The sequence below is a fragment of the Nocardia noduli genome (assembly GCF_019038455.1).
Lineage (GTDB): Bacteria > Actinomycetota > Actinomycetes > Mycobacteriales > Mycobacteriaceae > Nocardia > Nocardia noduli.
The window spans coordinates 1-49,455 of sequence record NZ_JAFMPL010000054.1 but is presented as its reverse complement, the minus strand read 5'-3'; the positions used below and the strand labels follow the sequence as shown (position 1 = coordinate 49,455).

The window sequence follows — 49,455 nt, the reverse complement described above, 5'->3', positions numbered from 1 at the left end:
GTGGGAGTGTGGGGATGGGGCTGCGACGGCGATCCGCTCGATGATCCGCCGGTCGCGGCGCCGCGAAGTTCGCGTCCCTTTCGGCATGCGGCTCGGGAGCCACCGACGATGGCCCCGTTGACCGGCAACGTACCGGGCGGGTGCCGGTCCGGGGGATCTGGTTCTTATCCGACGCTGTCGCCCGACATCGCGGCCTCGACTTTCGGAATCGATTCCCGCGCAGAATATTCCATCAATCAGGGCCGAACCTCCGACGGCGGTCGTGCGGTGCGCCTTCTCGGCTCTGTTACCCTGGCACTCGTGACTGCCGGGTCGGCTGTAAGCCGTACACAGACGGGGTTCCCGGCCGCGCGGTGAGCGTGGCGCGGGCCAGAGGCCCGCCCTCCGAACGCATCCCACGATCTCTCGGGACTGCGAAAGGAGGTGAAATCAATGTCCTCTCATGAGGTTTCGCTTGCCGTATGGCAGGCATTCCAGGATGGGCACGAGGTCGGCGCCGTCGTCGACGCGACCGTGGTATCGGTTGTTCCGTTCGGCGCGTTCGTCGAGGTCGCGCCCGGAATTCATGGCTTGCTGCACAAGGATTCATGGGACCGGACCCCACAGGTCGGTGAGTCGATGCCGGTTCGCATCGCAGAATGGGGACCGCCGCGACTGAGCGTCGCTCCCGCCCGGTAACACCTGGTGTGGGGCCAGGTTCGGACCGGCCCCACACCAGCAATCGTATGCGGTCACAAAACCGAGCTACTCGGACAACCAACCCCGTCACCCACCAACACGGCGCTATACACGCCAACCCCCTTGGCGCAACTCCTCTAGGCGCCGGCGAACATGTCGACGCCGATGCCGAGGATCGACTCGGGGTCGTAACGACGTTTGCGGGCGACCAGTTCGGGCCAGCGGTCGCCGTACTCGGCGGCCCAGTCCGCCGTGGTGAAGTCTTGGGAGTCGGCGGGGTATCGGACGGCGCCGAGTGCGCGTGCCCGCTCGTACATCTGGCGGTTGCGGGTCAGCCAGTACTCGACGTAGGCGGGGTCGGGGCCCGGACGTAGCGAGGTCCGCAGCACGCTCAGCGTGTGGTAGAGATCGCTGCCGTCCGGGTCGGGCAGCCGGAACATCGGGTTGGACACTCGGGATCGCCGCACCGTTTTCAGGTCCATCACGCCGAGACCCATGATCTCGGGCGCCCATTCGGGAAATTCCGCGGCGATGAAGTCCGCGGCGACCGAGTCGGGCAGCATCACGTCGAACCAGGGCTTGAGCAGCTGGTCGTAGCCGAGGTTCACGAGCGGATCGACCAGGGCGTCGCTGCGGAGCAGATACGGCAACCAGTTGTAGTCCTCCTGGATCGCCAGCACACCGGGGATGGTCCCGCCGCGCAGATAATGTCCGCCATCGGGTTCGGCACCGGGTTCGAAGTACTTCGCGACCGTCACCAGCCGCACCGGGCCGGTGGACCCCGGCAGCCATTCCGAGTGCACCTCGTCGAGCTCACCGCGCAGGGTGAACAGGCGAGTGTCGGCGACATGATCGGCGGTGGAGAGGTAGTTGAATCGCCACTCCCGCACCCGTGTCGGCGCGGGGATCAGCGGGATGGTGGCGCGAACGATCACGCCGAACTGACCCAGACCGCCCAGCACCGCCTCGAACAGATCCCGGTTCAGGGTCGCGGAACAGGTGCGCAGGGTGCCGGTGCCGTCGACGACGTCGAGTTCGAGCACGTTGTCGGTTTGCAGCCCGAAATGGACGTTGGCGCCCGCGCCGCCGACCGAGAGTGTGCCACCCACGGTCAATTTGGTGATCGTGGGGATCACCGGTGGCGTGCGGCGACGCGCGTTGTACGTCGCGACGGCCAGGTCGCCCCAGAAGATGCCCGGATCCACGACGACGTGATCGTCGGATATCTCGTGAATCGCTGTCAACGAACGGGTTTCGATCGCGAGCCCGTCGGTCAGGGACTGGCCGTGGGTGGCGTGGCCGTCACCGCGCGCGCTCACCGGGATCCGCCGCTGACAGCAGAACCGGATCATCTTCTGGATGTCCGTGGCCGAGCCGGGACGCAGAACGGCCGCGGGCATCCTGCTGACGATCTGGCCGCGGTCGGTGGACATACCGGCGCGAGCGCCGTTGTCCAGGAGAAGTTCGCCGTCCAGCTCCGGCACATCGTCGAACGGGGACTGCGCCGCGGCGGTGCCGTGGGTGATCCACTGGCCCGCCACGATGTCGAAGCCGATCACCGCGGCGGTGCCCGCGAGCATTCGACGTCGACTCATACCGCTACGGTCGGGATTCGGTTCGGTCGAGGAAATCTCGGACAATCCAGCTCTCCGTATCGCGAATATTCTTGTCTGACAACATGTTACGGATATCACAGGCGACAGCCGGTACCGTCGCCACCCCTACCCCGACCCCTACCTGGGCTCGCCTCTCGATGGCGCGGTCGGACGCGGGTGCGGGACCTGTTCGAGTACCGGGCCGCTATCCGAGGTATCGCGATCGGCTCGGCCGCTCATGGCGGATCGCAGGGGTCGCACCAGAGTTCCCCGGCAACGGGGTCACCGCTGTGATCAGTTGAACTGGGGCGAAAGAAGCTGTCCGCGAGGGTCTCTGCTCGGTAACCGCGACGGCCGGTGCCCCGAACTCGCTGAAGCGTCCACCTCTCCCGTCCCCACTGTCACCGCCACTGTCGCCAGCGACGCGAGGGTCGCGAGGGAGGCACCGGCCAGCGCGAGATAGCCGCCGGAGAGCGTGATCCGACTCCACGACAGGATCATTGTCGCGACGAAGGCGATCGTCACGACGGCGTCGATCGCGACCACCCCCACGATCCATACCCCCTCGCCGACCACGCGGCTGCCCCACGCCGTGACGATCGCGGCGACGAAGCACAGTGCTCCGATGAGGTAGAGCAGCGGGGTCGACAGGCCGTCGTCGAGTTTCCAGAGGTCTGCCGCGAGCGCGAACGACGCTATGCCGGAAACTACGTTCGCCGCCGCGGCGACCTGGACGACACCGCGTTTCAACAATGGCGACCTGCTCGAGCCGTCGCTCGGGCTCAGTTCCTTGGTGGACATACGAGGCTCCTGATCGGTAGGAGAAACGGAGGTTCGCGGCCGTGACCGGTGGTGGGATTTCGAGCGATCGCAGTCCATGCGCTCACCGCGCTCGAAGGCTGGGTTCGCCCTTGCGGTACCGGCGCGCTCACGGTGCGCGCCGTGCCCGGAAACACCTCGACGGGGCCGCGAATGAGTGATCCGCGGCCCCGCCCGAGGGATGCGGTTATGCCTGTGTCGGTGAAGGCGCGGGCTCGGCGATGGTCTCGGGGATCGGTGTCGAAACGGTCGGACCCATCGGAAGGGCAGCCAGGACTACGGGGATGCACGCGATGGCGCTGAACCAGAACACCGTGTGCAGTCCGTCGAGCCAGCCGGTGGTGACCGACGTGGTGATCGCGGCGAAGGCCGCGATGCCCAAGCCGCCGCCCATCTGGCGCGCGGTGGTGCTCATGCCGTAACCCGAGGCGAACTTCTCCTCCGGCACCGAGGTCGCGGCGGCGCTGGACACCGCCGTCATCACCAGGCCGATGCCGAGGCCGAGGAGCAGGCCGACCGGGAACCACACCGTCCAGAAGCGCGGCGTCTCATCGAGTAGGAGCGCGAAGAGAACCGCCGAGACGCCGAAGCAGAGGGTGCCCGCGATGGTCGCGAGGCGCGCGATGTCGGGGTGCTTGGACTTGCCGACGATGGCCGCGCCGACCGCCGCGGTGAAGGCGCCGGGAGTGTTGGCCAGACCGGTTTCCCAGACGGAGTAGTTCCAGACGAGCAGGGTCCACAGCGGGGTCGCCAGGAGCCAGGCGAACATCACGATGCCGAACAGGAAGGAGACGGCGCTCGCCGAGGCGAAGGTGCGATTGCGCCACAGGTCGACCTCGAAGGTCGGCACCGGCGTGCGCATCGAGCGCAGGATGCCCAGCGCGAGGAACACGAGCCCGCCGAGGGTGCAGCCGAGGAAGGCCGGACTGGTCCAACCCCATTGGCCGCCCTGGGTCAACCCCACTACCGCCGCGCCGACGCCGACCGCGACCAGGATGGCACCGATCGGATCGGGCCGTACGGAGGAGGGAACCTTGATCTCGGGCAGCCAGGCGCGGCCCGCGATCAGGGCGAAGATACCGACGGGGACGTTGATGAGGAAGATGGCGGGCCAATCGAAGGCCGACACCAGGAAGCCGCCGACCGCGGGACCGAACGCCGCGGACACCGATGCGGCGCCTGCCCATGCCGCGACCGCCGCGACCCGCTTCTCCGGCGGATACGCGCCGAGAACCAGGCCGAGCGCGGCGGGAATCATGCCACCCGCCGCCATACCTTGCAGTGCGCGAGCGCCGATGAGGACTTCGATGGTCGGCGCCGCGGCGCACAACGCGGACGCGACGGTGAAGCCGAGCAGCGACCACAGGAACACCGTCTTGCGGCCGATCAGGTCGGCATAGCGGCCGACCGGGGTGAGCACCGCCGCGAAGAACACGGCGTAGCCGCTCACGACCCAGGACAGCGTGGAGAGCGACGTGTCCGAGAAGTCCTCGGCGATGCTGCGGAACGCGACGTTCACCACGGACATGTCGAGGAACGCCACAAAGGTGGCCAGCGCGGTGATCAGCAGAACGCGACGGGGCTCCACCGCGGACGGCGCTTCGGTCGACGTCTTGTCAGTCATCGTTCACCTGTCCGATCGTCGCACCGCCCGCGCGGGTGCGCGGTGGAGGGGAAAACGTTCATGACGACCTCTCAGTCTAGTAATGAACCGAACGTTCGTACGCATCTATTTACGCACGGGTGCTCTGGACATGCAAGCGGTGCTGCCTCGACTGCCGTCGGGTGCTCCAGCTGGCCGCACGATTGTTCGGCTATCGTGGGTGATGGGTACGCGCGACAACGGGCGTATCGGACTTTTGTCGGGAGAGGAGTTCGGGTCGATGAGCGATATCCAGACCGCGCGTGGGCAGGACACCCGCCGTGCCATCCTGCGAGAGGCGGTCCGGGTCGGTGCGGTCGAGGGGCTGGACCGGCTCACGATCGGGCGCCTGGCAACCTCGCTCGGTGCCAGCAAGAGCGGCGTGTTCGGGCTGTTCGGTTCCAAGGAGGAATTGCAGCTGGCGGCGATCGAGGAGGCGAAGGCCGAGTTCATCGCCTCGGTGATCAGCCCCGCGTTGCGTCAGCCGTCCGGCCTCGTCCGGTTGCGCACCCTCTGTGAAGCCTGGATCGACCATCTCAACGAGGACATCGGTTCGGGCGGCGCGTGCTTCTTCCTGTCGGTCGGATCGGAATACGGCGCACGGCCGGGACGGGTACGCGACGCGATCGTGTCGGTCTGGCAGCAGTGGCACGAGTTTCACCGCCAGACCGTGATCGAGGCCAAGCAACTCGGCGAGATCTCGGCCGAGACCGACCCGGCTCAACTGGCGTTCGAACTGGCCGCGATCGAGCGGGCCGCCGCGTCCGACATGATCCTGCTCGGCGACCCGGCCGTTTTCGACCGCGCGCGCGTCACGATGCTGCGGTTGCTGGGCGAATGCGCCATCGGTGGGGACCGCGCGCCGGCCCTGATCGGCTAAACGGTGTTGGCCCGCTGCGGAATATGAGCCGCGAGCGCCTTGACGGCTTCGGCGGCGAGCACGGCGTGGCCCGACATGTTGAAGTGGATCCGGTCGTTGCTCATCACGTCGGGGCGATGTCCGACCGAGTGATGCCACAGGTCGATCAGGATCGCGTCGTGCTCGGCGGCGATTTTGCGCACCAGTTCGTTGAGCCGCGCCAAACTGCTCCGAAAGCGCACCATCGACTGGTCGGGAAAGGCGTCGGCCAGGGTCATTGTCATCGTCTGCGCGCCGACGCTCTTGCCTGCCTCGAACAGTTCGGTGAGATTGGCCGCGATCGCCGCGTAGTCGGGGGTATCGACCATCAGGTCGTTGCCGCCGCACGAGATCATCACCAGATCCGGCTTGAACGCCACCATCAGGTCTTTCTGTCCCTCGACGACTTCACGTGAGGTAGCCCACGGGGTGCCGAGGTTCATGTAGTTGATGGGGCCGACCGCCATCGCCAACGTGTCGGCCATTCGGGCGAACGAGGTGAGCCTGCGGTAGCCGCGGTAGGGCGCGCCGAGGCCGATGGCGGTGCTGTCGCCGATGACGGCGAGCCGCCGCCACGGGGCACCGTCGAGCATCGCCGCGGCGCTGGCGTCATCGATGCAGTCGGGGTCGGTCTCTTCTGTCCAGGTCTGCGAGGTCATTTCCGGCCCTGTCTCCCCTTGGCGTCCGATTACGGTCGTATGCGCGCTGAACGAACGATCGTTCTTATTTACGCACGCACCTGTGGAAGTCGTCAAGTCGGTCATGTCGCCGAGACGAACGCTACCCCGGTCGACGGCAGGTGGCCATCCGAACGGTTGTGCGGCGGGTAGGGGAGTAGCTAGGGGTTCCAGCGCGTGCCAGGTCCGTTGACGATGGTGATGTCGGCCGTCGGAGTAATCGACGGCGAACGCGCAAGTCGGAGTGCGATCCACGCGAAGTCGCGTCGGAATCGGCGAACCGCGAATCACATCGTTCATCGGAGGAGACGCGCAATGGCGACCGAAGAGGAGCTTCGGGCATACCTGAAGCGAGCCGCAATCGACTTGCATCGCACCCGGCAGCGTCTGCAGGAGGTGGAATACCGGTCGAGCGAGCCCATCGCTGTGATCGGCATGGGTTGCCGGTATCCCGGCGGTGTCGAATCCGCCGAGGATCTGTGGCAGATGGTCGCCGACGGTCGTGACGTGATCTCGGAGTTTCCCACCGATCGCGGTTGGGACGTGGACGGTCTCTATCACCCCGACCCCGACCACGAAGGGACGTCGTACTCTTCGCACGGCGGATTCCTGGGCGGCGCCGCCGATTTCGACGCGGCCTTCTTCGGTATCAGCCCCCGTGAAGCCCTGGCGATGGAACCGCAGCAGCGGCATATGCTCGAAGTCGCCTGGGAGGCGCTCGAACGTGCGGGCATCGACCCGAATACTCTGCGCGGCACCGATACCGGTGTGTTCGCGGGCATCATCGAGGTCGAATACGGCCCGACCATCATGGACGACCGCAGTGGTCTGGCGGGCTGGTTGCTGATCGGCCGGACCTCCAGCGTCGCGTCGGGCCGGGTGGCCTATTCGCTCGGCCTCGAGGGCCCCGCGGTCTCGCTGGACACCGCGTGCTCGTCGTCGCTGGTGGCGATCCATCAGGCCGCGAATTCGCTGCGGTCGGGCGAATGTTCGTTGGCACTGGCGGGCGGCGCGACGATCATGCCGACACCGGAGGCGTTCATCGCCTTCTCCCGTCAGCGCGTGATCTCGGCGGACGGGCGGGCCAAGGCGTTCGCGGCCGCCGCCGACGGCACCACCTGGTCCGAAGGTGTCGGACTGCTTGTCCTGGAACGACTCTCGGACGCGCAGAAGAACGGCCACCCCGTCCTGGCCGTGTTGCGCGGATCCGCGGTGAACCAGGACGGCGCGTCCAACGGTCTGACCGCGCCGAACGGCCCGTCGCAGCGGCGGGTCATCGAAGCCGCGCTGCGCAACGCCAAGATTCCCGCGTCCGGCGTCGACGTCGTCGAGGCGCACGGCACCGGTACCCCACTGGGTGACCCGATCGAGGCGAACGCGCTGCTGGCCACCTACGGCCAGGACCGCACGACGCCGCTGCTGCTCGGCTCGATCAAGTCGAATATCGGTCACAGCAGTGCCGCGGCCGGTGTGGCGGGCGCGATCAAGATGATCATGGCGATGCGGCACGGGACGGTGCCACCGACCCTGCACGTCGACGAGCCGTCGCACCAGGTCGACTGGGACGCGGGTGCGGTGGAACTGGTGACCGAGGCCACGCGGTGGCCCGAGGTCGACCGTCCGCGCCGGGCGGCGGTGTCCGCCTTCGGTATCAGCGGCACCAACTCCCACGTCATCTTCGAACAGGCGCCGGACACCACCACCGAGGAGAGCGAGCCCGAGGCGGCCGGTGTCGCGCAGGTCGAGCCCGCGGCGACGGCATGGGTCGTCTCCGCGGCCACCGCGCCCGCGCTGTCCGATCAGATCGCCCGGTTGAGCACCTTCCTCGACGATCACCCCGAGTACTCGCCCGCCGACATCGGGTATTCGCTGGCCACCCGGCGCGCCAGGTTCGCCCATCGCGCGGTGGTGCTCGGCAGCACCCGCGAGGAACTGATCGCGGCGCTGAAGACGGCCGGTGCGGTCGTCGAAGACTCCGCGACGTCCGATTCCGGGGTCAACGTGGCGGTCGGTGTGGCGGGCAGTTCGGCCAAGACCGCGGTGATGTTCCCCGGCCAGGGCGCGCAGCGCGTCGGCATGGGACATGCGCTGTACGAGCGGTATCCGGTGTACGCCGCAGCCTTCGACGAGGTGTGCGCGCGGCTCGACCCCGCACTGGGGCGTTCGCTGCGCGAGGTCGTCTTCGCCGAGCCCGACACCGACGAGGCGGCGCTGCTCGACCGCACCGCCTTCACCCAAGCGGCGTTGTTCGCGGTCGAGGTGGCGCTGTTCCGGTTGGCCGAGAGTTTCGGTGTCCGACCGGATCTGGTGCTCGGACACTCGATCGGCGAGATCTCGGCCGCCCACGTCGCGGGTGTGCTGTCGCTGGACGACGCGGCCACCCTGGTCGCCGCGCGTGGCAGGCTCATGCAGGCGCTGCCCGAGGGTGGCGCGATGCTGTCGGTGCGCGCGGACGAGCAGGCGGTGCTGCCGCTGCTGTCCGGCCGCGAGGCCGATGTGGCCATCGCCGCGATCAACAGCCCGTCGGCGCTGACGATCTCGGGTGCGGCCGCGGTCGTCGACGACATCGCGGCGGAGCTGCGCTCGCTCGGACACACGGTCAAGCCGCTGCGGGTGAGCCACGCGTTCCACTCGCCGCTCATGGAGCCGATGCTCGCCGAGTTCGGCGCGGTCGCCGCGTCGCTCACCTACCAGCGGCCGTCGATCCCGATCATCTCCAATGTCACCGGCGCGGTCGCCGAGCCCGAGCAGCTGTGCACCCCGGAATACTGGGTGCGCCACGTCCGCGAGGCGGTCCGCTTCGCCGACGGCGTGCGCGCCGCGCATGATTTCGGCGCGACGGTGTTCCTCGAGGTCGGCCCCGGCGCGAGTTCGACCACCCTGGTCGACGAGGTGCTCAACGACGGTGTCGACGAGGCCGTCGCCGTGGCGACCTCGCTGCTGCGACCCAAGCAGGACGAGCCGATCGCGTTCTACGCGGGTCTGGCCGCCGCGCACGCTTCGGGCACCGCGGTCGACTGGACCCAGGGCGTCGATGTGCGCGCGGTCGCGCAGGTCGACCTGCCGACCTACGCGTTCCAGCACCGGCGCTACTGGCTGGACAAGCCGACCGGGACCGGCGACGTCGCGGGCGTCGGCCTCGGCGTGGTCGATCACCCGCTGCTCGGCGCGAAGATCACGCAGGCGAGCGGCGGCGACGATGTGCTCCTGTCCGGCCTGTTGTCGACCAGGGCCCAGCCCTGGCTTGCCGATCACGTGGTCGGCGGTTCGATCCTGGTGCCTGGCACCGCGTTCGTGGAGATCGCCCTGCTGGCCGGTGGCCAGCTCGGCGTCCCCCGGATCGGTGAACTGGTGCTACAGGCACCCCTGGTGTTGCCCGAGCGGGGTGGCGTCGAGGTGCAGGCCGTGGTCGGTGGTTCCGGCGACGACCGGCCCATCACCATCTACTCGCGGCCCCAGCAGCTCGACGACGAGGGCGAGCAGGCGGAGTGGACGGTGCACGCCACCGGCTCGCTGGTCGTCGACGACATACCCGCGGTCGTGACGGCGGAGTCGGCCATCTGGCCCGTGCCCGGTGCCACCCCGGTCGAGATCGGTGATCCTTACGCCGAACTCGCCGACGCGGGCTATGGCTACGGTCCGGTGTTCCAGGGTCTGCGCGCGGTCTGGCAGCGTGGCGAGGAACTGTTCGCCCAGGTGGAACTGCCGGAGCAGGCGCGCGGCGCGGCGGGAGCCTTCGGGATCCACCCGGCGCTGCTCGACGCGGCGTTGCACGCGATGGCCGTCGCCGGTGGCGATACCGACGGCGACCAGATCCGGTTGCCGTTCGCGTGGGAGGGCGTCACCCTGCACGCGGTCGGTGCCACGGCGGTGCGCGTTCGACTCGCCGCCACCGGCACGGATCGGATGTCGATCACCGCGGTCGACGCGGCGGGCGCACCGGTCGTCACGGTGGACGGGCTGTCGCTGCGGGCGATGTCACGTGACGCGCTCGGCGGGTCCACGAAGACGGCCGCCGCCGAGGGGCTGTACGCGCTCACCTGGGTACCGCAGCCGGTTGTCGAAGCGGCACAGGGGAACTGGGAGCACTACGCCGACGTCGAGAACGAGTACGAAGAGGTGGTCACCACCGCGAGCGCCAAGGCCGTTGTGCTGCGCTTCGGCGGCGACACCACCGACGTGCCGGGCCCGGACGCGGTACGCGCCACGGTGACCACGGTGCTGCGGCGGGTACAGGACGTGCTCGCCGACGAGCGCAACACCGATGTCGGCCTCGTGGTTGTCACCAGCCACGCGGTCTCGATCGAAGGCGCCGAGGCGATCGGTGACCTGGCGGTGGCGCCGGTGTGGGGCTTGCTGCGCAGCGCGCAGGCCGAGCAGCCCGACCGTATCCAGCTCATCGACGTCGACGACGCGGACGACTACCGCGCCGCCGTCGCCGCGACGCTCGGCGGTTCCGAGGGGCAGGTCGCGTTCCGGCGCGGCGTGCCGCACGTACCCCGCCTCGCCCGTCCCGGCGCGGACAGCGCGGCCGGATCCGCCCTGGTCGGTACCCGGCCATGGCTGCTGACCTCGCTCGGCAAGGGCACGCTGCACGGCGACAACATCGTGCTGGTCGAGAATTCCGACAGCGAGCCCTTGCAGCCCGGTGAGGTGCGGGTGCGACTGCGGGCCTCCGGCATGAACTTCCGCGACGTACTGATCGTGCTCGGCATGTACCCGGACCCGGACGCGCCGATCGGCGGTGAAGGCGCGGGCATCATCGTCGACGTCGCCGACGACGTCACCGAATTCGCCGTCGGCGACAAGGTGATGGGCCTGTTCTCCGGACTCGGATCCACCGTCGTCTCCGATCAGCGCATGGTGGCCGCCATGCCCGAGGGGTGGACCTACGCGCAAGCGGCGGCCGTCCCCGCGGTCTTCGGCACCGCCTACTACTCGCTGGTCGATCTGGCGGGCGTGCGGGCGGGGGAGTCGCTGCTCATCCACGCCGCCACCGGTGGTGTCGGCATGGCGGCGACCCAGCTGGCCAGGCACCTCGGGCTCGAGGTCTACGCGACGGCCAGCGAGCCGAAGTGGAAGACCCTGCGCGAGATCGGCTACGACGACGCCCATATCGGGAACTCGCGCACCCTCGACTTCGAACAGAAGTTCCTGGCCGCGACCGATGGGCGCGGCGTGGACGTGGTCCTCGACTCGCTGGCAGGCGATTTCGTCGACGCGTCCCTGCGGCTGCTGCCGCGCGGCGGTCGGTTCATCGAGATGGGCCAGACCGACGTGCGTGATCCGGAGAAGATCGCGCAGGAGTATTCCGGTGTCGCCTACCGCGGATTCGTGCTGATGGAAGCCGGACCCGACCGGCTGCACGAGATCCTCACCGAACTGGTGGCGCTGTTCGCGTCCGGTGCGCTGGAACCACTTCCGGTCACCACCTGGGACGTGCGCCGGGCGCCGGAGGCGTTCCGCTTCCTCAGCCAGGCCAGGCACGTCGGCAAGAACGTGCTGACGATTCCGGCCCTGCTCGATCCCGAGGGCACGGTGCTCGTCACCGGCGGTACGGGCGTGCTCGGCGGGGAGATCGCGCGCCACCTGGTGCAGGCCAGGGGTATGCGTCACCTGTTGCTGACCAGCCGCAGTGGTTCGGCCGCGGCCGGTGCGAGCGAGTTGCGCGAGGAACTGATCGCGCTCGGCGCCGATGTCGAGATCGCCGCCTGTGACGTCGCCGACCGCGACGCGCTGGCAGCGCTGCTGACCGACATCCCGCAGGCCCACCCGCTGACCGCGGTCGTGCACACGGCGGGCGTGACCGATGACGCGGTGTTCGGGGCACAGACCCCGAAGAGTGTGGAGACCGCGCTGCGTCCGAAGGTCGACGCCGCCTGGAACCTGCACGAGGCCACCCGGGACCTCGGGCTGGCGGAGTTCGTGCTCTACTCCTCGGTCGCCGGTGTGCTCGGCGGTCCGGGGCAGGCGAACTACGCCGCCGCCAACGTCTATCTCGACGCACTGGCCCAGCACCGGCAGCGACTCGGATTGCCCGCGACCTCGATCGCGTGGGGACTCTGGGCGCAGGCCAGCGGCATCACCGCCGAGCTGTCGGACATCGACCGGGCGCGTATGCGTCGCGACGGCATGATCGGCATCGACACCGCCGACGGTGTGGTCATGTTCGACAACGCCCTGTCGACGGGTGCGGCGCTCACGGTGGCCGCGCGGCTCGATCTCGCGGCGATCAGGGCCGCGGGCGCCGATGATCCGACACTGCTGCCGCCGCCGCTGCGCGGTCTGCTGCGGGCCGCGCCTCGGCGTGCCGGTGGTGGCGCGGGGGAGGCGGGCGAGTCCTCGTCGCTGGCGAAGAGCCTGCTCGCGATGAGTCCGGTGGATCAGGAGCGCACGATGCTCAATCTGATCAGGTCGCATGCCGCCGCCGTGCTCGGGCACGATTCGCCCGACGAGATCGGGCCCGGCCAGGCGTTCACCGACCTCGGCTTCGACTCCCTCGGCGCGGTGGAGTTCCGTAACCGGCTCAAGTCGGCGACCGGGCTCAAGCTGACCACGACGGTGGTGTTCGACTACCCGACGCCGGCCATCCTGGCTCGGTACATGTGCGAGGAGATCGTCCCGGCCGACGCGGCCGCGGCGCGCATCCTCGCCGAGATCGACACCATCGCTTCGGGTTTCACGGCAGCGGCACTGAGCAGTGCCGAGCGGACCGATATCGCCGACCGCCTCGACGAACTCCTGCGCGCCGTGCGGGGCGAGGAAGACGATGCCGTGATCTCCGAACTCGGCAGCGCCGCCGACGACGAACTGTTCGAGTTCTTCGACAACGACCCCGCGAGCCTGGGGTAGGTCGGCCGCCGCCGCGTCCCGGGCGTCACAGCGGGCGGCAGCGGCACAGTTCGTCAATTCATCCCTGACCCGGCGTCGTCGACGAGACGGCGCCGGGTCGTCAGAAAGGAAATACCGACCTCATGCGAATGCGACATCATGGTGCCGCCGGAGTGATGCGCACTGCACCGGGAGTGTGGCGCCGACGACTGACGGTGCCGGGAACTCTGCTGGTGTCCGCGTTGGCGGTCATCACCAACGTGGTGGCGGCACCGACCGCCGTGGCGAAGCCGGGGGTGCCGATCGCGAGCGACCGCTGTACCGCCGCCCAGCGCACCGAATCGCTGCGGGCCGACCAGCAGCGCGTGTTCGACCTGCTCGGTCCGCTGCGGACGCTGAACGGCCCGGAGGATCTGGCGCCGCTGGCGGCCGCGGGCACCTACGGTCCCGACTCGCACGGCTGGGTGCAGTACGAGCGGATGGGTGTGGCGCTGCTCGACCTGAATCAGGCACTGCAGATCATCGGCAAGCAGATGCCCGGTATGAACCCGGGCCGCGACACCGTGGTCAGCGGCAAGCCCGCGGGGTTGTTCTACCGCTCACGACAGACCGGCTTCGACTATCACGACGCCGTGACGCCCGCGTTCCCGTACGACCTGGTCGGCTGGTTCTACGCCGGTGTCTACACCCCCGGTGAGACCCCGACCGAGGTGGGACTGTGCATGTTCCGCGGCGACTGGGCCTTCCACGAGCGTGGCGTGCACACCTTCCCCAAGTTCGACATGCACATGATGCCTCCGCAGGAGGACTACCTCGGTCAGAAGCGGGGCGACACCCCGCTGCCGGGTGGGTCGACGCCGTCCGGGCTGGTCCATCCGCGCGGCTGGGACGTGCACATCTTCCTCGACCCGACGAACCCCACGACGCCGGTGGCCTCGGACCTGAGCCCGTTCGGCGATATTCCCGGTGTGGTCGGCGGCATGGACACCGCGTTCCCGTACCCGGTCTGGCCGGACGAGCTCGCGGCCGGTGCCGATCCGCATCCGGTCACACCCGGTATGACCTCCGGGCACAGTCACAATTGATCGGAGTGCCAATGACACAGCCGGACAACGTCACCGTACTGATCGTCGGCGCGGGCGGGTGTGGGTTGTCCACGTCGATCTTCCTCTCCAATCTCGGCGTGGATCACCTGCTGATCGAGCAACGTGGCGAGACGTCGCGGCTGCCGAAGGCCCATTACCTGAGCCAACGGACGATGGAGCTGTACCGCCAGCACGGGGTCGCCGACGCGATCACCGCCGTCGGCGCGCCACTGGACAAGTTCGGCAAGGTGGTGTGGCAGACCTCGCTGACCGGCCGCGGCCCCTACGACGGCAAGGTGCTCTACGAACTCGACGCCTTCGGGGCGGGCTCGCTGAGCGAACGCTACGCGGGCGACAGCCCGGTCGATTCGACCAACCTGCCGCAGATCCGGTTGGAGCCGATCCTGCGTGAACTGGCGGAGCGGCGTGCGCCCGGTCGCGTCCGGTACGGGTGCGAACTGCTCGACTGGGTCGACGAGGGCTCGACGATCGTGGCCAGGCTGCGCGACGCCGACGGCGTGGAGTCGACGGTGCGCGCCAAGTACCTGATCGCCGCCGACGGCGGTCGCACCGTGGGCCCGAGGCTGAAGGTGAAGATGGAGGGGTGGCCGAAGTTCCACCAGGTCACGACGGCGCATTTCTCGGCCGACCTGTCGCGCTGGCAGCACGACGGCGCCCTGATCACCTTCTTCATCAACCCCGAACTCGCCGAGTTGTCCGGCGCGATGCTGGTGCAGATGGGCCCCACCTGGGGCAAGTTCTCCGAGGAATGGGGTCTGCACTTCACCGCGGCCGCCGACGATCCGGCCCGCACCCGCAAAGACGCTCTGCTGCAACGGATTCGCGATGTGCTCAAGGCGCCGGACCTGCCGATCACCCTGCACAAGGTGAGCAGCTGGACCGTCGACGCGGTGCTCGCGGCGAAGTACCGGGTGGGCAATGTGTTCCTGGCGGGCGACGCGGCGCACCGCATGCCACCGGCCGCGGGTCTCGGCCTGAACACCGCCATCCAGGACGGCCACAATCTGGCCTGGAAGATCGCGGCCGTGGAGTCGGGGCGGTCGCAGGCCTCCCTGCTCGACAGCTACGAATCCGAGCGGCGCCCGATCGGCCGGGACAATCTGGACTGGGCGCTGGGCATCCTGAAGAACACCGAGCTGATCACCGAGAACGCGCTCGGTTTCGGTCCCCAGGTGCCGCGGCTGGTGCGGCCCGCGTTCTTCCACGTGTACTTCGAGGATTCCCGTCGTGGCGCGACGACAAGGGCGCGCGCCGGTGAGGTGTTCCGCACCCACCGGGTCGACTGCCAGGCGCACGACATGGAACTCGGCCTTGCCTACGCCGAGGGGGCCCTCACCCCCGATGGCACCACGGCACCGCCGCGCGCACCGATGGGCGATATCTACCACCCCACGACGCGGCCGGGGCACCGGTTGCCGCACGCGTGGTTGGACAAGGACGGCACCCGGCTGTCGACCTTGGACCTGGTTCCCCGCGACCGCCCGGTGCTGCTGGTCGGTCCCGGGGGGCAGCCGTGGCTGGACGCCGCGCGTGAGTTCGGCGCCGACCCCGCCGACCCCACCGCCCCGTTCGTGGTCGCCGTGATCGGCGACGGCGGCGCCTATCGCGAGGACGGCGCCTGGTCGCGGGTCCGCGAGATCGCCGACGACGGGGCGATGCTGGTGCGCCCCGACCATCACGTGTGCTGGCGCAGTCTGAGCGGGAACGACAATCCGGCGGCCGCGTTGCGCGCCGCCTTCGCGAACATAGGAGCAAGTGGATGGCGATGACACGCCGACGCAACCGGGCCAACTGGCGAGTGCTGGCGATAGTTCCGCTGTTCGCGGGGTTCGTGGCGGTCACCGGTGGGTCTGCCGGGTCGGCGCCGGTCGGCGGTGGTTGCGGGGCAGACCACTGGGTGGCGACCTGGATGGCCGCGCCGTCGGATTCGGCGTCGCTCGGCGACTTCTCCTTCGATCCGATCACCTCGGTGGGTGACCAGACCTACCGCATGGTGATCACGCCGCATCGGGCGGGCGCGACCCTGCGCGTGCGTCTGACCAACCGGCTCAGCCCCGCCGAGGTGACCTTCACCTCGGTGACGGTCGGCAAACAGGCCGGGGGACCGCGGGTCTCGTCCGACTCGCTGCGGACGGTGACCTTCGACGGCGCGTCGTCGGTGACGGTTCCGGCGGGCGGCGACGTGGTCAGTGACCCGGTCGCCCTGTCGTTCGGTTCGTTCGAACCGCTGGCGGTGAGCGTCTACGTTCCCGGCAGCTCGCGCGCGCCGACCGAACATCTGCAAGGCATGGCGACCAGCTACTACGGTTCGCCGGGCACCGGTGACCGGACGCACGACCTCGGCGGTGGATCGCTGGACCGCACAACGACTTCGGTGCTGTACGTCTCCGGTGTCGACGTGCTCGCCCCGGCTTCGGTGTCGACGCTGGTGGCCTTCGGCGATTCGATCACCGAGGGTTTCGTCGGCAGCGGTTACTCCGAGGTGCCACAGTCACCGGCGGCCGTCGACCAGAATCTTCGTCCGACCGACTTCCTGCAACGTCGACTCGACGCCGCGGGAATCCCGGTCTCGGTGGTCAACTCGGGTATCTGGGGCAATCGGCTGCTCGACGACGCGTTCCGCACCGTGCCGCAACTCGGCCCACGTGGCCTGACCCGGATCCAGCCCGACGTGCTCGAGGTGGCCGGAGTCACCGACGCGATCGTCATGTTCGGCGCCAACGACTTCGCGATCCCCGAGTGGGCGACGACCGCGGAGATGATCGCCGGCTACACCGAGGCCGTGTACCGGTTGCGGGCCGCGGGCATCCGGGTGGTGCTCGGTACCAACCCGCCGCTGAAGTACTCGCTGCTGGCGGGCAATTTCGCACCGTTCGCCGATCAGCGCAGGGTCGAACTCAACGACTGGGTGCGCACACAGCAGATCGCTGACGGCGTCGTCGACTACGACGCGTTGCTGGCCGACCCGAACGCCGACGCGATCATCCTGTCGCAGTACCGGGGCCTGGACAACCACGTCGGCCCCGCGGGTTACGCCGCCATGGCCGACCTCATCGATATCGCCGCGCTGCGTGGCAGCGGCTGCGGCAACTAGGAGCGGTAGCCATGACGCCACACGACGACGAACTGGTCGAAGCGCTCCGTAGTTCGCTGCTGGAAGGCGATCAGCTACGCAGGCGCAACGATCAGCTCAGTGCCCAGCTGTCCGAGCCGATCGCCATCGTGGGCATGGCCTGCCGACTGCCCGGCGGCGCCGATTCGCCGGACCGGTGGTGGACGCAGTTGCTCGACGGCGCGGACAGCATCGGCGACTTCCCCGATGACCGGGGCTGGGTCGACGAACCGGACGCGCCGCCGTATCCCCATCTCGGTGGATTCCTCTATGACGCCATGGATTTCGATCCGGCGTTCTTCGGGATCTCGCCGCGTGAGGCGCTCGCGATGGACCCTCAGCAGCGGTTGCTGCTCGAGGTCGGGTGGGAGGCGATCGAGAGCGCGGGTATCGATCCGGTCAGTCTGCGTGGCAGCGAGACCGGCGTGTACGCGGGCGTGATGTACCACGATTACGCCGATCGCCTGCACACCGTGCCCGAACAGGTGGAGGGTCATCTGCGCACGGGCAGTCTGGCCAGCGTCGTGTCCGGCCGGGTCGCCTTCGCGCTCGGTCTCACGGGTCCGGCGGTGACCATAGACACGGCGTGCTCGTCGTCGTTGGTGGCGTTGCATACCGCGGCGCAGGAGTTGCGGCGCGGTGGGTGCTCGATGGCCCTGGTCGGTGGTGTCACCGTGATGTCGACGCCGAAGGTGTTCGCCGAGTTCGCGATGCAGGGCGGACTGGCCACCGACGGCCGGTGCAAGTCGTACGCCGCGGCCGCCGACGGGACCGGCTGGTCCGAGGGCGCGGCGGTCGTGCTGGTCGAAAGGCTGTCCGACGCTCGCCGTCTCGGCCACGAGGTGCTCGCGGTGTTGCGCGGCAGCGCGGTCAACCAGGACGGCGCGTCGAACGGGTTGACCGCGCCGAGCAGGGCGGCGCAGGAACGGGTGATCGGGCGGGCACTGTCGGCCGCGGGACTCACCGCCGACGACGTCGACCTCGTCGAAGGGCATGGCACGGGCACCAGGCTCGGCGATCCGATCGAGGTGCAGGCACTGCTGGCCACCTACGGGCAGGGGCGGACCCGTCCGCTGCTGCTCGGCTCGGCGAAATCGAATATCGGCCACACCCAGGCCGCCGCGGGCGTGGCCGGGGTGATCAAAGCCGTGTTGGCGATGCGTGGCGGTGTCGTCCCGCCCACGCTGCACGTCGATGACCGCACGCCGCACGCGGAGTGGGACAGCGGCGCGATCGAACTGGTCACCACGGCCAGGTCGTGGCCCGAGACCGGCAGGCCACGGCGCGCGGCGGTGTCGTCGTTCGGCATCAGCGGCACCAACGCGCACGTCATCCTCGAATCCGACACGGTCGGCGCCACAATCGGTGAACCGGTGCTCGTCGACCCGGCGGACGGCCCGCTGACACCGTGGGTCCTGTCCGGCAAGACCTCGGCGGCACTGCGCGCCAACGCCGCCCGGCTCGGCGAGGCACTCGCCGAGCACCCCGAACACGCGGCCGCCGATGTGGGTCTCAGCGCGGCGGTGAGCCGATCCCGGTTCAGCCACCGCGCCGTGATCCTGGGCCACGGCCGCGACGAGCTGGAATCCGGGCTGGCGGCGCTGGCGACGGATACCGAGTCCAGCGCGGTCCACCTCGGCTCGGCGGACTCCTCGACCCGGGTGGCGATGCTGTTCCCCGGCCAGGGCGCGCAGCGGGTCGGTATGGGTGCGACGCTCGCCGCGCGCTATCCGGTCTTCGCGTCCGCCTTCGACGAGGTGTGCGCGTACCTGGACGGCACACTGGGTCGATCCCTGCGCGAGCTCGTCATCGACGGCGCGGGCGAACCGGGGCTGCTCGACCGCACCGGTTACGCCCAGGCCGCGCTGTTCGCGACCGAGGTGGCACTGTTCCGGCTGATCGAATCATTCGGTGTGCGACCGGATTTCCTCGTCGGACACTCCATCGGCGAGGTGAGCGCGGCGTATCTGGCCGGGGTCTGGTCCCTGGCCGACGCCACCCGCCTCGTCGCGGCGCGCGGAACCCTGATGCAGTCGCTGCCCGAAGGTGGCGCCATGCTGTCGATCGCGAGCGACGAGCAGACCGTCGCGGCGCTGATCGCCCAGCGGTCCACGCAGGTCAGCATCGCCGCGGTGAACGCGCGCCGATCGGTGGTGATCTCGGGTGCCGAGGCCGCCGTCGCCGAGATCGCCGCGCACTTCGACGCGGCGTCGGTGAAACGCCTGCGGGTGAGCCACGCGTTCCATTCGCCGTTGATGGCGCCGATGCTCGACGAGTTCGCCGCCGTGTGCGCCGAGCTCACCTATCACGCGCCGAAGATTCCGGTGGTGTCCAACCGCACCGGCGAACGTGCCACCGCGGCGGAGCTGTGCTCGCCCGAATACTGGGTGGGCCATGTCAGCGACCCGGTGCGCTTCGCCGATGGGCTGAGCTGGTTGCGTGGATCCGGTCGGGTGGGCGTTTTCCTCGAGGTCGGGCCGGGTGCGGCGCTGTCGTCGCTGGTTCTCGCCGACGACGACGGTTCGTCGAACGCGGTCGTCGTGCCGTTGCTGCGCCCCGCGCAGGACGAGGAGTTGTCGGTGTACACCGCGCTGGCCCGCGCCTATACCGCCGGCGTCGCGGTGGATTGGGCCGGATTGCCCGCGCTGGCGGGCGGACGCCGGATCTCGTTGCCTACCTACGCGTTCGAGCACCAGCGCTTCTGGTTGCCGATCGAGGCCGGTGCCGGTGATGTGACCGCGTCGGGTCTGGACGCCGCGGCGCATCCGCTGCTCGGGGCGGAGATCTCGGTCGCCGACAGTGGCCGCGTCGTGCTGACCGGCGTGCTGTCGACCCGGACGCACCCGTGGCTGGCCGATCACCGGATCGACGGGCAGATCGTGGTGGCGGGCGCGGTGTTCGTCGAGTTGTTGTTGCGGGCGGCCGACAGCGTCGGCTGTGACCGCGTCGACGACCTGATCGTCGTCGCCCCGCTGACGCTGACCGGCGCCGAGGACGTGCGCGTCCAACTGATCATCGACGAACCGCAGGACGGCCGCTACCCGGTGACGGTGCACTCCGGCGCCGGTGCGGGCTGGCGGCGCCATGCCGAAGCGACCCTCAGCGCGGGCGGCGACCTCGGCGAGCGGGCCGCGACCGACACCGGCTCGGCGGCGTGGCCGCCCGAAGGCGCGGTGGCGGTCGAGACCGCCGACTTCTATCAGCGACTCGAGCGACTCGGCTATCAGTACGGACCGTCGTTCCGGGGTGTCCGTCAGCTGTGGCGCCGTGGGGACGACGTGTTCGCCACCGTCACCGCGCCCGACGACCTCGACACCACCCGGTTCCACCTGCACCCCGCGCTGCTCGACGCCGCGTTGCACGGCATGGTCGACACCGAACCCGGTGCGCCCCTGCGGTTGCCGTTCAGTTGGGAGGGCGTGCGGTTGCACGCGGTGGGCGGGTCGGTGCTGCACGTCTCCCTCACGGCGACGGCACCCGATCGTCTCCGGGTCACCGCCGACGACACCGCGGGCCGACCGGTGCTGTCGGTGGACGCCCTGCTGCTGCGCGAGTCGGCGGGATCCGACGAGCGGACCCGCTCGAGCGCGCATCCGCTCTACGCGGTGGAGTGGATTCCACTGCCCGCCGCCGTGCTGCCGAGTACGCCCGCGACGCCCGTGCCGAGCTTCGCCGACCTCGAGGGCGCGCGGAGCGCACCCGAGCACGCGGTCCTGGTCGTCGCATCACACGGCACCGACGAGCCCTCGGACGTGCGCGCCGCAACGGCGCTGGTCATGGACCAGGTCCAGCGGTTCCTCGCGACCGAACGCCTGACCGACACCACGCTGGTCGTGGTGACGCGCGGTGCGGTGGCGGTCGAGGTGACCGACACCGTCGACCTGCGCGGTGCGGCGATCTGGGGACTGTTGCGGTCGGCTCAGACCGAGAACCCGGATCGGCTGGTGCTGCTCGACCTCGGCCCGGACACCGTGCTCGATGACGCCGTCGCCGCGACCGTCGCGGCGGCCGAGCCGCAGGTGGCCTGGCGCGGGGCGAGTGCGTCGGTGCCGAGAATGATCCGTCATGACGTGATCGACATGGCCGACCCGATCCGGGATCCGCACTGGCGGTTGACGATCGGGGAGAAGGGCACGCTGACCACGATCGGTCTGAGCCGCCTCGCCGAGGATCCCGTTCCCGTGCTGGCCGCGGGGCAGGTGCGGGTGCGGATGCGGGCGGCGGGCATCAACTTCCGCGATGTGCTGATCAGCATCGGCATGTACCCGAATCCGGACGCCGTGTTGGGTGGCGAGGGCGCCGGTGTGGTCGTCGACGTGGCGCCCGACGTCACCGTCTTCGCGCCCGGCGATCGGGTGATGGGTCTGTTCGACGGTGTGGGGTCGACGGTGGTCACCGACTACCGCACGATCGTGCGGATCCCGGAGGGTTGGTCGTTCCATCAGGCCGCCTCGGTGCCGGTGGTGTACCTGACCGCGTACTACGGTCTGCTCGACCTGGCGAACTTGCGCGCGGGCCAATCCCTGCTGATCCACGCCGCGACCGGTGGCGTCGGCACCGCCGCTCGGCAATTGGCGAAGCACTGGGGTGTGCGGGTCTACGCGACCGCGAGTCCGGGCAAGCAGAACGTGCTGGTCGCGGACGGGTTGGCGCCGGAGCGGATCGCCAATTCGCGGACCCTGGACTTCGAGGAACAGTTCCGCGTCGCGACCGACGGGAACGGTGTCGACGTCGTCCTCGATTCGCTGGCGGGTGAATTCGTCGACGCGTCGCTGCGGCTGCTGCCGCGCGGCGGGCAGTTCGTCGAGATGGGCATGACCGATCGCCGCGATCCCGCCGCGATCGCCGCCGAGTACCCGGGTGTCGGCTATCACTCGTTCCTCATCACCGAGGTCGCGCCGGACCGCATCGCGCAGATGCTGGCCGAGATCGTGGCACTGTTCGACGCGGGCGCGCTCACCCCGCCGCCGGTCACCACCTGGGACGTGCGACAGGCCACGAGCGCGCTGCGGTTCGTGAGCCAGGCCCGCCAGGTCGGCAAGGTGGTACTCACCGTGCCGCCGCCGCTGGATCCCGGCCGCACGGTCATGATCACCGGCGGTGTCGGCACGATCGGCGCCGCGCTGGCACGACATGTCGTGGCCGAGTACGGAGTTCGACGGATCCTGCTGACCTCCCGGCGCGGTGCCGAGACACCCGGCGCGGCCGAACTCGTCGCCGAGCTGCGCGAAGGCGGCGCCGAAGCCGCGGTCGCCGCGTGCGATGTCGCCGATCGGGCCGCGCTGGCGGCCCTGCTCGACGGCATCGATCCCGAGCATCCGCTCGGTGCTGTCATCCACTGCGCGGGCACCGTGAGCGACGCGGCGTTCGAGAAGTTGACCATCGACGATCTGGACCGGGTGCTGCCCGCGAAGGTCGACGCCGCGTGGAACCTGTACGAGCTGACCCGTGACCTCGACCTGTCGGCGCTGGTCCTGTTCTCCTCGGCGGCGGGCGTTCTCGGCAACGCGGGCCAGGCCAACTACGCGGCGGGCAACGCCTATCTGGACGGGCTCGCGGTGCGCGCCGCCCGTTCCGCGGTGCCTGCGACGTCGTTGGCGTGGGGGCTGTGGTCCCAGAGCAGCGGCGTGAGTGGGCATCTGGCGCAGCGAGATCTGGACCGGATGGCTCGCGGTGGGTTCACGCCACTGTCCACAGCGGAGGCGTTGGGGATGTTCGACGCGGCGCTGTCGTCGGGCATGGCGGCGTCGGTGCCGTTGCGCATCGATGTCGCGGCGGCGAGGGCGTCGGCCACGGCCGGGTCGCCGTTGCCCGCGATGTTGAGTACGATCGTTCGTATGCGTCGCAGTGCGCAGTCGGCGCCGGTGCTGGAGAACACCGCGCTGCTGCTCGTGGGGCGCAGCGGCGCCGACCGGCGTCGGGTCGTGTCGGAACTCCTGGCACGACATGTGGCCACCGTGCTCGGTCGGGTGGCCGATGAAGCACTCGATCCACAACAGAGATTCGTAGACATGGGATTCGACTCGTTGACCACGGTCGAGCTCCGTAACCACCTGAAGAAATCGATGGGTGTCATGTTGTCGACCACCGTGATGTTCGACTATCCGACACCGTTTGCGCTCACCGAACACCTGTGTGGCCTGCTGGCATCCGATGCCGACCCGGTCGCGCCGCTGCTCGGCGAATTGACCGCCCTGCTCGACAGATTGGGCGGGGCCGATCCGTCGGACGCCGAACGCGATCGTGCCGTCGCCGGACTGCTCGACGCCGCGCAACGCCTGCGTGGCCCGCAACAACCCGACGTCGTCGGTGAACGGATCGATCTGGCCGACGACACCGCGATATTCGAGTTCATCGACAGCAACCCCGCGTCGGCATGATCCCGGCGCGCCGTCCACACTGAGCGAAGGAGCTTGCCTTGCCTGTTACCAGCCGTGAATGGCGTTTGATCGCCCGTCCCGCCGGAACCCCCACGCTCGCCGATGTCGAACTGGCCACGGTGACCCTGGCCGATCCCGCCCCCGGCCAGGCGCTGATCCGCAACGACTGGATGTCGGTCGACCCGTACATGCGCAGCCGGATGAACGCGGGCGACGGCTATCTACCGCCGTTCGATCTCGATGTGCCGCTGACCGGTGCCGCCGTCGGTACGGTGATCGCCTCGGCCAACGACGCGCTGCCGGTCGGCGCGGTCGTCAGCCACTTCGACGGCTGGCGCGAGTACACCCTGGCGGCCTGGGCGCAGCCGGTGGACGTGACTTCCGTTGCGCCGCAGGCGTATCTGGGCGTGCTCGGCACCACCGGGCTCACCGCCTACGTCGGTCTCACCGAGGTGGCGAAGGTGAGCGAGGGTGACGTCGTGTTCATCTCGGCGGCGGCGGGCGCTGTCGGTTCGGTGGCCGGTCAGCTGGCGCGCAAACTCGGGGCCAAGCTGGTGATCGGTTCGGCGGGCGGACCGGAGAAGACCCGAAAGCTGGTGGAGGAGTTCGGGTTCGACGCCGCGATCGACTACCGCGCCGGCGATGTGGCTGACCGGTTGGCCGCTGCCGCACCGGGCGGTATCGACGTCTACTTCGACAATGTCGGCGGCGAGCAGCTCGATGCCGCGCTCGGCGCGATCAAACCCCACGGCCGCGTGATCCTGTCCGGCTCGCTCGCCACCATCGACACCGACACCGACTCGCTGCCCCCCGGCCCGAAGAACCTGCCGTTGATCATCGGCAAGCGGGTGTCGCTGTTCAGCATGAACGCCGCCGACTACTTCGCGGTCCTGCCCGACTACCTCGCGCAGGCGAAGGGCTGGCTGGCCGACGGCTCGTTGAAGGCCGAGGAGACGGTGTTCGACGGGATCGAGAACGCGTTCGAGGCGTACTCGGCGATGATCCGCGGCGAGAACGTCGGCAAGACCGTGGTGTCGCTGTCCGAGTCGAACGCGAGCTGAGATGACCGACCCGGCGCCCGGATCGATGTCGGGGCGCACTGTCGTCATCACCGGTTCGACCAGCGGTATCGGCTATGCCGCCGCGGCGGCCCTCGGCGCCGCGGGCGCGACGGTGGTCGTGCACGGGCGTGATTCGCGACGGACAGCGGACGCGGCGCAGCAGTTGGGCGCCGCGGGCGCGGGCCGTTTCGTTCCGGTCGCCGCGGACCTCGGCTCGTTGAGCGGGGTGCGCGCGTTCGCCGAACAGGTCGGGGCGGCCGCGCCCGGCGGTGTGCACGTGTTGCTCAACAACGCGGGCGGCGGGTTCGCCGGCCGTGAGCTCTCGCCGGACGGGGTGGAGCGGTCGTTCGCCCTCAACCACATCGCCGTCGCGGCGGTGACACACCGGCTGCTCGCCGCACTGCGTGCCGGTGCCGAGTCGGCCGGGCTGCCGTCGCGGGTGATCGTGACGTCGTCGTTCATGGAGAAACGCGGCAACCCGAACCTGGACGACTGGTCCTACGAGCGGAAGTTCCGCCAGGTCGCGGCGTACTGCGACGCGAAACTGGCAGCCCTCGCCTACAGCTACGCGCTCGCGCGCCGCTGGGAGGGCTCCGGTGTCACCGTGAACGCGGCCGATCCGGGCGCGGTGGCCACCGGGTTCGGTGTGGCGGCGGGCGGAGTGTTCCGGGTGATCCAAACCGTGGGGCGCCCGTTCATGACCACTGCGCACGGCGGGGCCGCCCCGCTCGTCCGGTTGGCCGCCGATCCGGAGTCGGCACACGCCACCGGCGGTTACTACGACAGGAACGGGCTCGCCCGTTCGTCGTCGGCGTCGCGGGATCCCGAGTTCGGCGCCCGCGTCGTCGAGCGCACCGCCGGGGTTGTCGGCGTGGACTGATCTGCCGGGTGCGGAAACGAGAAACGGGGCCTGTCACCAGGCCCCGTTTCTCGTCTCCGTGGAATCCGTTCTCAGTGGGAATCTATCGTGGGCAGGTAGGCGCCCTGGTGGACGAGATGTTTCTGGACCGCGCCGACGGCGAGCGCCGCGGTGCGATCGGCGTAGACCGCGGCGGCGATGCCCGCGGCCTGTCCGGTGGCGAACGCGGTACCCATCACCCGCAGTGACGCCCCGGCGAGGCGGTCGGCGTCGACGACGCGGCCCGCGGCGAACAGGTTGACGGTGTCGATGCTCTGGAGCACGCCGAAAGGAATGTCGTAGAAGCCGTCGTCGTCGATGAACTCCCACTGCGGGAGAACCCCGGCGCCGGGGTGATATTCGATCGGCCAGGCGCCCAGGGCGATGACGTCCTCGGACCGGGCTCCGCCGCGGACCTCGTCCACCGTCAGCTGATAGGTGCCGACGACGTGGCGCGACTCCCTGGTGCCGATCTCGGGACCGGTGCTCACGATATAGGCGCGCTCCCACCCCGGGATGGCGCGCAGCGCGGTGAGATAGTCGCGCGCCTGGATCCGCGCGTGGGTCTGCGCGCGGGTCGACTGCCCCACGTCGCGGGCGTCGTATCCCTCGTCCACGACGTAGGTGATGACGTCACCCGACACCGGCAGACGCGCGACGAGTCCGCGTTCGGCCAACAGCGGAGCGCCACCGGACTTGGCGGCCCGGATGGCCGCCGACAGCGTGTCGCGGGCGATGTCGGCATCCGCCGCGATACCACCGAAGCGGACGCCGAGCGTGCCGTTCTGGACGAGTCCGTCGTTGCCGTAGCGCACCGTGGCGCCGCCGAACGTCGCCAGATCGGCCTCGCCGGTCGCATCGACGAACGCGGCCGCGCTGATCTGCCGAACACCCTGATGGTTCGCGACGCGAATCGACATGATCTGGCCCGCATCACGATCGGCGGCGACGAGCTGGCTGTCGAGATGGACCTCGACTCCCGCCTCGGCACAGATCCGGTCGAGGACCACCTTCACCGCTTCCGGATCGAAAACGACGGCGACCGAGGTGAATCGGGTCGGCGGGGTCACCGCGTCCATGGCCCGCAGGCCCGCCAACACCTCGTCGGCGATGCCGAACACCACCTGCCGCGGTGGGTCCGCCCTGGTGTAGATCCCGCAGTAGGTGAGCACATTGCGCAGCGTGGCCGCCCCGCCGAGACACGGACCACGTTCCACCAGCAGCGTTCTCGCACCCGCCCGGCCGGCGCCGACGGCGGCGGCCACCCCGGCGGATCCGCCACCGACCACGACGACGTCGTATTCGTGATCGTTCACGCCACGGTCCTGTCGTTGTCGCCGCGAGCCATCCGGATCAGTTCGGCCGCCGACATCGACGCGATCGCGGCGGTGCCCGGGTCGGCCACCTCGGCGAAGCGGTCGGGGGCGGACGGTTCGTGGCTCGCCGGTGGGTCGGCCAGCCGCAACACCGAATCGAGCAGTCCGACCTCGCGCAGTCGCTGGATCGGTATCCGGGCCAGCATCGCTCGCACGGTGTCGTCGGACAGTGCTGTGGTGGAGGGGATCTCGGCCGCGAGCCGTTCGTCGAGGTGGGCGGCCACGTCATCCGGTGTCGGATGGTCGAAGACCAGGGTGGCGGGCAGGCGCAACCCGGTCGCCGCGCCCAACCTGGTGCGCAACTCCATCCCGGTGAGCGAGTCGAAACCGAGTTCCTTGAATGAGCGATCGGTGTCGACGGTCGAGTCCGCGGCGTGGCCGAGGACGGTCGCGATGGTGTCGCGCACCAGATCACGCACGTATTCGCGGCGGCTGTCGGAATCCATCGTCGCGAATCGGGCGGACAGGGCCGCCGGATCGGCGTCGGCGGAGTCGTGTCGCCGGGTGGCGCCCGCGCCGATGTCGGTGCGCCGACGCGGGCGGATCAGGTCGCGCAACGGCGGTGGCGCACCGGCCCGATCGAGTGCGGCGGCGTCGAGTGCGACCGCGGCCAGGAAGGTCTCCTCGCGCTCGCACGCCGCGTCGAACAGGCGCAGCCCCTCGGTGTCGGACAGCGCGACGATGCCGGTGCGCGCCATACGGGCGTGATCGGTCGCGTCGAGGTGGCCGGTGATGCCGGTCCGACGGGCCCACAGCCCCCAGGCCAGTACCGTCGCGGGCAGCCCTTCGGCGCGGCGTCGACCGGCGAGGGCGTCCAGGTAGGCGTTCGCGGCGGCGTAGTTGCCCTGACCGGCCGCGCCGAGGACGCTCGCGACCGACGAGAACAGCACGAACGCGGCCGGATTCAGCTCGCGGGTCGCGTTGTGCAGGTTCCACGCTCCGTCCACCTTGGGACGCAGTACCCGCTCGAACTGTTCGGGTGTCAGCTTGTCGATCAGGCCGTCGTCGACCACACCGGCCGCGTGCACCACCGCGAGGAGGGGGTGCTCGGCCGGGATCGTCGCGATGGCCGTCGCCAGGGCGGCACTGTCGGTGACGTCGCAGGCGGCCGTGGTGACCTGTACCCCGCGGGCCGTCAGCTCGGCGGTGTCGATGGCGCCGCGGCTCAGCAGCAGCATATGCCGGACCCCGTGCTCGGCCGCGAGGTGTCGTGCCACCAGCCCGCCGAGGCCGCCGCTCGCACCGGTGATGAGCACGGTGCCCTCGGAGTTCCATACCGGCGCGCCCTGCTCGGGCTCGGCCACGCGTCGCCGCGCGGGAACCAGTCGTGGAGCGAGGAATCGGTCGGCGCGGACCGCGATCTGGGGTTCGCCGTAGGGCAGGGTGGCCGGTTCGCTGTCCAGCACGTCGACCAGGACGAACCGGCCGGGATGCTCGGTCTGCGCCGAGCGCACCAGACCCCAGACGGCGGCGCCGCCCGGATCGCCCACGCTCTCCGTACCGACGGCGACGGCGCCGCGGGTACGGATGGTCAGGACCGCGGATTCCTCCTCGACCAGCCATGATCGCAGCCGGTCCAGCGTCGCGGCCAGCGCGAGGCGGACCCCGGCCGGCGTCGGATCGGTCGCGGGCACATCGAACCAGGTCGGCGCCGCGCCGGTGATATCGGCGGCGCGGCCCTGCCCCGCGCCCGCGGTACCGGGCAGTTCCACCCAGGAGAGCCCGAACAGCGAGTCGACGGTGCCCCCGGTCGCCGCCCGTCCGGCGGCCGCCCTGAGCATGTCCGGGTCGACGGTCCGCAGCACCAGCGCGGCCGCGGTCAGTACCGGCCGATCGGCGGTGTCGAGGATTTCTACGGTCGAATGGTCGTCGACGATGCCGAGCCGGGCCCGCAGCGGTCCGGGTTCCGGCACGCGATGTAGTCGAATACCGCGCCAGGAGAAGGGAAGTCGTGTTCGCTCGGCGTCCACCGAGGCGAGCGGGTGCAGCGCGGCGTCCAGGATCGCCGGATGGACGTGGTATCCGCCGCCGTCCACCTCGGGGGCGAGCACGACATCGGCGAACAGGTCGTCGCCGCGGGTGAAGAGCGCGGTGGCGCGGAAGGCCGGACCGTAGTGGAAACCGGCCGCCGCGAGTTCCCGGTACCGCGCGTCGACGTCGATCGGCTCCGCGCCCGTGGGCGGCCGATCGCGCACCGCCGTCGGACCGGTCGCGTCGTGTGCCCGGCCGTCGGCGCCGAGGGTGGCCTCCACATGGCGCGTCCACGCCTGGGCCGCGTCGTCGCCGACGCGGGAGTGGATGGTCAGCGATCGGGTGCCGTCGGGCTCGGGCGCGCCGACCACGGCCTGCAACGACAGCGTCGCGTGCGCGGGCACGATCAGCGGCGCCACCACCGTGAGCTCGTCGACGGAGCCGAGCTCGTCCCGGCCACACCAGCTCGCGGCGAACAATGCCATGTCGACGAAGGCGGTCGCGGGCAGCAGCGCGGCGCCGTGGACGACGTGGTCGTCGATCCACGGGCAGGTATCGCGCGAGAGCGACCCGGAGAACAGCACCGCGTCGTCGGCCAGCGCCATCGCGCGGTCGAGCAACCGGTGCCCGGTCGCGGTGGCGCCGGGCAGTTCGTCGGAGTCCGCGTCGAGCCAGTACCGGCGCCGTTGGAACGCGTGCGTCGGCAGCGGCACCGGATCGGTGCCCGCGGGCTCGGGATACCAGTCGACCGGTGTTCCGGCGGCGAACACGGTCGCGAGGCCCGCGATCACCGCGTCGGTCTCGTCGCGTCGTCCGGGCAGCAGCGGCGCCGTGGTCACACCGGTCTCCCCGGCGAACGCCTCTCTGGCCAGTGCCGTCAGGGTGGTTCCCGGTCCGATCTCGAGGAACATGCGCACATCGCGCTCGGCGTGCAGGCCGGTGATCCCGTCGAAGAAACGCACCGGCCTGCGAACCTGCGCGGCCCAGTACTCGGGCGTGCACAGCACCGCCGGATCCGCGATCGCACCGGTCAGGTCGGACACCAGGGGAATCCGGGGCGGGTGGTATTCGAGACGGCGGCAGACCTCGGTGAATTCGGCCAGCATCGGATCCATCAGTGGTGAATGGAACGCGTGCGCCACCCGGAGCCGTTTCGTGCGACGTCCCAATGTCTCCAAGGTGGCGGCGATCTCGTCCACCGCCGCATCGGTGCCCGAGAGCACCACGGAGGCCGTGCCGTTGATCGCCGCCACCGACACCGCGTGTTCGCGGCCGACCAACAGCGGCGCCACCTTGTGCTCCCCGGCCGCCACCGCGAGCATCGCGCCACGGCCCGGCAGGCTGTCCATCATGCGCCCGCGCGCGAACACCAGCTGTGCCGCGTCGGCCAGGCTCCATACGCCTGCCAGATAGGCGGCGGTCAGTTCGCCGATGGAATGCCCGATCAGGAAATCGGGTCGCAGACCGAAGGATTCGGCCAACCGGTAGAGCGCCACCTCCACCGTGAACAGCGCGGCCTGGGTGTAGCCGGTGCGGTCGAGGCGCTGCGCGGCCTCGGTGCCGGGCTCGGCGAAGATCACTTCGGCCAGCCCGATGCCGTCGAAGTGCCGATCGAATTCGGCGCATATTTCGTCGAAAGCCGCCGCGTAGGTGGGACTTGTCGCATAGAGCGTGCGAGTCATGCCGTTGCGCTGGGCGCCCTGGCCGGGGAACATCACCGCGATCCGACCTTCGTGGGCGACGCCGCGCACGACACTGGGGGATTCGCCGCCGACCGCCAAGGTGTCCAGACCGGCGAGCAACTCGCCGCGGTCGCGTCCGAAGATCACGGCGCGGTGCCCGAATATCGACCGGGTGGCGGTGAGCGCGCGGCCGGTCGGGGTGGGGGCGAGGTCGGTGCGCGCGCGGACCCACTGCGCGAGCCGTCCCGCCTGGCCGGCGAGGGCCGCGTCGGATTTGGCCGACACGACCCACGTCGCCAGCGGCGAGGCTTGCTCCCGTGCGGCCGGTGTCGAATCCGGTTGTGCCGGTGCGGTTTCCGGGGCCTGCTCGACGATGACGTGGGCGTTGGTCCCGCTGATCCCGAACGACGACACCCCGCCGCGCCGTGGCCTGCCGGTCTGCGGCCACGCCCGGCTCTCGGTGATGGGCGCTACGGCGCCGTTCGCCCAGTCGACGTGCGGTGTCGGGGCGTCGACGTGCAGCGTGGCGGGCACAGTCGAGTGCCGGATCGCCATGATGGTCTTGATCACGCTCGCGACGCCCGCTGCCGCCTGGGTGTGTCCGAGGTTGGATTTCACAGATCCCAGCCACAGCGGCTCGGCGTCGCGTTCCCCGCCGAACACGTCGAGCAGGGCGCGGACCTCGATGGGATCGCCGAGGGTGGTACCGGTGCCGTGTCCGTCGAGCATGTCGATATCGCCGGGCTGTACACCCGCGGCGCTCAGCGCCTGCCGGATCACGCGCTGCTGGGCAGCCCCGTTCGGCACCGTGAGTCCGGTGGACGCGCCGTCGGAATTCACCGCGGATCCGCGCAACACCGCCCATACCCGATGACCGTTGCGGAGCGCGTCGGAGAGGCGTTCCAGGACGAGCAGGCCGACACCTTCGGAGAATCCGGTGCCGTCCGCGCCTGCCGCGTACGCCTTGCAGCGACCGTCACGGGCGAGCCCGCGCTGGCGACTGAACTCTACGAAGCTCGACGGGGTCGACATCACGGTCACCCCGCCCGCCAGTGCCAGTCCGCACTCGCCGCCGCGCAGCGCCCCGATCGCCTGGTGCATCGCCACCAGCGACGACGAGCACGCCGTATCCACTGTCACGGTGGGCCCGGTGAACCCGTAGACGTAGGACAGACGACCCGACAGCACACCGCTCGCGCTACCGGTGCCGAGCTGGGCTTCCAGTTCACCGGGCACGGTGCGCAGCCTGCTGGCGTAGTCGTGGTACATCGCGCCGACGAACACACCGGATTCGCTGCCGTGCAGCTGCGCCGGGTCGAGGCCCGCGTGTTCGAACGCTTCCCACGACACCTCGAGCAGCAGCCGTTGCTGCGGATCCATCGCCAGTGCCTCGCGTGGTGCGATGCCGAAGAAGTCGGCGTCGAAATCGAGGGCGTCGTCGAGGAATCCGCCGGTGCGGGCATAGACGGTGCCGGGATGATCGGGATCGTCGTCGAACAGCGAATCCAGTCGCCAGCCGCGGTCGTCGGGGAATTCCGACACCACATCGGCGCCGGAGTTCACCAAGTCCCACAGGTCGTCCGGCGATTGGATGCCACCGGGATAGCGGCAGCCGATGCCGACGACGGCGATCGGTTCACTGCGTGCGGCTTCCAACCGGTGCAGGTCGTCCTTGGTCCGCAGTAGTGCGCCCGCGGTGCGCCGCAGATAGTGCCGCAGCGTTGTCTCGTCGGTCATCGACAGGTACCTCTCAGGCCGGGATCGGGGTACTCAGACCGATCCGAGTTCAGCGTCGAGCAGGATGAACAATTCGGAATCGGATGCTTCGGCTACGGGGTCCGGTCGGGTCAGCGTGGTCATCGCGGCTTCGGTCGTCGCGAGACTATTGAGCGAACTACGCAGCCGGATGCGGAGTTCGGTGCGCAGCGCGTCACTCGGCGGGTCCTGCCGGACCACCCGCTCGAACTCGGTCAGGTGCTCGAGGGCGGGGGAGCGGCGGACTTCGGCGGCCAGTTGGGTTTGCAGGTGCTTCACCAGGGCGCCGACCGTCGCGTGATCGAAGACCACGGTGGTCGGCAGGCGACGACCCAGTGCGACGCCGAGCCCACGGCTCAGCTCGACCGCCGCGAGTGAACTCAACCCGAGGTCGTCGAAGCGGTCCTGTGCCGTGAGCGTTGCGGGCGCGGCGTGCATGGTGCGAGCGATGCTCGCGGTCACCAGGTCGAAGACCGCGCGGCGCTGCTCGTCGGGCGGCAGGGAAGCCAGGGTCCGCAATCCGCCCGCGCGTTGCTCCGACGCGGTGCCTGCTGTTCGCGCGGACCCGTCGGCTGCCGCTTCGCTGAAGCGTTGTTCGTCGCCCTCGGCGAGCATGGCGCGGATATCGACCTTGTCGATCTTGCCCATCGCGTTGCGGGGGATCGTCTCGGCGTGCACCACGCGGGTCGGCAGTTTGTACCGGGCCAGCTCGGTCCGGGCGAAGCGGCGCAGTTCGGCCAAACTCGGCTCGACCCCTTTCCGGCACAGCACGATCGCGACGACACTCTCACCCTCGTGCGGGTCGGGCACGCCGACCACCGCCACATCGATGACGCCGGGAAAGTGACCGAGCACCTGCTCGACTTCGGCGGAGTACACGTTGTCCCCGCCCACGATGATCATGTCCTTGAGCCGGTCGACGAGGTAGAGGCAGCCGTCGTCGTCGAGATAGCCCACGTCACCGGTGTGGAACCAGCCATCCGCGTCGAACGAGGCGGCGGTGGCGGCGTCGTTGTTGCGGTAGCCCCCCGCCACGGTCGGACCGCGAAGGCACACCTCGCCGCGGGCGCCCGGCTCGTCGAGAACGACTCGGCTCGTCGTGTCGATCACCCGGATCTCGATGTAGGGCAACGGCAGTCCCGCCGAAGCAGGCGCGGTCGCGGCCTGCTGGGCGGGCAGACAGGTCGCGAACAAGGTCTCGGTCAGGCCGTATGCCTGTTGCAGGGTGACGCCGCGATCGAGGTAGCGGCCGATGAGTTCGGCGTGTGCCGGGGCTCCCGCGGTGACAGCGGTGCGCAGCGCCGACAGGTCGGCGTCGGCGAATTCGGGTACCGCGGCCGCCGCCGCGAACATCGCGGGTACCGCGAACACCGTGTCGACCCGGTAGTCGACCAGGTCTGCCAGCAGATGCGCGGGCTCGAAGTCCCGGCGCAGCACCACCGTTCCGCCGCGCAGCAGGGTGCGCAGGGTGAAGCAGCCGAACGGCGCGGTATGGAACAGCGGTGCCACGACCAAGGTGATGTCCCCTGGCATCGCGGGTGCGACCATGTCCAGGTTCACGCCGTTCCACCAGAGGTTGCCGTGGGTGAGTTCGACGCCCTTGGGACGGCCGGTGGTGCCCGAGGTGTAGGTGAGCATCGCGACCCGGTCCGCGTCGCAGCGCAGCGGGGTCGACCGGTCGTCGGCGAACTCCTCGGAGGGTGTGTGGTCGGCGAAGGCGGGGGAGGCGGTCGGACCGTCGAGAACCGGATCGCCGGGCGCCCACAGCAGTCGCACCCGGTCGTCATCGGTCTCGGCCAGTGCTTCGGCCACGATCTGTCGATGTCCGGGCTCCACGATCAGCGAATGCGGGGCGCAGTCCTCGAGGATCAGCGCGACCTCCGGCGATGTCAGCCGCGAGTTCACCGGCACGAAAACCGCGCCGATCCGCGCCGCGGCCAGGAAGGTGGTCAGAAAGGCGAGGCTGTTGCCGCCGAGATAGCCGATCCGATCGCCTTCCACCGCACCGCTGTCCGACAGCGTGGCGGCCAATCGCCTGGACTGTGCCGCGACCGCGGCGTAGCTGTAGGTAGCGCCCTCGTACACCATCGCGACCTGTTCGCCACGATTCCTGGCCAGCTCGTCGACGCGCGCGGCCGGACTCAGATCGCTGCTGAACGGTGACCCGTGAAATGGCATCACTAACTCCTTTGTCGGTCTCGGCTCAGGCCGAATCGAGCAGGGTCGCGAAAACATCCACCGGAAAGCCCGCCGCGGGGCCGCCCACCCGCGTCGCGAACTCGGCGATGCCCGCGAGGTGTCGTGGACCGAGTCCGAAATCGAGTGCGTCGGTGTAGTACCGGCGCAGGGTCGCGGCGTCGAACTCCTCCCAGCGAGCCAGGCGTTGGCAGAGCTCGTCCATCTCCGACATGGCGATGTCGCGGGCGGCGAGCAGGTCGGCGTGGACGCGGCGGACGGTTTCGGGTTCCCGCTCGGCGAAGTCGCGCCGGGCCGCGATCACCGCGAACACGAAGGGCAGTCCGGTCCAGTCCCGCCACATCTGCCCGAGGTCGTGCACCAGCAGTCCCGCGGCGGGAGCGTCGAACAGCGCGGCGCGCAACGCCATGTCACCTATCAGCACCGCGGCGGGCGCCTGCGCCAGCATTGTTTCCAGGTTCGGCGGACTCACGAAATACTCGGGTTGGACCCCGATGTGTTCCGAGAGGAGTAGTTTCGTCAGCCGCACCGATGTCCTGCTGGTGGAGGTGAGCGCGACTCGTTGCCCGTCGAGCTGATCGAGCGGAATCTTGCTCACGATCAGACAGGACATGACCGGGCCGTCGCAGCCGATCGCGATATCGGGCAATATCACGAGTTGGTCGGAGTGGCTCAGGAACTCCATCAGGCTGATGGGCCCCATGTCGAGATCGTCGGCGACCAGTGCGTCGCTGAGGTTCTCCGGCGTGTCGCGGACCAGATCCAGATCGATGAGATTGCCTGTGCGAGCGAGCCCCCACAGGATCGGCAGCCAGTTCAGGAATTCGATGTGCCCGACCCGTGGCCGTCGCTGACCGGGGGATCCACCGCGGGAGGACCGGTTTGTCGAGCCGGCACCGGAGATTGCGCGCATGACCTCACTGTCGCGTGATCGGTGAGGTGTGCAAACCCCTAGGCGTCCCCTAATGGGCTTGTTACCGGCCATGCCGCATCAACCCGGCCGGCCGGATGGTCCACCTCGACATTCCGTCGGAAGATCCGTATCGGCGTTCCGTCGACAAGCCTCGGCTCTCGGTGATTCGGCTTGTGCGCGTGATCTATTCACGGTGAATGCAACCGGTGTCAGTACGGATACGGCGTCGGTACTGTGCGGGCTCTCGGTGAGGAACGCAAGGAGTTCACCATGTCGCACACACCGCCCGAAGAACGTCGGGGGCGCTTGTTCGTCTGGAACGAGGATTGGCTGGCGGCTGTTGTCGGTCTGGTTCTCGTCGCGTTGGTCCTGGTCGGGGCCGTGCCCGAATGGTTGGTGCCCTGATGTCGGGGCAGGTTCCCGGTGGGCGAGAGCCGGTGCGCGGCGAGGAGGGGACCACCGTGGTGACCGGTGCGGAGTCGGGGGCCGGTGCTGAGCCGGAAACCGCTTCGGTGGATGTGCGGAAAGCGCAGGTCGGCGCCGACAGCGGCGATGCCGACGGTAGTGCTTCGGTGTCGGAAAACGCTGCGCTGCACGGGGGATCGCGGGGGACGATCTCGTGGATCGTGGCCGGTGTCGCGGTGGTGCTGGTGCTGGGAGCGCTGACCAGGTACCTCGAGATCCACGTGCCGCGGTGGGCGCAGGACACACCGTTGCGGCGGGTGGCGAAATCGATCGAATATCCGGTGTACGCGATCGCCATCGGACTGATCGGCAATGTGATCCTGACGAAACTGTCTCTGCGGGAGCGGCTTTCGAAGGGATTTCGGACGGAATTCTTCATCAAGACCGGCGTGGTCCTGCTCGGCGCTTCGATCAACCTGAAAATCCTGGTGACGGCGGCGGGACCGTCCATCGTGCAGGCGCTGCTGCTGATCACCATCGTCTTCGGGTTCACCTGGTGGTTCGGCGGGGTGCTGGGACTGGACGACAAATTGCGCGCGTTGCTGTCCTCGGCGGTATCGATCTGCGGTGTCAGCGCGGCGATCGCGGCGGCGGGCGCGGTGCAGGCCCGGCGTGAACAGATCGCGTACGCGGCGTCGCTGGTGATCATCTTCGCGCTGCCGTCGATCTTCCTGTTGCCGTGGCTGGCCGATGTGTTCGATCTGTCCGACGAGGTCGCGGGCGCGTGGATCGGGGGCAATATCGACACCACCGCCGCGGTCGCCGCCGCGGGCGCGATCGCGGGGGAGGAGGCGTTGCAGATCGCCACGATCGTGAAGACCACGCAGAACGCCCTGATCGGCGTCGTCGCGATCGCGCTCACCGCGTATTTCACGTTGCGCGTCGAACGGGTGGCGGGCGGCGCGCGCCCCTCGCCGCGTGAATTCTGGAATCGGTTCCCGAAATTCGTGCTGGCCTTCATCGCGGCGTCGGTGATCGGCACGCTGTATCTGCAATCGGTGGACAAGAAGACCGGCGCGGCGCACATCGCGATCGTCAACGATCTGCGCACCTGGTTCCTGATCTTGGCCTTCGTCTCCATCGGCCTGGAATTCTCGCTGAAGGGACTGCGGGACGCGGGCTGGCGTCCGATCGCGGTCTTCGGTTCGGCCGCCGTGGTCAATCTCGCTGTCGGCCTGGGTCTTTCGGTGCTGCTCTTCCACAACTTCACTGTCTGACCCGCGCCGCGACGGGAACGACGCGTGACCGCCCGTCGGACGCCGACGGGCGGTCGTTCTCCGTCGGCACGGCGGGGCAGCGATAGGGTTCCGAGCGTGTCGCACGCCATCACCGCGCTTCTCGTACCGGGACGATTCGACGCGGACGCGGCCGCGGAATGGGATCTGGTGCCGGTGTCGCTGCGCGAGAACCTGACCCTGTTCCACCTGACGCACTACTACACGGCGTACCGGCAAGCGGAACGGGGGATCACCGAATATTTCGACCTCCCCTCCGACGCGCCCGGCATCTTCCCCCGCGAAGCGGTCACGGCCACGATCGCGGCGCGACTGTGTGACCGACCCGATCCGACGTTCGCCGTGGTGTTCACGGACTATTTCGCGGGAAACGGAAGTCAGTGGGCGGTCGTCGCCGTCGACGGCGGACCGGCGCGCTCGGTGCGCGCCATCAACGAGGCCCTGCGCGCGCTCGGCGTGCTCGCGGCCCCCGGCTCCGACGAATTCGACACCGTCGGGCTGGCGGCCCACCGATCCACCCCCGAATACCTCGAGCGGTACATCGACCTCTGTGACGAACTCGGGGTGTGATCGGCCCGCGCCTTCAGTCCGAAACCGCTTCCGCCAGCGTCTCGTCCGGTGATTCGGTCGCCCCGTCGGACGGCCAACCGGGATACGGCGGCGGCGTGCCGCCGTATTCGGGGCACAGCGGTTTGTAATCGCAGTACGAGCACAGCCAACTGGTGCTCGGCGGGAAATCGCCGGTGCGCCCGGCTTCGGTGATGGCCGCCCACAGCGCCGAGAGGGTGCGTTCGAAACGCAGCAGTTCCTCCACCTCCGGCGCGTAGGTGAGTACCTGTTCGTCGGCCAGATAGATGAGCCGCAGCTGGGCGGGCAGGATCGCGCGGGTGCGCAGCACGACCAGGGCGTAGAACTTGAGCTGGAACAGGGCCTTGGTCTCACTGGTCGGCCCCGGCGCGCGACCGGTCTTGTAGTCGACGACCCTGAGCTGACCCGTCGGGGCGACATCGATGCGGTCGATGAAACCGCGCAGCAGCACCCCGTCGTCGAGTTCCACCTCGACCCCGGCCTCCCGCGATTCCGGATCGAAACCGGTCGGATCCTCCAGTCGGTAGTAGCTCTCGACCAGGGCGCGCACTTCGGCGAGGAATCCGTCGAGACCGGAGTCGGCGAACAGTTCGGTGATCTCGGGGCGGTCGGCCAGTACCCGCTCCCAGGCCGGGACGACGAGGGTGTCGGCGCGCTCGGGCGCCCGGTCCGCGGCGGGCAGTCCGAACAGGTCCTCCAGCACGGCGTGCACGACCGTCCCGCGCACGGCGTGACGGGTGGGCGGTTCCGGAATCCGATCGATCGCGCGCAGTCGGTACTTCAGCGGGCACTGTTTGAAATCCATTGCCCGCGAGGGCGACAGCGCGGGGCGTTGCCGGACCCGGGCAGGCTCGGGCGCCGAGGACATCTCGTCGTCGGCAGGGGGCGTGGACACGGGCGCTGGCATACCTGGCAGGCTATCCGGCGGTACCGACACCGCGGCGCGAACGGCGGTCGCTGCGTGAGCACGCAGGCCGCGCTCGCGCCGACAGCACCTTCACGCCAGCGAAACGGAGATTCATGACGGCCAGACGGACCGGGCCATTCACCATCGGTGACCGGGTGCAGCTGACCGATGCCAAGGGGCGCCTCTACACGGTCGTCTTGGAGCCGGGTAAGGAATTCCACACCCACCGCGGCGGCATCAAGCACGACAACCTGATCGGCGCCGACGAGGGCACCGTGGTGAACTCCACGAACGGCACACCGTATCTGGCGCTGCGTCCGCTGCTGATCGACTACGTGCTGTCCATGCCGCGCGGAGCCGCCGTGATCTACCCGAAGGACGCCGCGCAGATCGTGCACGAGGGCGACGTTTTTCCCGGCGCGCGGGTGATGGAGGCCGGCGCGGGCTCCGGCGCGCTGACATGTTCGCTGTTGCGCGCGGTCGGCCCCGAAGGCGAGGTGATCTCCTACGAAATCCGCGACGACCACGCCGAGCACGCCGTGCGCAACGTGGAGACCTTCTTCGGCGAACGTCCGGCTAACTGGTCGCTCACTGTCGGCGACGTCGCCGACTACGACGGCGAACCGGTCGATCGGGCGGTGCTGGACATGCTCGCGCCGTGGGACGCGCTGCCCGCGGTCGCCAAGGCGCTGGTGCCGGGAGGTGTCCTGATCGTCTATGTGGCGACCGTCACACAGTTGTCGCGGATCGTCGAGGCATTGCGCGAACAGGAATGCTGGACCGAACCGCGTTCCTGGGAGTCGATCGTGCGCGGTTGGCACGTGGTCGGCCTCGCGGTACGCCCCGAACATCGTATGCAGGGCCATACGGCCTTCCTGGTGAGCGCGCGACGCCTCGCCGAGGGAACGGTGACCCCCAAGCCTCAGCGTCGGCCCTCGAAGGGCTGAAGCCCCGGGCCCGTGCGTGCCGGTGGGCGCGCACGGGCCGATGCGACTACGGCATACAGGGCGCCTGGGCGAACCCGAGCAGCACGCAGGTGCTCGCGTCGGAGAGCTTCCACTTGCCGCCGACCTGCTGCCAGGTCAGGGGCATGGGCGGAGCGTCGCCGTTCGGCGAGCTGATGACGACCTGCGCGGTGGCGGTGTCGCCGGTGACCTTCACGTCGCTGACCACGAACTTCAGCGTTCCGTAGCCCGCGAGAGCCTTGGTCATGGTCTCGATGTTGGTGGCCCGCTTCTCGCCGTCGACGACGATCGCGACCTTGTCCTGGGTGGTCTTGGCCGGGTCGGACAGAATCGCCAGCGTGGTCTGCAACTCCTCGGCCGACGGCGTCGCGCCCGCGGCCTGCCCCGATCCGGTGGTTGCCGAGGCCGCGGTTGTGGTACTTGCAGTGGCAGTGGTGCCGGCGGCGGAACCGGAATCGTCGTCGGATCCGCATCCGGTGAGACCGACTGTCACGGCGATGGCCGCCGCGGCCGTCGCTACGCAGAAGCGCAGAGTTCTGGCGGGAAGGAGCATGGTGAGCAACCTTTCGGCTCGTGGGGCGACAACTCTCGCCCCAATCGGGTTAGGGCAGGCTAACATGGACCTCCGGCCGCCGATCGCAGTGCAGATGTGATCACGAAGAAACCATGTCGGAAAGCGAGAATTGACCACGCCCGGTAGCGTTGATAGACCGGGACTGGGAGGAGCAGCACATGAGCCCCATCGAGAATTCGGATTCGGCGGCCTGGAGAGAGCTCGAGGCGGTACGCGCCGAGGCGGCTGCACTCCGAAGGCAACTCGCCGATTCGCCGGATCAGGCGCGGGAGTTGGAAGCCCGCATCGATTCGCTGACCATTCGCAACACGAAGCTGATGGACACCCTCAAGGAAGCGCGCCAGCAGCTGGTCGCGTTGCGCGAGGAGGTCGATCGGCTGGGTCAGCCACCGAGTGGATACGGCATTCTGATCGGCGTGTACGACGATCAGACGGTCGACGTATTCACTTCGGGACGCAAGATGCGGTTGACCTGCTCGCCGAATATCGACACCGCCGTACTCGAGTACGGTCAGACCGTTCGCCTCAACGAGGCGCTCACGGTGGTCGAGGCGGGCGTCTTCGACGCGATCGGCGAGATCGGCACCCTGCGGGAGATCCTCGACGACGGCCGTCGCGCCCTCGTCGTCGGTCATGCCGACGAGGAACGTGTGGTGTGGCTGTCGGGCCCGCTGTCCAAGATCGCCGAATACGACGACATGGACGACCCCGATTCGCCGATCCGCAAACTCCGTCCCGGAGACTCCCTGCTCGTCGACACCAAGGCGGGATTCGCGTTCGAACGCGTCCCCAAGGCCGAGGTCGAGGATCTGGTCCTGGAAGAGGTTCCCGACGTCGATTACCACGACATCGGCGGCCTGACCCGGCAGATCGAGCAGATTCGCGACGCCGTCGAACTGCCCTTCCTGCACAAGGATCTGTTCCGCGAGTACGCGCTTCGCCCGCCCAAGGGTGTGCTGCTCTACGGTCCGCCCGGATGCGGTAAGACGCTGATCGCCAAGGCGGTGGCCAATTCGCTGGCCAAGAAGATCGCCGAGGCGCGCGGTGAGGATGCCAAGGAAGCCAAGTCGTTCTTCCTGAACATCAAGGGCCCCGAGCTCCTGAACAAGTTCGTCGGCGAGACCGAACGCCATATCCGGATCATCTTCCAGCGTGCGCGCGAGAAGGCGTCCGAAGGCACCCCGGTGATCGTGTTCTTCGACGAGATGGATTCGATCTTCCGCACCCGTGGTTCCGGTGTCTCCTCCGATGTGGAGACCACCGTTGTGCCGCAGCTGCTTTCGGAGATCGACGGCGTCGAGGGGCTGGAGAACGTCATCGTCATCGGCGCCTCCAACCGCGAGGACATGATCGACCCCGCGATCCTGCGGCCGGGCCGTCTGGACGTGAAGATCAAGATCGAGCGGCCCGACGCCGAGTCGGCGCAGGACATCTTCTCGAAGTACATCACCGAGACGCTGCCGCTGCACGCGGACGACGTGGCCGAATTCGGCGGCGACAAGGGCGCCTGCATCCGCGCGATGATCGAGCGGGTCGTCGACCGGATGTACGCCGAGAGCGAGGACAACCGCTTCCTGGAGGTCACCTACGCCAACGGTGACAAGGAGGTCCTGTACTTCAAGGACTTCAACTCCGGCGCCATGATCCAGAACATCGTGGACCGCTCCAAGAAGTACGCCATCAAGTCGGTGCTCGACAACGGCAACCCGGGTCTGCGCATCCAGCATCTCTACGATTCGATCGTGGACGAGTTCTCCGAGAACGAGGACCTGCCCAACACCACGAATCCGGACGACTGGGCTCGCATCTCCGGCAAGAAGGGCGAGCGGATCGTCTACATCCGCACGCTGGTCACCGGCAAGAACGCCTCGGCCAGCCGCTCCATCGACACCGAGTCGAATACGGGTCAATACCTGTAAGGTCCGGTCGATTTCGAGAAGCCGCGTCTCCCTCGGGGGCGCGGCTTCTTCCTTTCCTGTCCGAGCCGACGGCACTGCCGGGCAGAATGGATGATCGTGCCACTGACGACAACGGATCTACTCGACGCCGAATACTTCACCGACACAGCGCAACCGAGCTTCGTCGTGGACGAACTCACCCTGCGGCCGTGGTCGGCCGACGACGCGCCTGCGGTGTTCGAGGCGTTCGGGGACAGCGGGATTCAGCGCTGGCACGCCCGGATCGCCGTCTCGATGGCGGAGGTGCGTGCCTGGCTGGAGGCGTGGGCGAAGGCGTGGAACGAAGCGGCCCACGCCAATTGGGCGGTCATCGATACCGACACCGGCACCCTTGTCGGCCGTGCCTCGCTGCGGGACATCCGGCTGACCGACGGCCAAGCCGCTGCCGCCTATTGGACGGTGCCCGCCGCGCGCGGTCGTGGTGTGGCCCCGCGCGCCGTCGCGGCCCTCACCGACTGGGCGTTGAACCAGCGAGGCTTCCACCGCATCGAACTGGAGCACTCGGTGCGGAACACGCAGTCGTGCCGGGTGGCGGCCAAACTCGGGTTCGCGCTGGAGGGCACCAGACGCAGCGCCGGTCTGCACGCGGACGGGTGGCACGATATGCACCTGCACGCCCGGATCAGGGGCGATTGATCACGTCCGCCGGGGCGGCTCAGTGCCGGTCGATCACGAAGGCCGAGGCGTTGTCCCTGCCGCCGCCGTTCAGCGCCGAATCCACCATCGCCTCCGCGGTCGTGCTCGGCGATTCGCCGGTGGCGAGCAGCAGTTTGATCGTGGCGATATCGAGGCGTTTGTGCACCCCGTCGGTGCTGAGGAGGATTCGCCCGTTGCTGGAGCCGGTGGCGGCGCGGCCGATCTGATCCTCGCGCACGGTGCGCACGGTGGTGGTGATGATGTGATTCGTGCGCGGCGCCGCGTACTGGCCGCGCATCCGGAGGTATTCCGCGAGGGTGTGATCGGTGGTGATCTGATGCAGCATCCGGCCGTTCCAGCGGTAGGCGCGGCAATCCCCGACCCAGGCGATATCGGCCGAACAGTCGGGTTTGTCGGCCGTCGGGAGTACCGCGACGACCAGCGCGCTGTCGGCTTTGGGTTCGGGGAATTCGCGCAGCAGACGCCGTTGCGCGGCCAGAATGCCCGCCGCCGCGCCGTCGCGCGCGCTCTCCTTCGCCGCGACCGTCGCGGCGGCCCGTGCGGCCCTGGCCGCGAGCAGGTGATCTCCGACACCGTCGGCGACGACGAAGGCGACTCGACCGGTGACCGGATCGGTCCACGAGGCCACGGCGTCGGCGTTGATCGACCGCAGCCCGCGCCTGCTGACCGAATCACCCGCGATTCCGGCGAGCCGAACCAACTCGCGGCGGGATGTCGTCATTGCGCTACTCACGGCCTGACCTCCTGGGATCGGTCGCCGGCGACCTGTCGGCCGTCCGAACACCAGTTCACCTCATCAAACCGTGGCATACGCCAGAGATGACTGTGGGCTTGCTGAGAACTGGGCGTAGCCGAAGTATCCTACGACCCCGCCCATAGCGGAAGGGGCTCTCGACGGCTGCGCCATGTTTCCGGGATACCCCGAGAACCGAGCCGCACACCGAGCACGCCGCCGACGATCGCGCACAGCGTGTCGCCATCCTCCCGTCCCCGCCGGGCTGGGCGCGCGGAACGCACCGATGCGGTGGTGGCGGGGTGAGCGTTTGGTGACTGTCGGGCAACTGAGGCGACCATCGCACGTCATGTCCGACGATGAGGATCTATTCGCCCCGCGTTGTCGATGTTCGAGCGGACGGGACGACCGCGGGCACAGGGCGGGCGGAGATCGAATCGGAGGCTGTCGTGAGCGTGGAGAGTGTGCGGATGCTGCCGATCGGCGTCGACGGTGTCGCCGAGGTCCTCCGGTCCGAACTGATCGCCGTCCCGGCCCGTTTCGCGCTGCTCGCGGACGCGTCCGGCGCGACGCTCGCCGAAGATCTGATCGCGGGTACCGCGCTGCCACGGGTCGACACCGCGGCGATGGACGGCTACGCGGTGAGCGGCCCCGGTCCCTGGTGGACGTTGCGCGCCGACGCCAGGCTGGCCGGTCACGGTCGAGGACGTCCGCTGTCGTCGGGTGTCGCGGTGCGGATCGCGACCGGCGCGGCGGCCCCGACCGGGACCACGGCGGTGATGCGCGACGAATTCGCCGAGACGGCGCGGGTATCCGGCCGCCTGATGGTGCGCAGGGTGCCCGGCGCGCCCCTGAAGGACGATATGCGCCGCTGCGGTGAACAGTGGGACGGCGGGGAAGTGCTCGTCGGCCACGGCACCCGGGTGTGCCCGGCGGTGGTGTCGGCCGCGGCGAGCGCGGAGGCCCCCACGGCCGCGGTCCGCGGGCCGGTGCGCGCCGACGTGCTGATCACCGGCGACGAGATCCGCGCGCGCGGCCCGCTCGCCGAAGGCCAGACCCGCGACGCGCTCGCGCCGGTACTGCCGCAACTGCTGCGTGCCTGCGATATCGGGTGCGGTCCGGTCCGGCATCTGCCGGACCGCGCGGAAGACCTGCTCACCTGGTTCACCCAGGAACGCGATGCCGACATGGTGGTGGTCACCGGCGCGACCGGACACGGCGCGGCCGATCATCTGCGCGATGTGCTCACCGAGATCGGCGCGCGCGTGCTCCTCGACGGGGTGGCGATGCGGCCCGGCGGCTCGCAGATCGTCGCGGTACTGCCCGACGGCCGGGTGCTGCTCGCGTTGCCGGGTAATCCATTCGCCGCGGTGGCCGCGCTGCTGGTCAGTGCCCCCGCGATCGTGGACGCGCTGACCGCGCGCACTTCGCGGCAGCGACTGTGGGGCCGGATCAGCGACCGGTCGGGGTCACACGAGACGCTCACCGCGGTGGTGCCGGTGCGCCAGTTGCCCGGCGGCGTGTGGCAGAGCGCGGGTGCGGCGCGCACACCGCACCTGGCCGACCTGATCGGCTGCCAGGCGCTCGCGCTGCTCGGGCCCAACAGCGGACGCGGTAGCGTCGCCGAACTCCTGCCGTTGCCGCAGTGACTTCCTGATCTACGGATCTTCTCGCTTCGCAATTCCGTGTCTGCGGCAATATGCTGTGGACCGTGTCGAATCTACGGATCAGTGAGGTGGCCGCCCTGCTCGGTGTCAGCGATGACACGGTGCGCCGGTGGATCGATCAGGGCCGGTTGACCGCGATCCAGCTCGACAGCGGACGCAAGGGTGTCAGCGGCCGTGAGCTCGCCCAATTCCTGCGAGCCAATGCCGAAGCTCCCGAGCCGGGGGTGACGGTCGCGGCGTCCGCGCGCAATCGGATGCGCGGCATCGTCACCAGGATCGTCAAGGACACCGTGATGGCGCAGGTGGAGATGCAGGCCGGACCGTTCCGGCTGGTGTCGCTGGTGAGCAGGGAATCGGTCGACGAGCTCGGTTTGGAAGTCGGCAGTATCGCTGTCGCCTCGGTGAAGTCCACCCACGTCGTGGTGGAGATTCCGGAAAGTTGACGAGAATGAATTTCATGCGCACAGGGGTCGCGGCGGTCGCGGCGGTACTCGCGGTGGTGACCGTGGCGGGCTGCGGTTCCGACGACAAGACCGAATCCGCGGACGCGGCGTCGGTGTCGGGCACCGTGACGGTATTCGCGGCGGCATCGCTGACCGAGACCTTCACCGAACTCGGCAAGCAGTTCGAGGCCGCGCACCCGGGGGTGAAGGTCGTCTACAGCTTCGGCGCCAGTTCGGCGCTCGCCGAACAGATCAACCAGGGCGCTCCGGCGGACGTGTTCGCCTCCGCGGCGCCCAAGAACATGCAGCAGGTGCGGGACAAGGGCGAAGTCACGGTCGCGCCGGTCACCTTCGTGCGCAACCGACTCGAGATCGCGGTGCCGAAGGGCAATCCGGGCGCCATCACCGGACTGGCCGATTTCGGCAAGACCGAGCCCAAGATCGCGTTGTGCGCCGAGCAGGTGCCGTGCGGCGCGGCGGCGAAGACCGTATTCGAGACCGCGGGCATCACCCCCCAGCCCGATACCCGTGAACAGGACGTCAAGGCGGTGCTCACCAAGGTGACGCTCGGTGAGGTCGACGCGGCGCTGGTCTACCGCACCGATGTGAAGGCCGCGGGGGACAAGGTCCATGGCATCGAATTCCCCGAATCGGCCAAGGCCGTCAACGACTATCCGGTCGCACCGCTCGCGCACGCCCCGAACGCGACGGCCGCGGCGGCGTTCGTCGAATTCGTCACCGGCGCCCAGGCGAAGTCGGTGTTCACGGCGGCGGGATTCGACACTCCGTGAGAACGGCCACGCGGCGGCGGGCGGTACTGGGGCGGCCTCCGGTCGCGCTGATACTGCCCGCCGTCTGCGGGCTGGCCTTCCTGGTCGTCCCGCTGGTCGGGCTGCTGCTACGGGCACCGTGGTCGACCCTGCCGGAGCGGTTGGCGAGCGCCGAAGTCGGTCAGGCGCTGCGGCTTTCACTGGTGTGCGCGACCTCGGCGACCGTGATCTGCCTCGTGCTCGGGATTCCGCTCGCGTGGCTGCTCGCCCGCGCGGATCTCCCCGGCCGTTCGCTGCTGCGCGCTCTCGTCACCGTCCCGCTCGTGCTGCCACCGGTCGTCGGCGGTGTCGCGTTGCTGCTGGTCCTGGGACGGCGCGGCCTGATCGGGCGCTACATGTACGAATGGTTCGGGGTGTCACTGCCTTTCACGACCGCCGGGGTGATCGTCGCCGAGGCGTTCGTGGCGATGCCGTTCCTGGTGATCTCGGTCGAGGGCGCCCTGCGCGCGGCCGATCAACGATTCGAGGAGGCGGCGGCGACCCTCGGCGCGAGCCGCTGGTACACCTTCCGCCGGGTCACACTGCCCTCGATCCTGCCGGGCGTCGTCGCGGGGGGTGTGCTGTGCTGGGCCCGCGCACTGGGCGAATTCGGCGCGACCATCACCTTCGCGGGTAATTTCCCCGGTCGCACGACGACGATGCCGCTGGCGGTCTATCTCGCGCTGGAGAGCGATCCGGAGGCCGCGATCGTGCTGAGTCTGGTGCTGCTCGCGGTATCGGTGCTCGTACTCGTCGCGCTGCGGGAACGCTGGATCCGGGGCCCGGTATGACCCTGAGCGCCGAAATCCGGGTCGACCGAGGGCATTTCGCGCTCGACCTGCCGCTCACCGTGGCACCGGGGGAGGTGATCGCGTTGCTCGGGCCCAACGGGGCGGGTAAGACCACCGCGTTGCGCGCGCTGTCCGGACTCGTCGCGCTCACCGGAGGACATCTGCGCGTCGGCGAGAATACCTGGGACGCACCGCCTTCGGTGTTCGTGCCCGCCGAGCGGCGGGAGATCGGCGTGGTGTTCCAGGACTACCTGCTGTTCGCCCATCTGTCCGCGCTGGACAATGTCGCCTTCGGCCTGCGGGCGCGCGGACGCCGCAAGGCCCGGGCGCGCGAACAGGCCGCCGCGTGGCTGGCCCGCGTCGGACTCGCCGACCACATGCACCGCAAACCACGCGCGCTGTCGGGCGGACAGGCCCAGCGTGTCGCGTTGGCGCGGGCGCTGGTCACCGAACCGCGCCTGCTGCTGCTCGACGAACCGCTCGCCGCGCTCGACGCGGGCACCCGGCTGCACGTGCGCTCCGACCTGTCCCATCACCTGCGCGACTTTCCCGGATACACGGTGCTCGTCACCCACGACCCGCTCGACGCGATGGTGCTCGCCGACCGATTGGTCATCCTGGAGAACGGCGCGATCGTGCAGCAGGGCGCGCCCGCCGAGGTCGCCGCCGCGCCGCGCTCGGACTACGTCGCGGATCTGATGGGACTCAACCTCTATCGCGGCACCGCGCGCGGCACCCTGGTGGCCCTCGACACCGGCGGTGAGTTCACCATCGCCGAACCCGGCAACGGACCGGTGTACGTCGCGTTCGCCCCGAACGCCGTCGGACTGCATCCGGAGCGGCCGGTGGGCAGCCCGCGCAACAGTTGGCCCGTCGTCATCGCCGGTATCGAGCAGCACGCCCACACCATCCGGGTGCGTTTCGAGGGCAGTCCGCCGGTACTCGCCGACATCACCCCGGCCACCGTCGCCCAACTGGGGTTGCGTCCGGGACAGCGGCTGTGGGCGGCCGTGAAGGCCACCGAGATGCGGTCGTATCCGGCGTGAGCCCGGAGTTCCGGCGTGGGAGCCCTCGCGGGACCGGATGATGCGCGGCATCGCGTCGACAGCCGTCCCGTCCCGCCTACCGGAAGCTCAGCCGCGGGCGACGCGCACCGAGTTCAGCACCACATCGTCGGTGGGGGCTCCGTCGCCGGAACCGTCGCGAACTCCCGCCGCGGCGATTCCGGTGAGCACGCCGAGTCCGTCGACCACGCGGCCGAACGGGGTGTAGTTCGGCGGCAGCTGACTGTCCCGGTAGACGAGGAAGAACTGGCTGCCGTTGGTGCCGGGACCGGCGTTGGCCATCGCGAGTGTGCCCGCCGGATACGTCGCGCCCGCCAGATTCTCGTCGGGGAACCGGTAGCCGGGCCCGCCGGTGCCCAGCGCCGACGGATCACCGCACTGGAGGACGAAAATGCCCTGGGTGGTCAACCGGTGACAGCGGGTGTGGTCGAAATACTGCTGGTCGGACAGGAAGACGAACGAATTCACCGTGCGCGGCGCCCGAGCCGCGTCGAGGGCCACCGTCACGGTTCCGCAGTTGGTCTCCAGCGACGCGGTGTACCCGGCGGCGGGATCGATCGTCTGCCAGGGCTCGAAGGGCCACTGCTTCCCGTTCGGCGCGTCGGCGGACGCGGGCGCGCATCCCGCCGGACTCCGGTGCGCCTGCCACGGCTGCGCGGCCACGCCGCCCGCCGCGTGCAGCGTCAGCGCCGCGCCCGCGATCAGCAGGCCGAGCCCGGGCAGCATCCGCCGCATCGGATTGCCGCGACGCTTCTCGACGCCCGCGCGCGCCCGCGTTCCGATGCTCACAGTGGATCTCCTTCATCAGGGGTATACGCACCGGACGATGCTGGCCCGCATCCTGCCACCTACCCCACCCTCACCGTCACCGAACCACCCGGTTCGCTCTCAGGGGGCGGTCATGGGTGCGGGCCCCCGGTAGGTTGGCCTCGGGACCGCAGGCGTCCACGGGAGGAGCAGACGGTGACGGGTGGGGGTAGGACGCGGCCGTGGCGGCGGGCGATAAGGG

Annotated in this window: 32 protein-coding genes and 1 pseudogene; 20 read left to right on the top strand and 13 right to left on the bottom strand. The window is 69.3% G+C overall.

Going from position 1 to position 49,455, the window contains the following annotated elements:
* Nucleotides 1-432 precede the first annotated feature (432 nt).
* On the top strand, nucleotides 433-678 hold the full coding sequence (locus JZ792_RS24910; RefSeq protein ID WP_109527119.1) for a S1 RNA-binding domain-containing protein: 246 nt from the start codon (nucleotides 433-435) through the stop codon (nucleotides 676-678).
* A gap of 137 nt (nucleotides 679-815) precedes the next feature.
* Here the strand turns inward: JZ792_RS24910 and JZ792_RS24905 are convergent, their stop codons facing one another.
* The 3 genes from JZ792_RS24905 to JZ792_RS24895 all read right to left on the bottom strand — a co-directional run bounded on the left by JZ792_RS24905 (nucleotide 816) and on the right by JZ792_RS24895 (nucleotide 4,716).
* Nucleotides 816-2,273: an FAD-binding protein gene (locus JZ792_RS24905; RefSeq protein WP_216913943.1), complete on the bottom strand. Its 1,458-nt coding sequence runs from the start codon at nucleotides 2,271-2,273 to the stop codon at nucleotides 816-818.
* A gap of 294 nt (nucleotides 2,274-2,567) precedes the next feature.
* Nucleotides 2,568-3,074 (bottom strand): hypothetical protein, encoded by a 507-nt coding sequence (locus JZ792_RS24900; protein ID WP_216913941.1) that lies wholly within the window; start codon nucleotides 3,072-3,074, stop codon nucleotides 2,568-2,570.
* 205 nt (nucleotides 3,075-3,279) lie between these two features.
* Nucleotides 3,280-4,716: a DHA2 family efflux MFS transporter permease subunit gene (locus JZ792_RS24895; RefSeq protein WP_216913939.1), complete on the bottom strand. Its 1,437-nt coding sequence runs from the start codon at nucleotides 4,714-4,716 to the stop codon at nucleotides 3,280-3,282.
* Between the two features lie 259 nt (nucleotides 4,717-4,975).
* Between JZ792_RS24895 and JZ792_RS24890 the strand changes: the two genes are divergently transcribed.
* Nucleotides 4,976-5,614, top strand: a complete 639-nt coding sequence (locus tag JZ792_RS24890; protein WP_216913937.1) for a TetR/AcrR family transcriptional regulator — start codon at nucleotides 4,976-4,978, stop codon at nucleotides 5,612-5,614.
* Here the strand turns inward: JZ792_RS24890 and JZ792_RS24885 are convergent.
* Nucleotides 5,611-6,291 (bottom strand): SGNH/GDSL hydrolase family protein, encoded by a 681-nt coding sequence (locus tag JZ792_RS24885; RefSeq protein WP_216913935.1) that lies wholly within the window; start codon nucleotides 6,289-6,291, stop codon nucleotides 5,611-5,613. The two genes, JZ792_RS24890 and JZ792_RS24885, sit on opposite strands and share 4 nt — an antisense overlap.
* A gap of 339 nt (nucleotides 6,292-6,630) precedes the next feature.
* On the opposite strand from JZ792_RS24885, the pseudogene JZ792_RS24880 reads away from it, so the two are divergent.
* The 7 genes and pseudogenes from JZ792_RS24880 to JZ792_RS24850 all read left to right on the top strand — a co-directional run.
* A pseudogene (locus JZ792_RS24880) lies at nucleotides 6,631-13,161 on the top strand (SDR family NAD(P)-dependent oxidoreductase); the annotation flags it as partial.
* A 155-nt stretch (nucleotides 13,162-13,316) separates the two neighbouring features.
* On the top strand, nucleotides 13,317-14,225 hold the full coding sequence (locus tag JZ792_RS24875; protein ID WP_216913931.1) for a hypothetical protein: 909 nt from the start codon (nucleotides 13,317-13,319) through the stop codon (nucleotides 14,223-14,225).
* An 11-nt stretch (nucleotides 14,226-14,236) separates the two neighbouring features.
* The gene (locus tag JZ792_RS24870; protein ID WP_216913929.1) at nucleotides 14,237-16,015 is read left to right on the top strand and encodes an FAD-dependent monooxygenase; all 1,779 of its coding nucleotides are present in this window, start codon (nucleotides 14,237-14,239) and stop codon (nucleotides 16,013-16,015) included.
* Nucleotides 16,006-17,340, top strand: coding sequence for a GDSL-type esterase/lipase family protein (locus JZ792_RS24865; protein WP_254190305.1), 1,335 nt, complete (start codon nucleotides 16,006-16,008; stop codon nucleotides 17,338-17,340). The genes JZ792_RS24870 and JZ792_RS24865 overlap by 10 nt, the downstream gene beginning before the upstream one ends.
* An 11-nt stretch (nucleotides 17,341-17,351) precedes the next feature.
* Nucleotides 17,352-23,738 carry a type I polyketide synthase gene (locus tag JZ792_RS24860; protein ID WP_216913927.1) on the top strand — a complete coding sequence of 2,129 codons (6,387 nt, stop codon included), beginning with the start codon at nucleotides 17,352-17,354 and terminating at the stop codon, nucleotides 23,736-23,738.
* A 38-nt stretch (nucleotides 23,739-23,776) separates the two neighbouring features.
* The gene (locus JZ792_RS24855; protein ID WP_216913925.1) at nucleotides 23,777-24,799 is read left to right on the top strand and encodes an NADP-dependent oxidoreductase; all 1,023 of its coding nucleotides are present in this window, start codon (nucleotides 23,777-23,779) and stop codon (nucleotides 24,797-24,799) included.
* A gap of 1 nt (nucleotide 24,800) precedes the next feature.
* On the top strand, nucleotides 24,801-25,679 hold the full coding sequence (locus JZ792_RS24850) for an SDR family NAD(P)-dependent oxidoreductase (protein ID WP_216913923.1): 879 nt from the start codon (nucleotides 24,801-24,803) through the stop codon (nucleotides 25,677-25,679).
* A 71-nt stretch (nucleotides 25,680-25,750) separates the two neighbouring features.
* Here the strand turns inward: JZ792_RS24850 and JZ792_RS24845 are convergent, their stop codons facing one another.
* Genes JZ792_RS24845 through JZ792_RS24830 form a run of 4 tightly spaced genes read right to left on the bottom strand, consistent with a single transcriptional unit; the run spans nucleotide 25,751 to nucleotide 35,590 of the window.
* A complete protein-coding gene (locus JZ792_RS24845; protein ID WP_216913921.1) occupies nucleotides 25,751-27,013 on the bottom strand; it encodes an FAD-dependent oxidoreductase in 1,263 nt (420 codons plus the stop codon).
* On the bottom strand, nucleotides 27,010-32,463 hold the full coding sequence (locus JZ792_RS24840) for a type I polyketide synthase (protein WP_216913920.1): 5,454 nt from the start codon (nucleotides 32,461-32,463) through the stop codon (nucleotides 27,010-27,012). The genes JZ792_RS24845 and JZ792_RS24840 overlap by 4 nt, the downstream gene beginning before the upstream one ends.
* Before the next feature lie 33 nt (nucleotides 32,464-32,496).
* Entirely contained in the window at nucleotides 32,497-34,659 is a 2,163-nt protein-coding gene (locus JZ792_RS24835; RefSeq protein WP_216913918.1) for an AMP-binding protein, read from the bottom strand.
* 25 nt (nucleotides 34,660-34,684) lie between these two features.
* Complete coding sequence (locus JZ792_RS24830) at nucleotides 34,685-35,590, bottom strand: menaquinone biosynthetic enzyme MqnA/MqnD family protein (protein WP_216913916.1); 906 nt, start codon at nucleotides 35,588-35,590, stop codon at nucleotides 34,685-34,687.
* A gap of 270 nt (nucleotides 35,591-35,860) precedes the next feature.
* Here JZ792_RS24830 and JZ792_RS42710 point away from each other — a divergent pair, with 270 nt between their 5' ends.
* From JZ792_RS42710 to JZ792_RS24820, 3 genes are all read left to right on the top strand, one after another.
* Nucleotides 35,861-35,995: a hypothetical protein gene (locus JZ792_RS42710; protein ID WP_256461481.1), complete on the top strand. Its 135-nt coding sequence runs from the start codon at nucleotides 35,861-35,863 to the stop codon at nucleotides 35,993-35,995.
* Nucleotides 35,995-37,272 carry a YeiH family protein gene (locus JZ792_RS24825; protein ID WP_254190304.1) on the top strand — a complete coding sequence of 426 codons (1,278 nt, stop codon included), beginning with the start codon at nucleotides 35,995-35,997 and terminating at the stop codon, nucleotides 37,270-37,272. The genes JZ792_RS42710 and JZ792_RS24825 overlap by 1 nt, the downstream gene beginning before the upstream one ends.
* 96 nt (nucleotides 37,273-37,368) lie before the next feature.
* A complete protein-coding gene (locus JZ792_RS24820) occupies nucleotides 37,369-37,860 on the top strand; it encodes a hypothetical protein (protein WP_216913914.1) in 492 nt (163 codons plus the stop codon).
* Nucleotides 37,861-37,873: 13 nt separating this feature from the next.
* On the opposite strand, the gene JZ792_RS24815 is transcribed toward JZ792_RS24820, so the two are convergent.
* Nucleotides 37,874-38,785, bottom strand: a complete 912-nt coding sequence (locus JZ792_RS24815; protein ID WP_438804376.1) for a RecB family exonuclease — start codon at nucleotides 38,783-38,785, stop codon at nucleotides 37,874-37,876.
* A gap of 113 nt (nucleotides 38,786-38,898) precedes the next feature.
* Here JZ792_RS24815 and JZ792_RS24810 point away from each other — a divergent pair, with 113 nt between their 5' ends.
* On the top strand, nucleotides 38,899-39,732 hold the full coding sequence (locus JZ792_RS24810; RefSeq protein WP_216913913.1) for a tRNA (adenine-N1)-methyltransferase: 834 nt from the start codon (nucleotides 38,899-38,901) through the stop codon (nucleotides 39,730-39,732).
* Nucleotides 39,733-39,778: 46 nt separating this feature from the next.
* On the opposite strand, the gene JZ792_RS24805 is transcribed toward JZ792_RS24810, so the two are convergent.
* Nucleotides 39,779-40,303 (bottom strand): nuclear transport factor 2 family protein, encoded by a 525-nt coding sequence (locus JZ792_RS24805; RefSeq protein WP_216913911.1) that lies wholly within the window; start codon nucleotides 40,301-40,303, stop codon nucleotides 39,779-39,781.
* A 179-nt stretch (nucleotides 40,304-40,482) separates the two neighbouring features.
* On the opposite strand from JZ792_RS24805, the gene arc reads away from it, so the two are divergent.
* Nucleotides 40,483-42,243 (top strand): proteasome ATPase, encoded by a 1,761-nt coding sequence (arc, locus tag JZ792_RS24800; protein WP_216913909.1) that lies wholly within the window; start codon nucleotides 40,483-40,485, stop codon nucleotides 42,241-42,243.
* Nucleotides 42,244-42,339: 96 nt separating this feature from the next.
* Nucleotides 42,340-42,918 (top strand): GNAT family N-acetyltransferase, encoded by a 579-nt coding sequence (locus tag JZ792_RS24795; protein ID WP_308165444.1) that lies wholly within the window; start codon nucleotides 42,340-42,342, stop codon nucleotides 42,916-42,918.
* 19 nt (nucleotides 42,919-42,937) lie between these two features.
* Here JZ792_RS24795 and JZ792_RS24790 read toward each other — a convergent pair whose 3' ends face one another.
* Nucleotides 42,938-43,672, bottom strand: a complete 735-nt coding sequence (locus tag JZ792_RS24790; protein WP_308165443.1) for a PP2C family protein-serine/threonine phosphatase — start codon at nucleotides 43,670-43,672, stop codon at nucleotides 42,938-42,940.
* Nucleotides 43,673-43,800: 128 nt separating this feature from the next.
* Nucleotides 43,801-44,013, bottom strand: a complete 213-nt coding sequence (locus JZ792_RS43635; protein WP_498044259.1) for an ADP-ribosylglycohydrolase family protein — start codon at nucleotides 44,011-44,013, stop codon at nucleotides 43,801-43,803.
* A gap of 108 nt (nucleotides 44,014-44,121) precedes the next feature.
* On the opposite strand from JZ792_RS43635, the gene JZ792_RS24785 reads away from it, so the two are divergent.
* The 5 genes from JZ792_RS24785 (at nucleotide 44,122) to JZ792_RS24765 (ending at nucleotide 48,428) form a co-directional block, all read left to right on the top strand.
* Entirely contained in the window at nucleotides 44,122-45,321 is a 1,200-nt protein-coding gene (locus JZ792_RS24785) for a molybdopterin-binding protein (protein ID WP_308165442.1), read from the top strand.
* Nucleotides 45,322-45,383: 62 nt separating this feature from the next.
* Complete coding sequence (locus JZ792_RS24780; RefSeq protein ID WP_216913905.1) at nucleotides 45,384-45,782, top strand: TOBE domain-containing protein; 399 nt, start codon at nucleotides 45,384-45,386, stop codon at nucleotides 45,780-45,782.
* A gap of 14 nt (nucleotides 45,783-45,796) precedes the next feature.
* Nucleotides 45,797-46,573, top strand: a complete 777-nt coding sequence (gene modA, locus JZ792_RS24775; protein ID WP_308165441.1) for a molybdate ABC transporter substrate-binding protein — start codon at nucleotides 45,797-45,799, stop codon at nucleotides 46,571-46,573.
* Nucleotides 46,570-47,382, top strand: coding sequence for a molybdate ABC transporter permease subunit (gene modB, locus JZ792_RS24770; RefSeq protein ID WP_216913901.1), 813 nt, complete (start codon nucleotides 46,570-46,572; stop codon nucleotides 47,380-47,382). The genes modA and modB overlap by 4 nt, the downstream gene beginning before the upstream one ends.
* A complete protein-coding gene (locus tag JZ792_RS24765) occupies nucleotides 47,379-48,428 on the top strand; it encodes an ABC transporter ATP-binding protein (RefSeq protein WP_216913899.1) in 1,050 nt (349 codons plus the stop codon). The genes modB and JZ792_RS24765 overlap by 4 nt, the downstream gene beginning before the upstream one ends.
* A gap of 87 nt (nucleotides 48,429-48,515) precedes the next feature.
* On the opposite strand, the gene JZ792_RS24760 is transcribed toward JZ792_RS24765, so the two are convergent.
* Complete coding sequence (locus JZ792_RS24760) at nucleotides 48,516-49,235, bottom strand: peptidylprolyl isomerase (protein WP_308165440.1); 720 nt, start codon at nucleotides 49,233-49,235, stop codon at nucleotides 48,516-48,518.
* Nucleotides 49,236-49,455: the final 220 nt, after the last annotated feature.

Coding starts and splice junctions, on each gene's coding strand:
- JZ792_RS24885 (WP_216913935.1), bottom strand. CDS start 6,291: ATGACCTCGCAGACCTGGACAGAAGAGACCGACCCCGACTGCATCGAT.
- modA (WP_308165441.1), top strand. CDS start 45,797: ATGCGCACAGGGGTCGCGGCGGTCGCGGCGGTACTCGCGGTGGTGACC.
- JZ792_RS24910 (WP_109527119.1), top strand. CDS start 433: ATGTCCTCTCATGAGGTTTCGCTTGCCGTATGGCAGGCATTCCAGGAT.
- JZ792_RS42710 (WP_256461481.1), top strand. CDS start 35,861: ATGTCGCACACACCGCCCGAAGAACGTCGGGGGCGCTTGTTCGTCTGG.
- arc (WP_216913909.1), top strand. CDS start 40,483: ATGAGCCCCATCGAGAATTCGGATTCGGCGGCCTGGAGAGAGCTCGAG.
- JZ792_RS24765 (WP_216913899.1), top strand. CDS start 47,379: ATGACCCTGAGCGCCGAAATCCGGGTCGACCGAGGGCATTTCGCGCTC.
- JZ792_RS24870 (WP_216913929.1), top strand. CDS start 14,237: ATGACACAGCCGGACAACGTCACCGTACTGATCGTCGGCGCGGGCGGG.
- JZ792_RS24850 (WP_216913923.1), top strand. CDS start 24,801: ATGACCGACCCGGCGCCCGGATCGATGTCGGGGCGCACTGTCGTCATC.
- JZ792_RS24835 (WP_216913918.1), bottom strand. CDS start 34,659: ATGCCATTTCACGGGTCACCGTTCAGCAGCGATCTGAGTCCGGCCGCG.
- JZ792_RS24840 (WP_216913920.1), bottom strand. CDS start 32,463: ATGACCGACGAGACAACGCTGCGGCACTATCTGCGGCGCACCGCGGGC.
- JZ792_RS24875 (WP_216913931.1), top strand. CDS start 13,317: ATGCGCACTGCACCGGGAGTGTGGCGCCGACGACTGACGGTGCCGGGA.
- JZ792_RS43635 (WP_498044259.1), bottom strand. CDS start 44,013: ATGGTCGCCTCAGTTGCCCGACAGTCACCAAACGCTCACCCCGCCACC.
- JZ792_RS24830 (WP_216913916.1), bottom strand. CDS start 35,590: ATGCGCGCAATCTCCGGTGCCGGCTCGACAAACCGGTCCTCCCGCGGT.
- JZ792_RS24895 (WP_216913939.1), bottom strand. CDS start 4,716: ATGACTGACAAGACGTCGACCGAAGCGCCGTCCGCGGTGGAGCCCCGT.
- JZ792_RS24825 (WP_254190304.1), top strand. CDS start 35,995: ATGTCGGGGCAGGTTCCCGGTGGGCGAGAGCCGGTGCGCGGCGAGGAG.
- JZ792_RS24815 (WP_438804376.1), bottom strand. CDS start 38,785: ATGCCAGCGCCCGTGTCCACGCCCCCTGCCGACGACGAGATGTCCTCG.
- JZ792_RS24865 (WP_254190305.1), top strand. CDS start 16,006: ATGGCGATGACACGCCGACGCAACCGGGCCAACTGGCGAGTGCTGGCG.
- JZ792_RS24905 (WP_216913943.1), bottom strand. CDS start 2,273: ATGAGTCGACGTCGAATGCTCGCGGGCACCGCCGCGGTGATCGGCTTC.
- JZ792_RS24810 (WP_216913913.1), top strand. CDS start 38,899: ATGACGGCCAGACGGACCGGGCCATTCACCATCGGTGACCGGGTGCAG.
- JZ792_RS24805 (WP_216913911.1), bottom strand. CDS start 40,303: ATGCTCCTTCCCGCCAGAACTCTGCGCTTCTGCGTAGCGACGGCCGCG.
- JZ792_RS24900 (WP_216913941.1), bottom strand. CDS start 3,074: ATGTCCACCAAGGAACTGAGCCCGAGCGACGGCTCGAGCAGGTCGCCA.
- JZ792_RS24890 (WP_216913937.1), top strand. CDS start 4,976: ATGAGCGATATCCAGACCGCGCGTGGGCAGGACACCCGCCGTGCCATC.
- JZ792_RS24860 (WP_216913927.1), top strand. CDS start 17,352: ATGACGCCACACGACGACGAACTGGTCGAAGCGCTCCGTAGTTCGCTG.